Here is a 57,671-nt window from a genome sequence, read left to right on the forward strand (position 1 = left end):
GCGTGTTGGAACGCTTCCCCACCGGTGACGGTCAGACCATAACCTTCATGATGGGCAATCAAGACTTTAATGTGCGTCTGCCGTTGGCAGGAAGTTTCCAAATGGAAAACGTTTTGTGTGCTTTTGGTTTGGCCGTGGCGCTGGGTGCAAATGCTAAGGACGTGGCGGCTGGCGTGGAAACGCTGGAAGGCGTGCCTGGGCGTTTGCAGTTCGTCGGTTCCGTGAACGGAGCTTCGGTCTATGTGGACTATGCCCACACCCCGGATGCTTTGGAAAATGTTTTGAACGCTCTGCGCCCACATACTCAAAATGATCTGCATGTTGTTTTTGGTTGTGGTGGAGATCGCGACACAGGTAAACGTCCTGAGATGGGCAAGGTTGCAACGGACTTGGCGGACAGCGTTATCGTCACGGACGACAATCCACGCAGTGAAGACCCCGCGACCATTCGTAAAGAAATTTTGGCCGCAGCCTCTGGGGCCCAGGACATCGGTGACCGTCATACGGCCATCGTTCAAGCGGTGTGGAAACTCCAAAAAGGTGACGTCTTGGTTTTGGCCGGAAAGGGCCATGAAAAAGGCCAAATCGTCGGCGATCAAGTGTTGCCGTTCGACGATGTGAAAGAAGCTGAACAAGCCATAGAGGAGGTCCAGGCGTGAATATGATAAAACCAACGTACACACTTTGGTCTTCTGATGATGCGGCGCGCGTTTCGCAAGGCGATGCACATCGTGCATGGACGGCCTCAGGTGTTTCCATCAACACCCGCACGCTTCAGCCGGGCGATCTGTTTATTGCTATTCAAGGCCCCAATGTGGACGGTCACGACTATGTTGCCGATGCCTTTGAAAAGGGTGCCGCGGCCGCGTGCGTGCATCACCGCCCGCCGGTGCTTGATCCCGACGCACCCTTGTTGGTGGTCGAGGACACCATGAAAGCCATGGAAGATATGGGCCGTGGGGCGCGGGCGCGCTTAGATCATGCCAAAGTCATTGCCGTGACCGGATCGGTCGGCAAGACCGGCACCAAAGAAGCCTTGAAGGCCGTGTTGTCCAAACAAGGCAAGACGTCAGCCAGCGAAGGCAGTTTAAATAATCACTGGGGCCTGCCGCTGAGCTTGGCGCGCACGCCCGCAGATGCAGACTATTCGGTTTTGGAAATGGGCATGAACCATCCGGGCGAACTGACGCCCTTGTCCAAAATGGCCCGTCCGCACGTGTGTGTGATCACGACCATTGCACCTGCACATACAGAGTTCTTCACATCCACCGCAGAGATCGCCGATGCCAAAGCCGAAATTTTCCAAGGCATAGAAGAGGGCGGTTCGGCGGTTCTCAATCGTGACATTGCCGAGTTTGAGCAACTGAATGCAGCGGCTAAGAAAGCGGGCATTGAAGATGTGATGACATTCGGCGCGGCCGAGGGCGCTGACTTTCGTTTGAAAGATTTCACGCTGGACGCCAATGGATCCGACGTGACGGCGGTGACACCTTGGGGCGAATTGTCGTATCGCATCGGTCTTGCGGGTCAGCACTGGGTTCAAAATTCCCTGTGCATCCTCGCTGCAGTTCATGCTGGGGCTGGGGATGTCGAACAAGCCGCAAAAGATTTGGCGGACTTAACGCCGCCCAGCGGTCGCGGTCAGCGCTTTGACATTCAGTTGGACGATGGCATTTTTTCTCTGATCGACGAAAGCTACAACGCAAGCCCCGTCGCTATGGATGCCGCGTTGGCTGTCTTGGCAGCCCAACCGGCCACCGGTAAACGCATTGCCGTGTTGGGCGATATGTTGGAGCTGGGCGAAGACACGCCAGCAGAACATGCGGCTTTGGCAGACTTGATTTCAAAGCACAACATCGACCAGGTCTATATGTCCGGTGAAGCCATGGAGAATCTTTGGAAGGCACTTCCTGATGGCGTGCGTGTCAAACACACCATCACGTCTGATCTTCTGTCGGGCGTCGTGCGCGAAGCCGTGCGTCCGGGTGATGTTGTGATGGTTAAAGGATCCGCAGGCTCACGCATGGGCCGAGTGGTTGAAGCCTTGAAGGCGCTCGATAAAAATTTTCAAAAGGGAGATGCATAAATCATGCTGTACCACCTGTTATTTCCCTTAGCGGATCAATTCCCAATCTTTAACGTGTTTCGCTATCTGACGTTCCGCACGGGCGGCGCGGTGATGACGGCGCTGATCATCAGCTTTGTCATCGGGCCTTATTTGATCAAAGTCCTGCACATGCGTCAAAAGGGCGGTCAGCCTATCCGTGATGACGGGCCTGAAGGACACTTGCTGACCAAACAAGGCACGCCGACCATGGGCGGGTTGATGATTTTAATCGCCATGGTGGTATCCACCATATTGTGGGCGGATTTGTCCAACGGTTTCGTTTGGGTGGCCCTGGGTGTGACGGTGTCTTATGGCGTCATTGGGTTTTTGGACGATTACTTGAAAGTCTCGCGCCGCAATCACAAGGGCCTGCCCGGAAAAATGAAATTGCTGTTGCAAGTGGCTTTTGCCATGGCCGCAGCGGTTTGGACGATGCGTTTGTTGCCGGGTGATTTATCGACCACCTTGGCCGTCCCGTTTTTGAAAGACGCCTTGGTCCAGCTGGCTTGGTTCTTCCCGGTGTTTGCTACGTTTGTCATGGTTGGGGCATCGAACTCTGTGAACTTGACCGATGGTTTGGACGGTCTCGCCATCGTTCCGGTGATGATTGCCGCAGGCGTATTTATGTTGATTGCGTATCTGGTCGGCAACACGGTGTTTTCGGGATACCTGCAGCTCCACTATGTTCCGGGTACAGGTGAGTTGGCGACGTTCTTGGGCGCGCTCATCGGTGGCGGCTTGGGTTTTTTGTGGTTCAATGCGCCGCCCGCGCGCGTGTTCATGGGCGATACCGGGTCTCTGGCGCTCGGCGGGGCCTTGGGGACCGTGAGTGTCATCACCAAACACGAGCTGGTGCTCGCCATTGTTGGTGGCTTGTTTGTGTTGGAAACGGTTTCTGTGATTGTGCAGGTCTTGTCGTTCAAGCTGACGGGCAAGCGGGTGTTCGCCATGGCACCGCTGCATCACCATTTTGAGAAAAAAGGTTGGGCCGAGCCCACCATTGTTATTCGCTTTTGGATCATCGCCACCATCTTGGCGCTGATCGGTTTGTCCACGTTGAAGTTGAGGTAAGGCGCACAGATGATTTCGTGCGAAGGATACGCCACCAAACACGTTGCCGTCGTTGGACTGGGACAGTCCGGCTTGGCCGCCGCGCGCGCGCTGTGTCGCAGCGGTGCACGTGTTTTGGCTTGGGATGACGGTGAGGCTGCGCGCAAAACTGCCGAAGTCGAAGGCATCCCTGTGCGCGAACCGTCACGCATCAACTGGGCGGCACAAGACGCATTGGTGTTGAGCCCCGGCATCCCACACACCTACCCCAAACCCCACGTGGCTGCGCGCATGGCAAAAGATGCGGGTGTGCCGATCATTGGCGATGTGGAACTGTTGATCACGTCGGGTGCACAAGCCCCGCGCATTGCCATCACAGGAACCAACGGCAAATCCACCACGACGGCATTGGTCGGGCATATTCTGGAAAGTGTTGACCGCGACGTCGAAGTCGGCGGCAATCTTGGTCCCGCCATTTCAGATATGGCGATGATGGAACATGACGGCGCTTATGTGTTGGAACTGTCTTCGTATCAATTAGAGCTGTGCCCGTCGGCACGGTTTAAAGTTGCCGTTTTGTTGAATATTGCACCGGATCATTTGGACCGACACGGCGGCATGCATGGCTACATCATGGCTAAGCAACAGATTTTCCGTGGACAAGGTGCCGGCGACACGGCGATCATCGGCTTGGACGATGAACACAGCCGTCAAGTCTATACAGACATCAAAGCCGCCAATCACCGCACCGTTATTGGCATCAGCTGCCAAGGCCCTGTTGCAGGGGGCATCTATGTTCAAGACGGCATGTTGATCAACGATGTCAAAGGCGATGCCAAGCGCATCATGGATGTTCGCGGACTGCAAAATTTACCCGGCTCGCACAATGCCCAAAACATTGCGGCGGCTTATGCCATTGCGTGCTCCATGCATGTCCCGACAGACGACATCGTCAAAGCTGTCAAAAGTTTTCCAGGTTTGGCCCACCGCCAAGAACGCTTGGGCGAAATCGACGGCGTGACGTTTGTGAACGACAGCAAAGCCACCAACGCCGAAGCCGCAGCCAAAGCCTTGGCATGCTACGACAACATCCATTGGATTTTGGGTGGCCGCGCAAAAGACGGCGGCTTGGACGGCTTGGACGGTTTGTACGGCTCCCTCACCAAAGCCTATGTCATAGGCGAGTGCGCCGAAGACTTTGCGCGTCAATTGACGGGCAAAATCGATGTGCAAATGTGTGGAGATTTAGAGACCGCAACGAAGGCTGCATTCTTGGACGCTTCCGGTCAAGCGGCGACGGTTTTGCTGTCGCCCGCAGCAGCTTCGTTCGACCAATACCGTAATTTTGAAGTGCGCGGCGACGCGTTTCGCGAAATCGTCAGCGCGTTAACCAGAGATGCAACCCGGGGGGCAGCCTAAGCCATGAGCACCTTCACCCGCACCGATACATCCGTTGTCAGCCGATGGTGGTGGACCATCGATCGTATAACGCTGTTGACGGTCATGGTCATTGCAGCCCTGGGCGCCATGTTGGTGGCGTCCGCATCGCCTGCTGTGGCGGAACGTATTGGCCTGGAAAGCTATCACTTTATCAATCGCCACTTTGTCTTTTTACCCATGGCGTTATTGGTGATGGTCGCCACATCTTTGTTGACGCCACAAGGTGTCCGCCGCTTGGCTGTGTTAGTTTTTGTCGGTGCGTTGGCCGCAATGGTCGCCGTTTTGTTTTTGGGCGCAGAAATTAAAGGCGCAACACGTTGGCTGTATGTTGCAGGTTTTTCTTTGCAGCCGTCGGAATTCATCAAGCCGGCCTTTGCGGTCGTGGCCGCGTGGATGTTTGCCGCGCAAAAACTGGATGAAGACGTGCCAGGCTATGCGATTTCCATTGGCCTGTTCGTTGTGGTGATCGGTTTGTTGATGTTGCAGCCGGACTTTGGCATGTCCATCGTGGTCGCCAGTGTTTGGGCGGTGCAGTTCTTTATTTCCGGCCTGCCGTTGATCTTGGTCGGCGCGATTGCGCTGTTGTTGATCTTGGGCGGCTTTGGCGCGTACTTAACCCTGGATCATGTGCGCTATCGCATCGATAAGTTTTTGGACCCGTCCAGTTCCATGGGCTACCAAGTCGAAAAGTCTTTGAACGCGTTTGAAAACGGCGGCCTGTTTGGTCGTGGCCCGGGTGAGGGGCGCGTGAAGGAAGTTCTGCCCGACGCCCACACCGATTTTATATTGGCCGTTGCCGGTGAAGAGTTCGGCATCGTCTTGTGTCTGGTGATCGTCGCATTGATCGGCTTTGTCGTCTTGCGCGGCTTTACCCGCGTGCTCAACGACAGCGACTTTTTTGTGATGGTTGCGGTGACAGGTCTGCTGACCCAGTTTGCCTTGCAAGCGATCATCAACATTGCCTCGACGACACACCTGATTCCGCCAAAGGGCATGACGTTGCCGTTCATCAGTTATGGCGGCTCGTCAACTCTGGCTTTGGCGTTGGGGATGGGTATGGTCTTGGCGTTGACGCGTGTGCGGCCTGGCGCACACCATGGTTTGAGGGGGCGCAAATGAGCGATAAGCCTCACGTTCTTTTGGCCGCAGGTGGTACGGGCGGGCACGTCTTCCCCGCAGAAGCCTTGGCGAGCGAGTTGTTAAACCGCGGCTACCGTTTGGGCTTGGTGACAGACAAGCGCGGCAAAGCCTATGGCGGTGCCTTGGGTGAATTGGAAACGTACCGCATTGCCGCTGGCGGCATTGCGGGCAAGGGTGTTTTTTCGAAAATCAAAAGCGTTTTGGAGTTGGGTGTTGGAACGTTTCAAGCGTGGCGTTTGTTGAAGCAGTTAAAACCGGACGCTGTCATCGGTTTTGGTGGATACGCGTCTGTGCCGACGATGATGGCGGCGACATTTACCACTACGGCTACAGGCCTGCATGAGCAAAATGCACTGCTGGGCCGTGCCAATCGTTTGTTGGCCGGGCGGGTGGATGGCATTGCCTCCAGTTTCAAAGACACGCGGGGTGTTCCTGCGGCAAATGCAAACAGCATCAAACTCACAGGCATGCCGGTGCGCGCATCCATAGCAGACAAAGCAGACGCGCCGTTTCCGCCCACTGAGGGAGATGCCCCGCTGGGGGTGTTGGTGCTGGGGGGCTCGCAAGGGGCCACGGTGCTCAGCGAAGTGGTGCCCGAAGCGCTGGCGAAATTGCCCGATGACATCAAAGCGCGCTTGGACGTGACCCAGCAATGTCGTGAAGAAGATTTACAAGTGGTGCAAAACGCTTACGCGTCTTCGGGCATTCGCGCGCATCTCGCGACGTTTATCGATGATGTGCCGCAATGCATGGCTAAGGCCCATGTGGTGATATCGCGTGCAGGGGCTTCAACGGTCAGCGAAGCCTTGGCGATTGGGCGGCCGTCGATTTTGGTGCCGTATCCGTTTGCAGCGGACGACCATCAGACCTATAACGCACAAGCCGTAGACGCAGCGGGTGCGGGCTGGATTATGCCGCAAGACACGTTCACGGCGGATAACTTGGCGATGCGTCTCGACAGTTTGTTGGGACTGCCCGCCGTTTTGGAAAAAGCTGCCCGCTGCGCCAAGGACCTCGGGCGCGCGGACGCAGCCAAACAATTGGCAGACATGGTGGCAGAGCTGATCGACAGCTCCGCCCAAACGAAAAGGAGCTAAGTGGCATGAGAGCTTTGCCGCTGGATATCGGAACCATTCACTTTGTCGGCATTGGCGGCATTGGCATGAGCGGCATCGCCGAAGTGCTGCACAACTTAGGCTATTCGGTTCAAGGATCCGACCAAGCCGAAGGCCCCAACGTTGTGCGCCTGCGCGAACTGGGCATCAACATTCACGTCGGCCATAGCGAAGACAACTTGGGCGAAGCGGGTGTGGTGGTGATTTCCAGCGCGGTCAAATCCGATAACCCCGAAGTCGTCGGTGCGCGTAAGCGTTTGATGCCTGTGGTTCGTCGCGCGGAAATGCTGGGCGAACTGATGCGCCTCAAATGGTCCATTGCCGTTGGCGGCACGCATGGCAAAACCACAACGACGTCGTTGGTGGCACAGTTGTTGGATGCGGCGGGTCTGGACCCGACTGTGATCAACGGCGGTATTATCAACGCCTGGGGCTCTAATGCTCGTTTGGGCTCGGGCGATTGGATGGTTGCCGAAGCTGACGAGTCGGACGGGACATTCTTGAAGTTGCCCTCCACAATTGCCGTGGTCACCAACATTGATCCGGAACACTTGGACCACTATGGCGACTTCGACACCTTGCGTGCAGCCTTTGCCCAGTTTGTCGAAAATATTCCCTTTTATGGCTTTGCGGCGCTGTGCATTGATCACGCCGAAGTTCAAGCTTTGATCCCCCGCGTTTCTGACCGGCGCATCATCACGTACGGTTTCAACCCGCAAGCCATGGTGCGCGGCGAAAACGTGCGACCGGGGCCGGATGGCATGATGTTCGATGTGAGCTTTTCCGGAAGCGCAGACAACAAGGCCACGGTCGTCAAAGACGTGATGTTGCCCATGTACGGTCCGCACAACGTGCAAAACACTTTAGCGGCTGCGGCGATTGCCTATGAGATGGGCATCGATCCCAACGTCTTGAAAACCGCGTTCGGTAATTTCGAAGGTGTGAAACGCCGCTTCACCAAAACGGGTGAGGTGGACGGCATTACCGTGATTGACGATTACGGTCACCACCCGGTAGAAATCGCAGCCGTCTTGAAAGCCGCACGCGGGGCTGTGAGTGACGGCCAAGTGATCGCCGTTGTCCAGCCTCATCGCTATTCCCGCCTGCGCGATTTGTTCGAAGAGTTCTGCACCTGCTTTAACGACGCCGACGCCGTGTTGGTGGCGGATGTGTTCGAAGCGGGCGAAACACCCATTGAAGGCTATAACCGCGAAAGCTTGGTTGCGGGATTGCGCGAACACGGGCACCGCACCGTGATGTCTTTGGCCGATCCCGACCGTTTGCCGGATGTGGTCAACGACCTCGCCAAGTCCGGCGATATGGTCGTGTGTTTAGGTGCGGGGAACATCACGCAATGGGCAAACAAACTGCCTGACCGTTTGAAAAAAGTAAGAGGGAGCTAACATGATGGCTGCCGCTACGCAAACCACCAACTTGATCAACCGCCTGCCAAAGGTGCGCGGCCGATTGAGTGCGGGCGCATCGCTCGCCAAGGTGACGTGGTTTGGTGTGGGCGGTCCGGCGGAAGTTCTTTTCAAACCTGCCGACGCAGAAGACTTGGCGGACTTTTTGACAAACAAATCGCAAGACGTGCCCGTCACGATCTTAGGCGTCGGCTCCAACATGTTGGTGCGCGACGGCGGTATTCCCGGTGTGGTGATCCGCTTAGGCCGTGGCTTCGTTGATGTCGATGTTACCAACGCCGACGTGATCTGCGGTGCAGGGGCCTTGGACGGCAACGTTGCGAAGGCCGCCATGGAAGCCGGTGTGACCGGGCTTGAGTTTTTAAGCGGCGTTCCCGGAACCATCGGTGGAGCATTGCGCATGAACGCGGGTGCTTATGGTGCGGAAATGCAAAACATCGTCGTCGGCGCGATCGCGCTGGACGCAAAGGGCAATCGTCAGCGTTTAGATTCTGCTGATTTAGGTTTTTCATACCGTCAAAGCGCGGTCCCCAAAGATTGGGTATTCATCCAAGCGCACCTTCGCGGTCATGCGGGTCAAGTCGAAGACATTCGCGGACGCATGGACGACATCAAACAAGCGCGCGAAGACAGCCAGCCGCTGCGCACGTCCACTGGGGGCTCGACCTTTAAAAACCCTGATGGTCACAAAGCGTGGGAATTGATTGATCAAGCCGGGTGCCGGGGTCTTCGGATCGGCGGGGCGCAAGTGTCGGAGAAACACTGTAACTTCCTGATCAACCACGGCAACGCAACAGCGGCCGACATCGAAGACCTGGGCGAAGAAGTCCGCCGCAGGGTGAAAGAAAACTCCGGCATTGAGCTGGACTGGGAAATCAAACGCATCGGCGTGCGGCCAAAGGTTGGACCAGAGGGAGAATCCCAATGACCAAAAATGTAGCCGTCTTCATGGGGGGATGGTCGGCGGAACGTGATGTCTCGCTGGTGTCTGGTGCAGCGTGTTCCGAAGCGTTGAAGCGCGCGGGCTATTCTGTAACCCCAATTGACGTGCAACGCGATGTGGGCTCTTTGCTGGGCCGATTGTTCCCCAAACCCGATTTGGTGTTTAATGCACTGCATGGCCGCTTTGGTGAAGACGGCTGTGTTCAGGGTTTGTTGGATATTTTAAACATCCCCTACACCCATTCCGGTTTGACGGCTTCTGCTGTGGCGATGGACAAACCTTTGGCCAAACGTCTGTTCAAAGACGCAGGCATTCCCGTCGCCGAAGATATGGTCGCCACCCGTGACCAGGTTTTGGCGGGTGAGGTTTTGAAACCACCCTATGTGGTCAAGCCCGCAAACGAGGGCTCCAGCGTCGGCATTCACATCGTCCGTGAAGGCGAAAACGAATTGCCGTTTGCACATGACAGCTGGCCTTATGGTGAAACGGTGATGGTCGAACAGTTCATTGCCGGGCGAGAATTTACCGTTGCCGTCATGGGCGACAGACCGCTTGCCGTGACAGAGATTTCAACCGACCATGAATTTTATGACTACGATGCCAAATACGCCGAAGGGGGCTCGACCCATCAAATCCCGGCGGACATCGAAACCGACGTCTATGACGAAGCCTTGCGTTTGGCCAAATTGGCTCATGACACGCTGGGTTGTCGCGGCGTCAGCCGTGCCGACTTCCGTTACGACGGACAGGCGCTTTATATCCTAGAGGTGAACACCCAACCCGGCATGACGCCGACGTCCTTGGTGCCAGAACAGGCCGGGCATGTCGGCATCAGCTTCGAAGAGCTGGTCAGCTGGATGGTGGAAAACGCGGAGTGTGATGCATGAGAAATATGTTGAGCAAATTACGCAAGTCCGACGAACTGTTGGATGCAGCCGGGCAAGAGCCAGCGCTCACGCCCAAACGTAGACGCGTGGTGCCGTTCCATAAACGGCCGCAAACCGTCTTTATCACGGCGGTGCTGGGCTTAGGCATAGTCGCGGGCGGTCTGCATTGGTCGTGGAAAAACGGCTTTGTTCAAGACGCCTATGCGCAAGTCAAATGGTCGGTAATCAAAGTCACGGCGGACCTGGGCTTTACGGTTCAAGAGGTATTGGTCACCGGGCGCGGCGAAACGGCGCGCGATGATCTTTTGGCGACCCTTGGCATTCAACGCGGGGCGCCGATCTTGGCATATGATTTTGCACAAGCGCGCGAACGCGTCGAAGAGTTGCCGTGGGTTTTTCAAGCCCGCGTCGAACGTTTGTTGCCTGACACCTTGGTTATCCACTTAACCGAACGCCGCCCCATGGCGCTGTGGCAACACCGCGGTTCGTTTTCATTGATCGACGACAACGGCGTGGTGATTACGCACAATGCGTTGGATCGTTTTTCCAATTTGATCCAAGTGGTGGGTGAAGACGCCCCCGACCATGTGGGCGGATTGTTGGAGCTGCTGGAAACCCAGCCGGAACTCTTGGCCCAAGTGAAAGCCGCTGTGCGGGTGGGTGGCCGGCGTTGGGACTTGTCCTTACAAGGCGGGGTAGATGTGCGTCTGCCCGAAGACAATGCACCGAAAGCCTTGGCGCGCTTGGCGGCCTTTGAACAGGAAAGTGGTGTGTTGGCCCGTGACATTCGTGTTTTGGACTTGCGCATGCCCGACCGTGTGATCGTGCGGCGAAATGTCATCCCAGAACGCCGCCCCAAACGGAAAGGCGGACAACAAACTTAGAAATTTTGGCCAGCTTAAGTCATTTGAAACTTTAGTTTAAGAAAATTGGTTTAATCGAAGCGTTGCAACGTTAGAAAGACCAACAAGAATGCATCGCCACCAACCTCAACCGAAACCGCGTAACGGCCTTGTCGCCGCCTTGGATATCGGTTCAACCAAAGTATCGTGCTTGATCGCGCGCAAGGAAGGCACGCGCCCGCCGCGTGTCATTGGTGTTGGACACCATGCATCCGCGGGTGTCAAAAATGGCACCATCGTGGATATGGAACAGGCCGAAGCCACCGTGCGCGCCGCCGTTGGCGCAGCCGAAGAAATGGCGGGGGCTAATATTGAGTCCGTATTCGTGTCGTTGACCGGCACTGCGTTCAATTCACGCTTGGTGGCCTATGACATCAATATTTCCGGTCACGAAATCGGCGATCAGGATCTGCGCAAAATTTTGGACGCTACACGCCTGACCCAATCCTTGCCGCAAGACCAAGAAATCGTGCACTCGATCCCGGTGGGCTATTCCATCGATGGCAATCGGGGTGTGCGCGACCCGCGCGGTATGTTTGGCGATAGTCTGGGCGTGAACCTGCATGTAGTCACGGCCCAGACCAACGCGCTGCGCAACATCGATACCTGTTTGCACCGCTGTCACTTAGACGTGGACGGTCATGTGGTCTCCCCTTACGCCAGCGCCATGTCGGCTTTGGTCGAAGATGAAATGAAGCTGGGCGTGACCTTGGTCGATATGGGCGGCGGAACGACGAACATCTCCGTCTTTTTTGACGGCGAGCTGATGCACGCCGACTGCATTCCCGTGGGCGGCATGAACGTCACCAACGACATTGCGCGGGGCTTGTCCACGCCTGTTCAGCATGCGGAGCGGATGAAGACCCTTTACGGCAACTGTATGCCGTCCCCCAAAGACGATTTGGAAGTGTTGAAGGTTCAGTTGATCGGCGAAGAGCAGACGGGGGAAACCAACGAAGTCCCGCGCTCCATGCTGGTGGGTATCATCCGACCGCGGTTGGAAGAAACCTTTGAGTTGGTGCGCGATCGCTTGCACGGCGCCGGGTTCGAACGTCTGTCGGGTCCGCGTCTTGTCTTAACGGGCGGCGCCAGTTTGCTGCCCGGCGTGCGTGAATTGGCCGGCGAAATCCTGGGCAAGGACCAAGTGCGCATGGCCAAACCGCGTTACTTGGAAGGCATGGCGGAAGTCGCCTCCGGCCCGCAGTTTTCTGCGTGTGCAGGTCTTGTGAACTATGCCTATGAAACTGCTGAAGAAACTTTGGGTCGCACCTATCGCCCCAAAGAGCAGCCTGCCAGCCGTTTTGGTAAAATCGGCCAGTGGCTGCGGGATAATTTTTAAGCCCAAAATATTGTCCTAATAACGCCTTCCGACTCGCAAATCGAATCCCTTTCAACAGCATCGTGCGAATCGGCGGTAAATGTGGCTAAAGTTACGAAATATTAAGGCTTTTCGCCGACAAGTAATAAAACGAGCGGAGTGTGGAGCTGAGCTATGAGCATCAATCTAAGCGTACCCCAAAATGAGACCGTCGAGCTGAAGCCGAAAATCACCGTTGTGGGTGTTGGCGGCGCAGGCGGAAACGCTGTGAACAACATGATCAACGCCCAATTGGAAGGTGTTGAGTTTGTTGTTGCGAACACGGATGCGCAGGCTTTGACCTCGGCTGCGACTGAGCGCCGCATTCAACTGGGCACAGGATTGACCCAAGGTCTGGGGGCTGGCTCCAAGCCCGAGATTGGTCGCGCTGCCGCAGAAGAAACCATCGACGAAATCAACGACCAGCTCAAAGGTTCGCACATGGTGTTCATCGCCGCCGGTATGGGTGGCGGAACAGGGACAGGTGCCGCTCCGGTCATCGCGCGCGCGGCTCGTGATTTGGGTGTTCTCACGGTTGGTGTCGTCACCAAGCCGTTCCAATTCGAAGGCCGTCATCGCTTTGGCATTGCCGAGCGCGGCATCGAAGAGCTGGAACAGTATGTCGACACGTTGATTATCATTCCCAACCAAAACCTTTTCCGCGTCGCCAATGAAAAGACCACGTTCTCCGATGCCTTCAAAATGGCTGACGACGTGTTGTATTCCGGTGTGCGTGGCGTGACCGACCTGATGGTCATGCCCGGTCTGATCAACTTGGACTTTGCCGATGTGCGCTCGGTCATGAGCGAAATGGGCAAGGCCATGATGGGCACCGGCGAAGCCGAAGGCGAGCGCCGTGCTCTGGACGCTGCCGAAGCCGCTATTTCCAACCCGCTTCTGGACGACACCTCCATGGCGGGCGCCAATGGCGTGCTGATCAATATTACCGGCGGCAACGACATGACGTTGTTCGAAGTTGACGAAGCCGCCAACCGCATCCGCGCCGAAGTCGACGAAGACGCTTACATCATCTTCGGTTCGACCTTCGACGGCGAGCTGGATGGCCGCATTCGCGTTTCCGTGGTGGCTACGGGTATTGACGCCGAACAGTGCAAACGTCCCGAGCCGGAAGTGCTGACCATGCACGCCGAACCGGTGGCTCAAGCGCCTGTTCGCGAAGAGCCCGAAGTTGAAGACACCCCGATTACCCAGCCGGAACCAAGCGTTGCCGCTGTGCTCAGCGAAACGGTTGCAATGGCTGACGACGAAGATGAAGCCGACCCGGTGAACGACCCGGTCATGGTTGAAGACACGCCGCAGACTTTGGATTTTGATCTGTCCGCAACGGTGGAAAAAACCGAAGCCCCTGTTCAAGCGGAACGGACAGAAGCGGAAGATCTTCTGGACGAGAACATTGAAGACATGGGCGCGCCTGAGCCCAGCCGCATCCCGGCCAGCTTCTCCGCCCCCACGGCCACGCCGTCGGCCAGCGAAGAAGACGCCTTCATTCCGCCCGCACCGACTTTGGTCGAAGAAGATGAGCCTGAAATCGACCCGATGGCCGAAGCTGCCATGGTCAACGGAGGCACAGGGGCCGGTTCAGCGCCGACCGCCAAAGCCACCAAAGGTCCAAGCTTGTTCGAGCGTGTCACCGGTGGCGCGAAAAACCGGGTGTCCATGTTTGGCTCCAAAACCGCCGAAGCGGTTGCTCCGGCTCCGGCTCCAGCCCCGGCGGCTTCGCAACCCGCTGCCAGTCTGACGGGCGCCCCGGTTCAACCGACCACACAGATGAAAACATCCGCTATGGCCGAGCCCGCATTACAAGGTTTGGACCCGCAAGAGCGCCTGCAAACCAGCCAGTCCGAAGACGATTTGTTGGACATTCCGGCGTTCCTTCGCCGGCAGGCAAACTAAGCCTTTTAAATCAATGGCTTGCAAATGTTTCAGGCTGTAACAAAAGGTAACAGTGTTTGATTTGAGCGCTTCAGTCCAGGGTGGTAAACCCATTACTGAAGCGCTCTTTCTTTAAGAGACGCCGAAACAAAAGGCTCCAAAGGGGCTAGAACATAAATTTGGCTGCAAAATGCAGTTCTGGGGTTTAAGGAACACATACCGTGATCAAGCAAAAAACGTTGAAGAGCGCCATCAGCTGCACCGGCATCGGTCTGCACTCGGGTGAAAAAATCACCATGACGCTCAATCCAGCCGAAATTGACACAGGTATCGTTTTCCGCCGCACCGACATCCAAGGCGATGGTGCTCAAATCCCCGCAAAATTCGACACGGTTATCGACACGCGTATGTGCACCACCATCGGGTTGGAGCCTGCGAAATCCATCGCCACCATCGAACATTTGATGGCAGCCTTGGCCGGGAGCGGCGTCGACAACGCGCTGATCGAAGTCGGCGGCGCCGAAGTCCCCGTGATGGACGGCAGCTCGGCTCCGTTCTTGTTCTTGATCGATTGCGCAGGTGTCGAAGACCAAAACGCCGCACGCAAAGCCGTTCGTGTGCTCAAACCCGTTTCCATCGTTGATGGTGACAAATCGGCGCATCTGAGCCCGGCGGCTGGTTTCTCTTTGGACTTCCACATTGAATTCGACAACGCGGCCATCGGCACGCAGTCCATGTCTGTGGACATGACCGACGCGGTGTTCAAAAACGAAATCGCGCGCGCACGCACGTTTGGCTTCTTGCATGAAGCCGAAGCCCTTTGGGCCGCAGGTTTGGCCAAAGGCGCGTCCTTGGACAATGCTGTGGTCGTGAGCGGCGACAAAATTATGAACGAAGATGGCCTGCGTTTCGATGACGAATGCGTGCGTCACAAAATCTTGGACGCGATTGGCGATCTGTATTTGGCAGGTACGACGCTGCAAGCCCACTACACGGGCACCAAAGCCAGCCATGCGCTGAATAACCAATTGCTGCGCGAACTGTTCTCTGATCCGGCAAACTACGAAATCGTCGATCAGGAAGAATTTAGCGCTGGGCAGCCGATGCAAGGCGCGTCTTCTTGGGCCAAACAAACCGTCGCGGCGAGCCCGGCGACGGCCTAAAGCACAGCTTCAGACATTCACGAAATGTTCCGATTCGTGCCCGGTTTAAAAGCCGGGCGCAATTCGTTTGGGCTTTGGGCTGTCGAAAAGCCCAAAATTCTGCCATTTTTTAGCCTTAACCCAGGTGCTGGACAGACATCCCAGCCTGCGTGATATACTCCGTCCCACGTTTGAACTCGAAAGAACTGGCTCTATGGCGAAACCATTGAAAACATCCGCTCGGATTTTCCTGCTGGCAGGCCTTCTGGGCGTTGCGGCGTGCTCCAGCGACGAACCGATTGCGACGGATATCCAAGAAGAGCCGGTAGAAAAGCTCTACAACGCAGCCGTTGATGCTCTCCAGCTTGAAAACTATGACGACGCTGTGACCCGCTTTGACGATGTCGAGCGCCAACACCCCTATTCAAACTGGGCCACCAAAGCGCAGGTGATGTCGGCGTATAGCCATTACATGGCAAACAATTACGACGAAGCCGTTGTGGCGTTGGATCGCTTCATTCAGCTGCACCCGTCCAACAAAGACACACCCTATGCTTATTACTTGAAGGGCCTTTGTTATTACGAGCAGATCTCTGACGTTGGCCGTGATCAAATGATGACCGAGTTGGCGTTGAAAACGCTCAAAGAACTGACGATCCGCTACCCCGAGAGCGAATACACCCGCGATGCCAAGCTCAAGATCGAACTGACCTACGATCACTTGGCCGGGAAAGAAATGGAAATTGGGCGCTATTATCAAGCGAAAAAGCAGTATTTGGCGGCCATCAATCGTTTTGACCGTGTCGCCCAGGAGTTCCAGACCACAACCCACACGCCTGAGGCCTTGATGCGTTTGGTGGAAAGCTATTTGGCTTTGGGCCTGCGCGAGGAAGCCAAAAAGTATGGCGCCGTTTTGGGCCACAACTTCCCGTCCAGTTCTTGGTACGAAGACGCCTATATCTTGCTGGAAGCCCCAGAAATGGCGCGGCCTGACGACAAGTCTTGGTACAAACCGTGGGAATACGTTTGGTAACGGGGTAGGACCTCACCATGCTCAGCCGTCTGTCCATCCGCGATGTGGTTTTGATCGAACGCCTTGAATTGGATTTTCACCAAGGGCTTTGTGTGCTCACGGGTGAAACCGGTGCAGGTAAATCGATCCTTCTTGACAGCTTAGGCCTAGCCCTGGGCGCACGTGCAGAGGCGCGCTTGGTGCGCCATGGTGCGGCACAGGCGGTGGTCACCGCTGAATTCGACCTCAAAGACGGCCACCCTGCGTTTGCCTTATTGGAAGAACACGGACTAAGTTTGGAAGGCGAGCCGTTGATGCTGCGCCGGACCTTGGGCACCGACGGACGATCGCGCGCCTTTATCAACGACCAAAGTGTCAGCGTCGGCTTGTTGCGCCAAGTTGGGGAAGATTTGGTTGAAGTGCATGGACAGTTCGACAATCACCGTCTGCTCAACCCTGCGACCCATGTGGGGTTGTTGGACGCCCACGGTGGGCACGCGGCTTTGCGCGGCCAAGTGGCAGCGGCTTATGGCACGTGGCGTGACGCCGTCACCGCCCGCAAACGGGCTGAAGAAGAATTGGAAGCCGCCCGCCAGGACGAAGAATACCTGCGCCATGCCGTGGACGAGCTCAAACAACTGAGCCCCGAAGAGGGCGAAGAAGACCGCTTGGCCAATGAACGCCAAATTCTGATGCACGGCGAAAAGCTGATTGAATCCATGAACGCGGCTCAAAAGGCTTTGGACAACGGCCACGGTGTCGAACGCATGCTGCGCGATGCCATGCGCGCGCTGGAACCCGCCATGGAAAAAGCCGAAGGGGTTTTGGACGCGACCATGGCCGCCTTGGACAGTGCGGGCGAGCAAGTCTCCGTCGCGCTGGGTGAGCTGGACAGCGCCGCCAACCGGGTGGATTTGGACCCGCGCCATTTGGAACAGGTGGAAGAACGCCTGTTTGCCCTGCGCGCCATTGCCCGCAAACACAATGTTGAAGTGGTGAACCTGCCTGACCTGTTTCAAAAGCTGACGGCTCAATTGGAAAGCATCGACAACGGCGGGCAGAACTTGGAAAAGCTGCTGCAAGCCGAAACCCAAGCCCGCGCGGGCTATTCTCGCGTCGCCGGGCAATTGTCCGAAGCGCGCAAAGAAGCCGCGTCCGGATTGGACAGAGCCGTTGGTATCGAACTGGAGCCCCTGCGTCTGGGCGCGGCCAATTTCTGCACGACGATATTTTCCAGTGCCGAAGAAGAGGGCTGGGGTGAAAATGGCTGGGACAAGGTCGCGTTCGAAGTGGCCACCAACCCTGGCGCCCCATCAGGACCGCTCAACAAAATTGCGTCCGGGGGCGAGCTGTCGCGCTTCATGCTGGCCTTGAAAGTCGTTTTGGCCCAATCCGACCCCGTGCCCACTTTGGTGTTTGACGAAGTCGATAGTGGCATTGGCGGTGCCGTGGCCGACGCCGTGGGGCAGCGTTTGGCACGCCTGGGCGAAGACGTCCAAGTCTTGGTCGTCACCCACAGCCCGCAAGTCGCTGCTCGCGGTGTGGCCCATTGGCATGTGTCGAAGGCCGAGCAGGGCGGTGCGGTGCGCACATCTGTGGACGTTCTCAACCACGACCAACGCGAGGTCGAGATTGCACGTATGCTGTCGGGTGAAAACGTCACCGAAGAGGCCCGCGGTGCGGCGCAAAGCTTGCTCTATGGGGCTGCGCAATGACCACGGATATCCGGGACATCCCCGCCCACGATCTGACGTCCGTCGAGGCGGACCAAGAGCTCGAACGCTTAGCCATCGAGATCAAAGAGCACGACGACCGCTACTATCAAAAAGACGCGCCGTCCGTCACTGATGCAGAATACGATGCCTTGCGTCAACGCAACGAAGCCATCGAAAAACGCTTTCCGCTTTCCGTGCGCCCCGACAGCCCGACCAACCGCGTTGGTGCGGCTCCGGCTTCGGGCTTTGGCAAAATTAAGCACGCCAAGCCGATGCTGTCGCTGGGCAATGTGTTTGACGAAGAAGAACTGCAAGACTTTATCGACGGCATCCGCCGCTTTTTGAAAGAGCTTTCGGAAAATCCAGACATCCCTTTGGAGCTGGTGGCGGAACCAAAGATTGACGGCCTGTCGATCTCTTTGCGTTATGAGCATGGCAAGTTGGTCCAAGCCGCCACGCGCGGCGATGGGGTGGAGGGCGAAGACGTCACCGCCAACGCCCACCACGTCCAAGACATTCCGCAAACCCTGCCCGCAGGCGTGCCAGATGTCTTAGAAGTGCGCGGCGAAGTCTATATGTCGAAGAAGGACTTCTTAAGCCTCAACCAACGCCAAGAGGCTGCGGGCGGCAAAGTCTTCGCCAACCCGCGCAATGCGGCGGCGGGCTCACTGCGCCAATTGGACAGCTCCATCACGGCGAAACGCCCTTTGAGCTTCTTCGCCTATGCCTATGGCGAGGTGAGCGCTACGCAATGGGATACGCACGGCGCATTTGTCGATTTGCTCAAAACCTGGGGCTTTTCCGTCAATCCGTTCACCCGCGTGTGCAATGGTGTGGATGAGATCATGGCCCAGTACGACACCATCGGTGAGCACCGCGCCGAGTTGGACTACGACATTGATGGCGTGGTCTACAAGGTCAATCGCTTGGACTGGCAGGAGCGCCTAGGTTTCGTATCCCGCGCACCGCGTTGGGCCATCGCCCACAAGTTCCCGGCAGAGAAGGCCGTGACCATCTTGAAACAAATCACCATCCAGGTGGGGCGCACCGGCGTGCTGACCCCGGTGGCGGAGCTGGAGCCCATTACGGTGGGCGGCGTGGTGGTGAGCCGCGCCACGCTCCACAACGTGGACTATATCCGTGAATTGGACATTCGCGTGGGCGATCATGTGGAAATCCAGCGCGCTGGCGATGTGATCCCACAGGTGTTGCAAGTGATTGACGACGGCTCGCACGGGGACCGCGAAGCCTTTGTCTTTCCCACAACGTGTCCCGTGTGCGACAGCCACGCGGTGCGTGAAGAGGGCGAAGCGGCGACGCGCTGCACCGGCGGTTTGGTCTGCCCGGCGCAAGCCCACGAACGGCTCAAACATTTTGTGTCGCGCAATGCATTCGATATAGAGGGCATGGGCGGCAAGCACGTCGTAGCGTTCTTCGACACCGGCTTGATCAAAACTCCTGGTGATATCTTCCGCCTCAAACCCGAAGACTTGAGCGGCCGGGAAGGGTGGAAAGATAAATCCATCGATAACCTCATGGCCGCCATCGCCGCCAAAAAAACCATCGAAATGCCGCGCTTTGTTTTTGCCTTGGGCATCAATCAGGTGGGCCAAGCCACCGCACGCTTGCTCGCCAAGCAATACGGCTCTATGAGCGCGCTCCGTACAGCTATGGAAGGCGCGCGGATCATTGGCTCGGAACAGTTGGAAGAACTGCTCAACATCGACGGCATCGGCGCCAGCATGGCCAAAGACATCGTCGAGTTCTTTGCCGAGCCGCACAACAACCAAGTCCTGGACGACCTGCTCAGCAACGTCAACGTCGAAGACTTCGAAGCCCCGGACACAGACGGCTCACCCGTCGCGGGCAAAACCGTGGTGTTCACCGGAACGCTGGAAACCATGAGCCGGGGCGAGGCCAAAGCGAGAGCGGAAAGCTTGGGCGCGAAAGTGTCGGGCTCGGTCAGCAAAAAAACCGACTACGTGGTGGCCGGGCCGGGGGCGGGATCCAAAGAAAAGAAAGCCCGAGAGCTTGGGCTGACGGTATTGAGCGAGCAAGAGTGGCTCGATCTTACTATGGGCATTTGAAAGCAATAAATTGCTCTGAATCTTAGTTTAGCTGCTCTAAATGAAGTTTTTTTACATAGTCACCAAACTCATCCATGGTTTTCAAGGCCGTTATATAGGTGAATGTTGGCAGCATACTTAAGGTGAAGGACGATTTGATTCCGGGCACTCCCCAGAGCTCATGTTGTTTTGCATTTTGGAATCGTTGCGGAAGCCTCTCAAGACCATATTGTTGCAGTATTCCAACAATGTACCCTCTTGAGTAGTAATTCTGAATTGGGTATAAGACTTCTTCAGCAAAAGACATTGCTTTCCCTTTTGAGCAGAGATTATTTTGGTATTTCTTTGAGTGAGAACGCTAAAACGACGGTGTGTAAATTACTCTGCAGCAACTGCTTTCTGCCGTTGTAGGAAGCAGCAGTTCCACGATTTAAGGCCATTTTGAATAATATGTTCAATGATATAGGCGGTAACTTCGTCATTTGAAGAATGCTTTATAGCATCAATATAGTCAGTGCCCGGCACAAGGTGTTCAACTTCAAACTCGCCACCAAATACGTAGGACAAAGTGTCCTGCAAGAGGGCTCGGGAATCAGGAAATAATTCTTCAAGATCACTGCCAATCACGAAAACCTTACTGCCTTCAAGATTGTCAGCAATGTCATCAAGATTAACTGCTTTGATGACATGAGAGCCGTCATCTAGAACCTCGTGGTTGAGCTCAATTGTTCCTGCGAAGCACATGCCAGCTTCCCTACAAGTTAAACAAAATACACAATATATTTATTCTATTAAATTTTTATAAATACGCAAGAGCTTTGCTGAATATTTGTGGATAGAAAACCATTCTCTGACAATGGGTTCTGAGCCTTATCCACAGACCTATCGTTCAATGTGGGTAACTCTCAATTTGATTTTACTGCCAAAAACTCTCGATCATAGGTCTTGCTGTAACAGTGAGAGCCGCCTTTGACCTATTGACGCAGGAGGTGAAGGGGTGTGAAATGTTCATTCTCCGCAGGCTTGAAGGGGCTTGTAATACAGGCGTAGGATATGTAAGTATAGGTTTCCTTTAACAAGTACAGTTTTCAATATTATTTGATCGCAATGATTCTAATTATGTGCGTAATACACAAACTATAACCACTACGAATGTATTTGGTTGTGTGTATTGTCATTGTGCAATCTATGATAATCTTAACACATTAGTGAAACCTATAACAGGTATTCTCTCTACATCAATTGATCAGAGGGGCTGGCCGATGACTTATGCTGAACTGTGCAAGGAAACCTCGGAATCAAATTCTTCCGAAGAGCGTGCCATGTTCTTGTGTGAGCGTTTGTCCGCGTCCCCCGCGAGCGATGTTGGGCACGCGGCCTTTTTGGCCTACATGAGCCACGAGTTGCGCACGCCTTTAACAGCAATCATGGGCTTTGTGCAAGTGATGAAGATGCATGAAGAGTACCCAGATCTGGTCGATAGCCACGCCGAATATCTCGACAGGGTGGACCAATCCAGCCAGCGCTTGATGCATGTGACGCAGATAATGTTGAGTTACCTGGAAAAGGTTTGTGAGACAGAAGATCGGCACAGCACCTTCTGATGATCATAGCAGCACATTGGCCGCCTAACTGGCTTTTTGTTTTTTCAGGTTGTTCGTGTACATCTTATCGCTGGAGCCAAAAACGAGAGCAATGCCATGGTCGTCTATGGCGAGGTGCTTTTCTTCATCCCGGGGAAGTGGGATTTGCAAGACTTTGCACGCGCGGATGAAGGATATCAAAAGGCGGTTCTTATCCACTTCCACCACATACTGCCCATTGTCGTCAGAGCCTGGGAACTTTAAGGCAATACTGATGGGCGGGCCCTTGTGGACCTCAATCCCTTCCAGAGGTGTGTTGGGGATGTGGATGCCGTTTTCGACACAATAATCCCGGATCACCGGCAACAATTCTTCCCCTGTAAACACCAACTTTCTCAGTTCGATGGGCATAGAGCATGGCCTAGTTTAAAAAAAGGTATACCTTTTTCTCTCTATTACATTATAGCGGTAGGCGCAGTGCTGACCATGATGCATTTGTGTGATGTATTAAACAAAAAAGGCCCCCTCTAAGTGAGGGGGCCTTTTTGATGGGAATGAGCGAAACCGCTTAGTGCAGTTTGCCATCCAAGTTCTTGATGGCTTCGTCGACCAAGGCGTCGGCTTTGGCTTCGGAAATTTCCTTGGACAGGACGGTCTTGGTCGCTTCCATGGCGAGGTCAACGGCAACGGCTTTGACTTCGGCAATCGCTTGGGCTTCAGCCTGGGCGATGCGGTCTTTGGCCAGTTGCTCGGAACGCGTCAAGCTGGCTTCCAACTGTTCAGCGGCTTCCTTGGACAGGCGCTCGGCCTCGTCCTTGGCAGCCGTGACGATGTCTTCGGCTTCTTTCAGAGCTTCGTGCTGCTTCTTTTCATAAGAAGCGAGAAGTTCTTGAGCTTCTTCGCGAAGGGTCGTTGCTTCGTCGATGCTGTCTTGGATCTTCTGAGCGCGGTCGTCCAACCCTGCGGTGGCGGCTGCGGCCAGCTTCTTGCCAAACAGGACAAAGAAGGCCACGAAAGCCAATGAGACCAAGAAGGTCGTGTCGGCGTAAAACGGTACAGCGTGCGCGGCGTCGGATGCTGCGTGGGCTTGGCTGATCAACATGTCTGTATCTCCTTAAGCCCGGTCTTTAAGCGCAGCGTCGATGGCCGTGGCGACGGAACCGTCGCTGGGCGCTTCGCCGATGAGCTTTTTGACCGCAGTTGCAGCAACGTCGGTTGCGACATCTTTGATACCGGCCAAAGCTTCGTCACGGGATTTGGCGATGGCCTGTTCCGCTTCAGAAATTTTGGCATGCAGCTGAGCGGTTTGCTCGGACTGACGTTCGCTGGCTTCGGCAGAGGCGGCGTCTTTCACCTCGCGGATCGCTTCGTGAGCTTTCGCGCGGGCGTCGGACAAAGACTTTTCATAAGCCTTAGCCGCTTCGTCGGATTGAGCTTTCAGCTCTTCCGCTTTAGCCAGGTTGTCGTCGATCTTGTTTTGGCGTTCTTCAAGAACATCGCCAATTTTCGGCAGCGCCACTTTGCTCATCAACACGTAGAGGATGACAAAGGTGATGCCGAGCCAGATCAGCTGCGACGAAAAGGTCGTGGGGTCCAACTGCGGCAGACCGGCAGCGTGCGCATTGGAAGCAACCAGAGTTGCGCCAAAGGCGGCTGAAAGACGTGCAGTTGTTGAATTCAGAATCCGCATGTGCGGGCTCCTGCCTGTTGGTGGTAATCGAGGTCAGGGGAACGGCGGCAGGCCATGCCCGCCGCCAAGAACCAAAACCAGATTAGAATACGAACAGGATCAGCATTGCGATGACGAGAGCGTACAACGCAACAGCTTCAACCAGGGCGAAACCCAGGATGGCGCGGCCAAAGACTTTGCCTTCGGAAGCGGGGTTGCGTGCGATCGCGCTGATCAGGGACGAGAAGATGCTACCGATACCTGCACCAACGCCACCCAGACCAATAACAGCCAGACCAGCACCAATCATCTTTGCGGCTTCGAGTTCCATAGTTCAGTTCCTTTAGTCGTTCATCTTGAACAAGAGAGTTAAATTCAGAGTTTTAAGTGACCTGCTCTAAGTGTCCTTAGTGCAGGTGGATTGCGTCATGCAGGTAAAGGCACGTCAAAACGGTGAAGACGTAGGCCTGCAGGAATGCGACCAAAAATTCAAATCCGACCATCAGCACGTCAATGCCGAACGGCAAGATACCGGCAACGCCCATAGGGACGATAAAGCCGGCGAAAACTTTCATCATGGTGTGACCGGCCATCATGTTGGCGAACAGACGGACCGAGAGGCTAACCGGGCGCGAGAGATAAGAGATAATCTCGATCGGCACCATCAGCGGCAGCACGGCCATCGGAACGCCCGAAGGCACGAAGTAGGTCAGGAATTTCACACCGTGGCGCGCAATGGCGACCAGGGTAATCAGGATAAAGACCGACATGGCCATCGCAAAGGTCACGATGATGTGGCTGGTGACCGTAAAGGAGTACGGCAGCAAGCCCAACATGTTGGCGAACAGAATAAACATGAAGATGGAGAAAACGAACGGGAAGTAACGGCGCCCTTCGGAGCCCACGTTGTCGCGCAGCAGCCCGGCAACGAATTCGTAGCTGAGTTCCGCCATGGACTGCCAACGACCGGGGACCAATGCGCGTTGGCGCATGCCCAGGACCAAGAACGCGGTGACCGTGACAACCGTCAGGATCATAAATGCGCCGGAGTTGGTCAGCGACGCATCGACGCCGCCTGCAGACAGTTCGACCAAGGGTTTGATCTCAAATTGTGCGATGGGATTTGCCACGTCTTTATGTCCACCTGATCAGGTTTTGTGTCGTCTTGCTCTATGCAAACCCGGCTCTAACCTATTCGAACCCGGCCTGCTTCAAATCGTGTTTCGAGTGCAGTTGCAAAAAACTTATATTGCAGTGCACTCAAAATCGAACCTTTCCTAAACGTCTTGAGCCCGAAGGGCAAGCCCTGAGGCCCGAAATTTGGCGATTTTTTCACTTTTTTGGGCCGTTTCGGGACGATCTGCCCCTAAACTTCCCGAATCTTGCGCCAAATCAGTTGGATTTATCCGAATCTTCCTGAGAAGTCTGGTTAAACCCGTCTTCGAAGTCATTGGCCATTTTCATGGCCGTTTTGTAGACGTTTAAGACGCCCGCCGCCCCACCGAGGAAAATGCATGTGATCATAAACCACGGTTTGGTGTCGAACGCGTTGTCCAACAACCAGCCCAGACCGACCCCCACCAACAGCGCCGACAACATTTCGGTGCCCAAGCGGAACGCCTGCCCAAATCCGGAAGCCTCCGTCTTCAGTTTAGGATTTTCGGGATTTCGGTCTTCTTCGACCTTGCGTGCATGCTTGATGCGCCGCCCCAAATCATCTCCTAAATCTTCCAACGAATTTTCGGGTTTTTGGTCCGTCATGGTCGAGTTCTCAGTTCCCCGAAGCTGCCGTTTTGTATGGGCTGGAAGCGGGGGAATAATACCGTGAGGGGCGGGGGTGTCAAGCGCGCGAAATCACAATATAAAGCCTTGAAAACAAAGCTAAATTAGTGATTTCTACATAAGAAAAATCGCGTTTAAGCCGACTCGCGGTACGTTTCGGCTTCTTCTAAGTCCACGCTCACCAACTGTGACACGCCGCGCTCACTCATGGTCACACCGAACAAACGGTCCATGCGTGCCATGGTCATGCGGTGGTGGGTGATGATCATGAAGCGGGTCGAGCCGGACGCCGACATTTCTTCCAACATGGTGCAGAAGCGGTCCACGTTGGCGTCATCCAGGGGGGCGTCGACCTCGTCCAGCACACAAATGGGGGCTGGGTTGGTCATAAACACCGCAAACAGCAGCGCGGTGGCGGTCAGGGCTTGCTCACCACCGGACAGCAAAGACAGCACCTGCATGCGCTTGCCGGGCGGGCTTGCGAGAATCTCCAGACCCGATTCGAGCGGGTCGTCGGCTTCAATAAGCTTCAAATGCGCTTGGCCGCCGCCAAACAGGCGGACGAACAGCTCTTGGAAGTGGCGATCGACTTCGCGGAAGGACTGCAACAGACGTTCGCGCCCTTCGCGGTTCAGCTCATTGATGCCACGGCGCAGCTTTTCGATGGCTTCGATCAGGTCGCCACGCTCAGTTTCCAGCGTTTCGATCTGTTCGGACATTTCATTGGCTTCGTCTTCGGCGCGCAGGTTCACCGCACCCATGGTTTCGCGTTCGCGGGTCAAACGATCGACTTTGCGTTCAACCGCGTCAACGTCGGGCAATTGCGCGTCGTCTTCGACTTCGGCGATTTCGGCCAAGCCGTCGGGACCGCAGCTGAGCTTTTCACGCACACGCTCGGCAATGGATTCGCACGCTTGCTTGCCTTGTTCAACAGCCCCTTCGATGCGCACGCGGGTTTCGCGCGCTTTGCCCAGGTTGGCTTCGGCGTCACGCAGACCACGGTCGGCATCCGACAGTTTTGCTTCGGCTTCGGCCAGTTGGTCGGCAAAGGTTTTGCGTTTTTCTTCCGCGTTGTCGATCAGGTCCAACAGCTGTTCGCGCTTTTGTTTGATTTCTTCGGGACGCTGGGCCAGCTCTTCCAATTCTTCGCGGATTTGTCCGGTGCGATCTTCCAAATCCGAAATGCGTTGCGTAGCCCCTTCGGAGCGTTCCGTCCAAGAGGCCAGTTCACGTACAATATCGCCCAAGCGGCGCATGCGTTCTTCGGCATTGCGTTTGAGCCCGGCATAGATGCCTTGGCGCTCCACTTGAACGGTGCGTTTTTCGGCGAGCTCTTCGCGCACACGCAAAACCGTTTCGCGCGCGGCGTCGGTGTCGGGCAAGTCTTGAAGGGCGACTTGCGATTCGACGCAGTTCTCTTTGGCGTCTTCGATGTCGCGCTCCACCGTTTCAGCGGCGTTGACGACGGCTTCGAGCTTGGAATTTTGTTCGGCAATTTGCGTTTTGATCTGCGCCACGTGTGCGCGGGCTAGGTGCGCGGCTTCTTCGCGTTCGCGCAAAGCTTGGCGGGCCGCGCGTTCCTGGTCGCGGGCGTCTTCAGCGGCTTCGCGTGCATTCAAGGCACGGGTTTCGGCCTCTTCCACTTGGGCTGAGGCCGCGTCCAACTGTTCGCGCACGTCTTTCAAGCGGTTGAGCTGTTCCAGACGGGCGGCGGCGGCGGTCTTCGCACCTTCGGTCACCGTATAGCCGTCCCAGCGCCAAAGAGCCCCTTCACGAGAGACCAGGCGTTGGCCTTGCTTCAGCTCGACGGACAAGCGTTCGCCCGTGGCCACATCGTCCACCACACCAATTTGGCTGAGGCGGCGGGTGAGGGCTTTGGGGGCCTGCGTGACATCTGACAAGCGCACCGTTCCGGCGGGCAGAGGGGCCGGTTCTGCGAAGGCATCGAACTCGGTCCAATGGACCGGGGCGTTCAGATCAGCAGACGCGTCCAGCTCTTCACCGAACGCAGCACCCAGGGCAGCTTCGAAACCAGCCTCAACGGATACGGCTTCCAAAATGGCCGGATAGGTTTCGTCGTCGTCCGATTCCAAAACTTTACCCAGCGCCTGTTCTTCGGCTTCCAGGCGGGATAGGGCGACGCGGACGTCTTGTAGGTGATGGCGGGCTTGTTCGGACGTTTCTTGGGAGGTGGCTGCACGGGCTTCGGATTGTTCCAAGTGCTCGCGCGCACCTTCACCAGCTTGCTCTGCTGCTTCCAAAGCCATTTCGGCTTCATTCAGGCCGCTTGTTTCAGCGGCCACGCGTTCCAAGTCTTTGCGTTGGTCATTCAGATCGCGCAAGCGGTGGCTCAGCTGATCGATGCGCGTTTCCAAATCCATGACTGAGCGCGTCAGCGATGCCCGTTCGGCTTCATCCGCCGCCAGCTTGTCGGTCAGCTGGGTGTGATTATCTTCCAGCTCGTTCACGTGTGCGGTGGCTTCGGCCAGTTCGGTCTCGGCGCGCTCGACCGCGCCGCCTTCGCCTTCTTGCTGGGCTTCCAGTTCGGACTGCTCACCCTTCAGGCGTTCAGACGCTTGTTCGGCGTCTTCGGCCAAGTTGCGTTCACGCGCAATGTCGTGGCTGACCTGTTCCAAACGGTGAACCCGGTCCATGCGCGCGTCTTCGATGCGTTTGACTTCGTCGTCCAAACCGTCGCGCGCCAAGGTCAGGCGTTGCAGCTCAGCGGCCGCCTCAGCTTCTTGACGACGCAGGCCGGGCACAACTTCGGCCACGCCGGCTTGGTTGGTCGAGGCCCCGGCCACTTGCGCGGTGAGTTCGGCAACGATGGCTTCGGCTTCTTTGAGTTTTCCGCGATCCGCTTCCAAACCGTCAATGGCTTGGACCCAGCGGATGTGGAACAGCAGGGCTTCGGCATTTTTGATGTGGTCCGACAGGTTGCGATAGCGCGTGGCTTGGCGGGCCTGTTTTTTCAAGCTTTGCAACTGGCCTTCCAAGGTGATGAGAATGTCGTCCAGGCGCGACAAGTTGTTTTCCGCACCGCGCAGACGCAGTTCGGCTTCGTGGCGGCGTGAATGCAGCCCGGTGATGCCGGCGGCTTCTTCCAACAAGACACGGCGGTCTTGAGGTTTAGCCGAAATGACTTGGCCGACTTTGCCTTGGGACACCAGGGCGGTGGACCGCGAACCGGTGGCGGCGTCGGCGAACAGCAACTGAACGTCCTTGGCGCGTACGTCCTTGCCGTTGACGCGGTAGTTGGAGCCTTTGTCGCGCACGATTTGGCGCACGACTTCCAGGTCTTCGGCGTCGTTGAACATGGCTGGTGCCACGCGGGTTTTGTTGTCTAAGTGCAACACGACTTCAGCGTTGTTGCGCGCCGGACGGTTGGAAGAGCCGCCAAAGATCACGTCGTCCATAGCGGAGCCGCGCATCTGCTTGGCTGACGTTTCGCCCATGACCCATTTCAGGGCTTCGACCAAGTTGGATTTGCCACAGCCGTTGGGACCGACCACGCCGGTTAGGCCGGGCTCAATTTTGAGCTCGGTCGGATCGACGAAGGATTTAAATCCCGCCAGTCTGAGCTTTGAAAAGCGCAGCACGTTAGTCGTCCCCCAACAGTTCAGTGTGCAAAAGTGTCGTCACGTTATTTCACGCCTCGTTTTTCCAGGGCCTTGTCCAACATATCGCCCATATCGTCTGCGGACAGTGCGCCTTTGATCACTTGACCGTCCAAAACGAAACTCGGCGTGGAATCGATGCCGTACATTGCCGCAGCTTGATCACGGTTTTTCTGAATGGCGGTCATCAGCTCTTCGTTTTGCAAGCACGCCATTACGTCTTCATTTTCCAGACCGTAAAAGCGGGCCAGAGCCGCCAATGCACCGATTTTGTTTTCGGCTTGGATCCAATTGCCTTGGGTCTGATAGAGCATGTCGAAGAATTCAACATTGCGCGGAGACCCGGCACAACGGGCCAAGCCGACGGCGGCAACGGATAAGTTATCCAAGGGGAAATCGTGAAAAACGATGCGCACTTTGCCTGTTTCAACATACTTCTTTTTGAGTTCCGGCAGAGAGTTGGCGTGAAAGTTCGCACAGTGTCCGCAGGTGAGCGACGAATACTCGTTCAACACCACAGGTGCATTGGGATCGCCCATGCTCATTTCGGCAAGCGCCTTTTCCAAGGTCACCTGTTCAGCGGCCACAGCTGAGCCTGGCAGAGTGACAACAACGCCAAACATGAAGAAAACGGCGGCGCTCAGGCTTTTCCAGAACGGTGAACTAACGGTATATGTGGGCATGCATAACTCCCTTGCACACAAGATGTTGATGAATATAGGCGAGATTTCGCCCGTTTCACAAGCATCACAACGCCTCCGCAAGGCAACAAATTGTGGATAACTGGGCTTTTTGCATGTCTGGAAGGCGTTCGCGCCTCATTTGGCGGCTTTGCCTCTGGCAGCAATGTTTTGGCCCAACCGCTCCAAGGCCTTTTGCAGTTCCGGGTCGTCCACAGTGGCGACCTTGTCGGAAATGGCCTGGGTTTCGGCTTTGCTCAACGGGCGCGGAGGTTTAGCCCGCCGAACGTCACGGTTTTTGGGCAATGGTCCTTGGATCAACTTGATCCGAACCACCGCCCGATAGCCGAAAAAGGTGTTGATGCGCTCGATCACCTGGGGCTCGTTGTGTTGAAGCTCCATGGCGAACGCACCGCTGTCGGTTTTCAGATGCAACGTTCCACCCGTTGCACCGTCACGCGAAAACACGATCTTTTCCGGCGCCGTGTGACGAGCCACATCATCGCCTACGATTTGGGGCCATTTTGTGACGATGGTGGCGTGTGCAAATCCATGTTTGCCCAAAATCCCGCGCGTCATGCGGTCCAGCGTCTGCGCCACCGGTTTGACACGGCGTGAACGGATGTCTGAGGGATCGAAAAACGACTTCTTTTTGGGTTTGGAGGATTTCGCTGCCATATGCCTATGGTAAGGTGAGCTCTCCCGATAAACAATGGCACAAAATGTCCACAACGCCTCCTGCACAACTTACATCGAAGCTTCTCAACTGGTTTGCTCAAAAAAGCCGGGCTGACTTGCCGTGGCGCAAGGCTGCGTGCGGAGCGCGCGATCCTTATCAAGTGTGGCTGGCGGAGATCATGCTCCAACAAACCACGGTCGCTGCCGTGATTCCCTACTTTGAAACCTTCACCAAAAAATGGCCGACGGTGAAGGACTTGGCTAACGCAAAGCCCGACGACGTCATGCATGCTTGGGCAGGGCTGGGGTACTATGCGCGCGCACGCAACATGCTGAAGTGCGCCATTGAAATTGCGGACAATAGACAGGGCCAATTCCCCCGTGATGAAGACGATTTGTTGGCGCTTCCCGGCGTCGGCCCCTACACAGCCGCCGCCATTGCCGCCATTGCGTTCAACGGGCCAGCCGCGCCTGTGGACGGCAACGTCATCCGGGTCTTGAGCCGCCTTTATGCCCTTGAAGGCGAAATGCCGAAAAACAAAGGGCTGGTGGCTGAAAAAGCGAAAACCCTTTTGCCCAAGGGCGAAAGCGGCAACTTTGCCGAAGCCTTGATGGATCTGGGCGCGACCGTGTGCAAGCCTAAAAACCCCAAATGCGGGAACTGCCCTTGGGCGCGCGATTGTGTGGCGTGTGAACAGGGCACCGTTTTGACCTACCCGAAAAAGGCGCCGAAACCCCAAAAGCGCACCCGCAAAGGCTGGGTCTATTGGGTCGAAAATGAGAACGGCGAAGTGTTGTTGGAACGCCGCCCGGAAAAAGGTCTGTTGGGCGGGATGATGGGCTTTCCCGGCTCACCATGGCAGGTCGAGGCGCTGTCTGAGCACGCCGCAAAGACGGATGTGGGCACAGGCTGGCAATCTTTGGACGTTCTGGTCACCCACACATTCACGCATTTTCATTTAGAGCTGAAGGTCATGACGTCCAGAGCATGTGCAAAAGCGGACGGCATTTGGGTTAAACCCGAGGGCTTTAAGGACCACGCGTTGCCCAGCGTCATGAAAAAGGTCGCAAAGGCCGTTTTAGACAAAAAGATTCGCAAAATGCGAAAATAACGGTTTTCAAACGTCTCTTACACTTCCATATTATAAATAGCTAGGGGACAAACAATGGCCGAACTATCACGCGTTTTGCTGGTTGAAGATACCGTGCCGCTCGCACGCATGTACGAAGCGTATATGAGCGACGGTCCTTATGACGTGACCCACGTGGAAACGGGTCAAGAGGCGTTGGATATCTTGAAGGCCTCTCCCCCTGATGTGGTGCTGTTGGATTTGATGCTGCCCGACATGGATGGGCTGTCGATCTTGGAGCACATCTCCACCGCACACATCCCGTCTGCGGTGATTGTGATTACGGCGAACGCGTCCTTGAATACCGCCGTTGACGCCATGCGTTTAGGGGCTACCGATTTTTTGGTGAAGCCGTTCCAGGCTGATCGTCTGCGCGTCACCCTAAAAAACGTGGTGGAGCGCCAGCAGCTCACACAAATCGTTGAGACTTACCGCAAAGACATTGATCGTCAGGAATACGAAGGCTTTATCGGCAAGTCCTTGGCGATGCAGCGAGTCTATCGCATCATCGACAGTGCGGCGGGCTCGAAAGCCACGGTGTTCATCACGGGCGAAAGCGGTACAGGCAAGGAAGTCTGCGCCGCCGCTATTCACAAACAAAGCCCACGCGCCAAGAAGCCCTTTATTGCGCTTAACTGCGGTGCAATCCCTAAAGACTTGATGGAAAGCGAAATCTTCGGCCACGTCAAAGGGGCGTTCACCAGTGCCGTGGCGGACCGCGACGGTGCGGCGGCTCGCGCCAATGGCGGCACGCTATTTTTGGACGAAATCTGCGAAATGGATTTGGATTTGCAGACGAAGCTTTTGCGTTTCATCCAAACGGGCACGTTCCAAAAGGTCGGCGGCACCAAGTTGGAAGACGTGGATATCCGCTTTATCTGCGCCACCAACAAAGACCCTATGGTCGAAGTCGCCGAAGGGCGGTTTCGCGAAGACTTGTATTATCGCTTGCACGTCATCCCCATTCACATGCCGGACTTGAAAGAGCGCGACGACGATGTGTTGGACATCGCAGGCAAGCTTTTGACCGACTACACGTCGGAAGAGGGCAAAGACTTTCAAGGTTTCGACGACCATGTACGTGGGGTGTTTCGCTCTTACCCGTGGCCCGGCAACGTGCGTCAACTGCAAAACGTGGTGCGCAACATTGTGGTTCTGAACGACGGTGAAATGGTGACGCGCGATATGCTCCCCGCACCTTTGGATCGTTTGGCAGAAGACGTTCTGCCGTTGCCGCCTTCGCAGTCCGAACTGACGACGGCCTCTTCGCCGTCTCCCGCGCCTGTTGCCAACACGCTGAAACCCGCGAGCAAAGGTGAGATACGTCCCTTGGATGATATGGAGCGCGAAATTATTGAGCACGCGATTGAACTGTGCGATGGCAATGTGCCGACGGCGGCTGCGCACTTGGGCATCAGCGCTTCGACCATCTACCGCAAACGCCAAGTTTGGGACGCCAAGTGATCAGAGCGTCTTGAACGCTGCCAGCGTTTCTTCAATATCTTTGGAAATCAATTTCAGCGCCGTCTCTGCTGCGGCTTGGATTTGCGCTTCGTCACCTGCGTCACAGGCGTCTTGCAAAACTTCGGCGGCTTTGCCACCGTCCACAGCACCGTAGGTGAGGCACAAGCCTTTTAAGGAATGGGCGTGACGACGCAAATCGTTCAGTTCACCAGCATTTGTGACATGCGTGCGCACAGCTTCGAGATGTTTGAGGCTGCCGTCTTTGAAAACCTCTAAAAGCTTTTGCGCCGTGTCCGGCCCAACGTCATGGACAAGTTGCCTGAGCGTGTTGATATCCGGCACGGCGCGCGCTTTCGGACTAGTCGTCGTAAGTGATCAAGGCTTCAAACGGCACGCCGTCAAGCTTGTCACGACCGTTTAAGAAGCTGAGTTCGATGATCGCGGCCGAGCCGACCACATCACCACCGACCTTTTTGCACAAGTCGATGCAGGCGTTGAGCGTGCCGCCGGTGGCGAGCAAGTCGTCCAAGATCACCACGCGTTGACCCGGATGGATTGCATCGTCTTGAATTTCGATGGTGTCGGAGCCGTATTCCAGCTCATAGCTGTGCGATACCGTGCCACCCGGAAGTTTGCCGGGCTTGCGCGCCATGACAAAGCCACAGCCCAACTTCAGTGCCAGCGGTGCCGCGACCAAGAATCCACGCGATTCGATGCCGACCAAGACGTCGGGCTGGTAAGCACCGATCATGCGCGCCATGCGGCCCATGGCCACTTGCCATGCATCTGGATGCGCCAACAGGGTGGAAATGTCATAAAACAAAATGCCCGGTTTGGGGAAATCGGGAATGCCGCGAATGTATTCTTTGATGTCCATGGAAATGTGGTCCCTGACTGAATTGAGTTTGGGGATGTTACGATGTGCGTGGGGTGAGTGCAAAGCAAAAGGGCCGAAGCAAGCGCTTCGGCCCTAGAGATGAGATCAGACGATCAGTTGGCTTTCATAAAATCAATGATCGCTTGGCGTTCGTCTGCTTTTTTGACTTTCACCACCATGGTGGTCGCTTTGCCGATAAATTTTTTCGGATTTTCAATCCAAGCGCTCATGTTCGCATCATCCCAGACGATGTCAGAGCCTTTGAGGGCTTTGTATTTGCCAAAATCCTGTTTCCCGGCCTGTTGGCCGAAGATGCCGGCTAGGGACGGGCCCAGACCCTGCTTGCCAGCCTCCATGGAGTGGCATTTTTTACAGTGCTTAGCATAAAGCTTTGCGCCGTCTGCAGCTTGAGCGGCAAACGGAACGGCAGCCACACAAGCGAGGGCCGCAATGATGCGAAGTGATTTCATGTGAGGTTCTCCAGTTATAACACCCGCAGCTATGCTAGCGCGCCTCATCGCGAACGCCAACACAAAAGACATACAAATCGTATGAGTTTGAATTCACTCTAATGTGATGAGAAGTCGAGGCTTTTCGGCAAAGAAAAAGCCCCGCCGGTGCGGCAGGGCTTTGACTTTGCGAATATCGCAGAAAACCGGATCAGTTGGCTTTCAAGTATTCGATGATGGCTTTGCGTTCTTTTTCTTTTTTGATTTTGACCGTCATAGCCGTCGGTTTGCCGATGAATTTTTTCGGGTTGGCAATCCATGCATCCAAGTTAGCTTCGTCCCAAACGATGTCGGAACCTTTCAAAGCTTTGTACTTTTTGAAGTCGGTTGCGCCAGCTTTTGCGCCGACGATGTTGTTCAGTGCCGGACCGACTTTGTGCTTGCCAGCTTTGACGGTGTGGCAGGTGCCGCACTTTTTCTTGAACAGTTTTTTGCCGTCCTTAGCTATGGCAGAACCGCTGGTAACCGCAACAGCTGCAGCGATGGCCAGGGCGAAGATTTTCGAGGTGTTCATATGTAGCGTCTCCAATTGCATGTAAGTGATGCGTCCCCTTAGAAAGGTGGCGCATTTTTAGCGCATGCGCCCTTCCCATGCAACCTTCCGCAATGAGCACCATGCTGTGAACCTAAATATTATAAATGTGAAATGTTGTGAACGCAATTGATTCAATTGGGTTTCGCAAGTTCGTTCCAAATGGTGTAATCGCGCCTAAAGTCTTGCAAAGATGCCCAAACTTCTGCGAATTCTCGATCATTTTGGACGTGTTTGCGGGCAGCTGTTTTCCACGCTTCGCCAAATTTCGCCAAGATATCCTCCGGCCAGCGGCGCATCTGAATACCTTCCAAGGTCAGCTGTTTGAGAGCTTCAAACTGTTGTGCTTCGGCGGCTGTGAGGGCGGATGTCACGTTTTGAGCACAGAGTCCCGCAATGGCGTCTTGTTGTGTTGGGGGCAATTTCTCCCAAGTCTCTGTGTTGACGGCCAGAACAAAAGACGTGAGCGGCTGGTGCCACCCTGGGAAATAAAAATTGCGCGCAAACTGTTGAAAGCCCAAGGGGCGGTCAATGGAGGGAATGGAGTATTCAAGGCCTTGAATTTGGTCGCTTTCCAATTGGGACAAGATGTCTTCAGGTGTACCGGGAACGGGTTTTGCGCCCAGCTCGGCGTAGACTTGGGCACCGAGCCCCTCTGCACGGATGGTCAGTTCGCTGAGGTCTTCGAGCTGTCGGACTGGGGAGCGGAACCAACCCCCGCCTTCAGCCGGCAACTGACCGCACAAGGTGACATTAAGCCCCCGTTTGAGCATCACTTTGTCCAAGAGCTCTTTGCCGCCGCCATGATGGAACCAAGCCAAATATTCCGTGCTGTTGGGGCCAAATGGGATGGCTGTAAACAGCTGCAAGGCATTGGAAGATGCGTCGAGCTCTTGCGGCGTGGCGAAAATGGCGTCGACGGCTCCAGACGTCAGGGCATTCAGCACCTCACCTTCGCCATGAACGCTATGGGAATCGATTAAGGACAAACCCAATTTCCCATTTGTGACAGTGGGAAGGGCGTGTTGAAGATGAAGCACCAAGTCCCCCAAAACGGGTGTTTGAGGGGGGTAGGGGCTCATGACCTGAAGGCGGTTCTCTTCCAAAACCGGAGGGGTGGGCGCGGGGGATGCGGCTGGTGCGGGTCCGGAAATTGTATCGGGTCCGTCGATGTTGAGCTGTTCTGCGCCGTCTACGTTTGGGGCCTCGCTTTGATTGCGGGCCTTTTCCAAACTGGGCGCAACATAGGTTGTCGCAGCCATAATGCCGAAAACGATGCCGATGATGATGCCGATGATGGTGTTGCGCATTTTGCCTGCCACCCTTGCCCCTTTGTGCGGGAGGATAGCAGTGCCTCTTTCCCCTGGAAAGCGAAGACTGCCCTCCACAAGCTGCAAGGACGGCTCAGTTTGCTTTATGGTAAATAATACTGTACTTTTGGGTAGAATTTGGCGGTTGAAAGCCGCAAAAGGCGTTGAGGGGGAGACTTCGCCGTCCCGATCTTTGCATGCTTATGCGATCAACCCTTTCCGCCGCCCGTTAGTGCGCTACGTGGTGTGGCGTCACGTTTGAGCAAAGGACCTAAAGAATGGCAGAGCCCGATCGCGCCCTTGTCGCCCGTGAGCAGCAGCTCCAAGAAGCTCTGAAATCACTTTCCGATCAGCACGGAGACCAAAGCGAAACTGTGGCTTTGATCCGCGATCGCTTGGAAGCGGTGCAAAAAGAAATCGAGGAGCAAAAAAACGTAGATACCGACAGCGAAGCCTACACAGGTAACATTGTTGAGAGTTTGGGCGCCCCGAGCATTCACGACAGTGCGTTGATGTACGTCTTGTTGGGGGGCACACTGATCTTTGCCTTTGGCGGGATGTCGACCATGTTTGTCTTGATGTTGGCCGCCAAATGGTAGCCGATTTGCTCTAGAGAAATAAGCCGGGGGCTGTCCCCGGCTTTTTTTATGGGCGCTCTAGGGCAGCACTTACGGCTTCGGTTAGAAGAACGAGGTCAATGGGTTTGAGCAGCGCGGAGACATGCCCGTCGTGTCTCATATCCGGGGTGATCTCATGGTCGGCATGCACCGACATGATGAGGACAGGGGTCATGATGGTGGCGGGATTGGCCCTGATTTTTGCATAGGTCTCTTGCCCGGACATTGTGGGCATGGCTAAGTCGAGGATGATTAATTGTGGTGTTTCTTCCGCAATCAGCTCCAGCCCCCTTCGGCCACTATCGGCACAGCGCAAATCGTGTCCGCTGGCGCCCAAAAAAGCGCGAACGATTTCATGAATGTCCAAGTCATCATCGATTAACAATAAATTTGCCATGTCTTAATCAGTCCGTGCAAAACTATTGGTGGTCGGAAATAAATCTGCACGTGTATACCATGTTCGGGGCACAAGAAGAACCATAAGTGATGGCTGGTAATTCTCCCCAATGGGGTGCAAAATGATGAGGGAGCTATAGACAATGATGATTATGCCAGGGGTGATGTGTGGCACGTAACGGTTGGTCCAAGAGTACCTTTGAAGTTCTGGCAAAGGGCTCAAAGCGATGGAAGATCGAAATGGCTTCTCCGCGCCGCAGCGAAGCCATGGAATTTGCCGAAAAATTATTGACCTTGTCCAAACACGAAGGTGTCCGCGTTACTGAATTGCGCGACACCTGGACACAAGAACGAATTATCTTTGAACACATTACGGGCACGCAACTTCAACCTCTGAAAATCGTTCAAGAGAGCGAGGCCGAGTTTTGCAAAAGCTTGGCCGACTACTATCGCTTGCCAGCTCGTCTCACCATGGGGCGCATCATGCGCGCGTACTTGGACCAGCATTCGCTCACCATGGCTGAGCTGTTGTTCAACGCGGGGCATTTGTTGGCGTTGGACCGGATGGATCGCTTTTTTCCGTCGGTGCTTCAGCACGGCGCCCAACTTCAGGCAAAATTGACCGGCCAAACGAAAACGGAACGCCAAGACAAGCTGTTTGTGGTGTTCAACAAGGTTTTAGACCGTGCCCGAAACAGCGACAATGTGTTGGTGTTGTCCGAAGTTTTGGCTGAGGACGGTATCGACCAGCTGTTAGAGGTCGTCGCACGCGATTATGACGTCCAACAAACGGAACGGGTCGTGTGCGGGACGATGGCAAATCACTTGGAAGGCTGCGGCTGGCGAGAGAAGCTTGCGCGCGCCATTTCCATAGCTGAAGGCGCGCAAAGTGAAGAAGGACGCGCCCAAAGTGACGCCTTCATCGCCGAGATTTTGGATGGCAAACAAGTCATCGAAGAGGTGTTTGGTGGGTTTACTGATCCAATTCACGCTTGGACAACGTACGTCACGATTTCTTGCGGACGTTTCGACAAAGTGCCGACCTATATGTCCCCTGACTTGGGCCGTTTGAGTGCTTTGTTCGCGCACCGCGACCTGCCCGAAACCCGCACCGTTTTGATGCAGCGCATTGCCCGGGGGCTGTCCAGCACGCAAGCCCTTTCTAAAAACACCCGGGAAGAAAACCGCGTGTCCTTTTTGGGGTTGGTGCGCGATTTGATTGAACCGACAGGCATTGTCGGCGGTCCGGTTATGGTTGAGGCCGTTGTGCTGCGGGCCAAAACCTTGCTCGGGGAGCATGGCGAGGATCTGCCCATCGACACAGCCATCCGCCAAGCCATGTATCTGATGCCTAGCCAGGCCGCCCGTCTTGGCGTTTTGTTGGATCTGAGCGCGACCGAAACGGGACAGCGTTATGAACAAACGGTGTTGCAACAACTTGCTCACTTGCTCGACAATCTGGGCTCGTTGGTGGACTTGTTTCCCATTGACGTGTTGGATCACGAACGCGACGCAGGGTTGTCCGCTTTGCGGGAACGGTTGGGAATGAGCCAGCTCCACGAAGATTTACGGGCTACGGTGGAAAGTTCCTTACACCGCATGACAAAACCCAACGGTATGGAATCTAAAACCGAAGAGCCAGCCAAGGAGGATACCGTGCAAGCGAAAGACGGCGAACTTGTTTTGCAAGCCGGGGATGTCTTGTTTGCCGAAGGCGAAGAGGGCGATGCGGCGTACTATGTGATGGAAGGGCGTTGCGAAGTGATGCGCACCATCGATGGACACCCTCAAAGCCTAGCGGTGGTCGGAAAAGGCGAGATTGTGGGCGAGATGGCCTTGATCGACAAACAACCGCGCATGGCCACGGTTCGCGCGTTGGAAGACAGTAAATTCTTATCGATCTCAGCTGGCAGTCTTCAAGGGCGCATGGACAAGCTCGCCAAAGATGATCAAGTGCTTCATTACCTGATTAAAACTTTGGTTCGCCGCTTGCGCGGATTGGCGCGGAGTACGGAATAAGTCTAGACCGTCCAGTGCGGCACCATGATTGCGGAAGGCATGAAAGCGTCTGTGGGCTTAATCTCGTCCAACTTGGCTTTGACGTCTTCAAATGTCGGAATGGCATTGGTGTTTTCCAAGGGCGGGAGATCATCCTCACCATAAACAATGATGATGTGGTTGCGCGGGGTGCCGAAATGAGACCCTCTTGGGCTGATTTTGTCAAAGACTTCGATCTGTAAATACTCGGCCATTGGGTGAATGACGTCGCTCGGCAGGCCTTTGGCGCTGTCATAGTTCAAGACCTTCGAGTTACAGGTCGAACGCTCTGCATATACTTTCTTCAGGCCAAACCGTTCGGTCTGATCATGTATAGGTGTCCCTTTTTTAAGCACGTAACCGCTAGAGAGAACTTTGTCTGTGACGTTGGCGTGTTCATAAAGAAACGCGATGGTTTCATCCAATTCTGCGCGTGTCTCTGATGGGAAGCCGACGATGATGAACAGGTGGTTGCGAATGTTTGCTTTATGCGCCCGGTTCAAGGTGTTGGATGAACTTTCGACCGTATTGCCTTTGTCCATCAGCTCCAACAATCTTTCCGATCCGGATTCCAACCCCCAATAGACGCATCGACATCCAGATTCGTACATCAAGTCTAAAATCTCTTGGGTGAAGTCGGGCGTGGGTTTGGCCAGGGCGTAATAACGGACATCTAAGCCGCGCTTTAAAATTTCATTGCCGATTTTTTGGAAGCGTTTTGCCGAAATCATTTCATCGACAAAGGTGAAGTGCTTCACGCCGTTGTGTTTGACGTGATACTCAATTTCATCCACACAGCGCACAATAGACTGGGTTTTGTAGGTTCCGGCATAACTGGCGAAATGATCGCAGAACGTACAACGGCGCCAATAACACCCCCGCGAACTGATCAGCGGAACCACCGCAGCAGGTGTGAAGTGCCCGTTCATGTCGTAATCGCTAAAGTCGGCGAAGGGCTGGTCTTCGTAGTTCATTTTTTCCAGGCTTTGCCCAACTTCGACAGAGCCCGTTTCTGGATTAAAGCGTGCGAGACCGGTGACCAGGGCATAGGCTTCATCGTCGCGTTCGATGGTTTGCAGAAGCTCTAAATAGCCCATTTCACCTTCGTGCAAGATCACGTGATCGACGTATTCGCGGGTGAGGAAATCTTCCAAATTCACTTCATTGAAGAAGCCGCCGCCAAAAACTGTCAGCACATCGGGACGGATCAGCTTAATGGTTTTCGCCAACAGGGCTGCGAACCAAAATTGTTCGGTAAACATCACCGACATCGCCACGACCTTTGGCGCTTTGCTGAGGATATGGCGGGCAAACTGATCAACGTACCAAGGTGTCGGTCCATCACTTTCAAAGATACGCTGACATTGATCGTTGTAATAATTGCCCAACAGGTTTTCGAAGCGCGAAAAGGTTTCCGCTAGCGGATTGTGGACGGAATTGTCAAAAAACTCTTCCCCACCTTCGGTGAACAGTTTTGCAGCTTTGAGGAATGCTTCGGTCTCATCATAAGTGAAGGCCGCCGTGCCATTACGTTGCCCACTCACCACGGCGGCGTACCAATCCGTATTCAAATCCAATCCAAGCACGCGAAAATTGCTCTTTGCTTCGACACTGGACTTGATCAAGGCCGGGCCTAAGGGCAGAGACGGGAAGGTGGCGATGGCGTTGACAATTGTGCTGAGTTTCTCATCTAGAGCGACGTGTTCGAGCTTTTCGCGAGCGGGCAAGTCGTCATACAGCGGGTGAAGAAAGTCGAACCATTGGGCCTGATAGTCAGGGACAGTTTCAACTGCCCGTTTATACAGCGTCTGCGCGTCTTTCCGGTGGCCTTGAGATACCAAGGCGTTGATCTTGCCATGCCAAGCCGCCAAAGCGTTTGGGGCGTGCTTTAAGGCCTGATCGTAGTGGTCGATGGCTTCGTTATATTGGCCTAAATCCGTAAAGATATGCCCCATGCGGACCAAGACGTCGGGTGCCGGGCCTCGTTTTAAGAGTTGGCTATAGAGTTTCAGGGCGTCTTGGTTCTGCCCCGTGCGGCGAAGGGTGTGCGCGTAAAACAGTTGGGCTTGTGGGGCGTTTTGCAAAACCCTGACAGCCTCTTGAGCCGTACTCAATGCCTGCTCTCTATAGCCTTTCGCAAACCAAGTGGACGTCAGCGTTTGAAAGGCGGAAAAAAAAGTCGGGGTCAATTTGAGCGCGTGTTCAGCTGTACTTTGTGCACCGTCTAGATCCCCCAGCTTTTCCATGGCTTGGGCCATGATGTCGAGAGCTTGGGGATTGTTCTTGACCAAAGCGATAGAGCGGCTGGCCGCGCTTTGGGCATTGGCAAAGTCATGTTGAGCCAAAAAGGCCTGAGCCAAAATGAAGTAAATATAGGCTTGGTCGTCTTTGGTGGGTTTTTTTCGCACTTTTCCGCCTTGGGTGCGGGCGGGGCCAATGACCTTCCAGCAACTGCTGGATGCTTTTTTGCCTTCCCCATCGCGAAAAAATGACAAGGCAGCCTCTAAATCCGTCAAGCTGATGCGGCTTTGGGACGCTTGCTTGGGCGCGGCTGGAGCTTGAACCGTGGGTTGGTGGGCTTTTGGATTCAGGGGCATCTCTTGGTCCATTCGACTGGCGCGGGTGAAGGCAGCGAGGATGTTGCAGGCAAACGGCACCCTCAACATTCTTAAAGGACACAATAGCAAGTCTTTCCGCCGGGATTAACCCTTTTCAGTGTAGGGTTGCCTAAGCTCACCTTGTCGAACGGCGAACAGAGAGGGCGAACATAAATACCCAGGTGCAGGAAGATCGCGATATCATCGAATTGTTCGATTATAGCCCGAGCATTTTCGAAACTTCATCATCGTCGACGACGCCATCGGCCAGATCTTCTGGGGTAATTTGGTCGGATTCCCGACGTGACATGCCAATCTTGAACGGGTCGTGTTGGCGGCGGCGGTCTGGGCCGACGAAGGTTTCGGCGATGATGAAGGCGCGTGGGTTCATGATGACCGAACAAATTCGCGAATAAAGTGTTTCCGCAGACACGGGCTTGGCCAGGTATTCTGTAATGCCAGCGTCGCGTGCTTCGGTGACTTGCCCCACTTGGGTATGCGCCGTCAAAAAGATGATGGAGGTCATGCGCGCTGGGTTGTTTTCGTCCAGGCGGATACGATTGGCAATCTCGATGCCGGAAATTTCGCCGACGTCCCATTCACAGATAAAGATGTCGGGAGCGCTGTCAGAGAGCTTTTTCAGGGCTTCTTCGCCGTCGTTGGTTTTGCGCAGGCTCTTGACCCCCAGTGTACGCAGCATGGAAGCTACCATTGAGCACATGTTGACGTCGTTGTCACACACCAAGAAAGACAGGTCTTCGATATTGAAGCTTGGGAGATCAGCCATCTGATTACTCCGCCTTCTTATCACCGGCGATTTTAGACGCGACGCGTTCTAAGCCGACCAACAAAGCGCCCCAATCCTCTTCGTTGGCATCGCCTTTGATGTCTTTGGCGATAACATACTTCATGGTCGATAAATGGGTTTCGACGGCTGTATTGACAGTGGTGTTATAAAAATCAAGTTCGTAAAGCATATTGCACAAGTGGTCACATACGTTCGTGATGAGTTGATACCCAAATGTTCCACCCCGGCCTTTGAGACGATAAGAGATCTTATAGAGAGCTTTGATGTGCTCTTCTGCTTCGTTGGCGGGGATGTTACGCCCGAGCAGTGCCCCCATGGCATGAAAGTCTTCTTGCGCCCAAGCCGGAAATTTACCCGCTTGCGCATCGACAACTTTTTGCGCTTCAGCCAATAATTGTGGCGTCACCAAATTTTCGCCACTGCGTTTGACCTTTTTCAAGAGATCGTGAGATGGCTTCAACGTGACCTTGCGGATACATTGGGCCATGCCGTTTTTGGCCGCGCCAATGGCCGCACCTTCGTTGGGAAAATCCGTTTCATAAAGTTCGATTTCCAGCCCACCGATTTTGCGCCCAACGGTGTCAGAGGCTTTCGCGACAATGACCTTCCAAAACACGTTGGCCAAGTCGAGTGTCTCAAAACCTTTAAAGTGATCGCCATCCTTCGCGGAGGCCGTTTTTATGACGTACATTACTTTATTTGCCTATGGACACGCTTAGATACCAAGCCACTCATCATTGCCAGTGCACTTATGGAATAGCCCCGTATGCCCACCATTTCAATCATTTCATCACATTTTTTAACGTATTTTTTTGTGAAAAAGAGCGAACGCCCATGGTGCGGTTTAAACCAGGCTGTAGTCCAGTTTTCCGTCAGGGTTATACTTGAGAATATAAGACATATCTTCACATTCAAATGTGAGCTTTGAGGCGGCGCTAATGTCCGTTTCGGCCGTGTCTTTGGACAGGGTGCCGTGCTGAGACCTGACATAGTCGAACATCTTTTTCATGGAGGCTTCCATGCCATGGGTGAGGACTTTAAAAAGTCCACCGTCCAAGTCTTCTTTGGAGACCAGTTTCAGGTGCGTCGGCGCATAGACTTGGCGGAATGTGCAATAGGTGACTTTGGGCCCGACCGGAATGACTTGATCCTCTGTGGAATGGAACGCATAGAGCACCGTTTCGGATTTGGTGAAGTGCGAAACCTGCAAGAGATCGCGGATTTGTGCGAAAGCAGGCTTGAAAAAGTTGGGCGCGTCAGGGTCCTTAAACGTCCAGGGGGTATAGCCGACGACAGGCACGGTGACGCCGTTAAGATCGACCATATGAGAAACGCCGTGTTCAGCGTTGGCGATGTCACGTGGCACAATTCCCGTAAATCCTGAGTTTTCAATGGCGCATGAAAACGTATTGGGTAGGAGCTTCAAAATCATGGTCACAATGTAACCGCCATAAGATGTGCCAAAGAGGATCAGCTTTTTGGTGTTGATCTTCTCGGTTTGGAGGATTTCCCCAAGAACCGCGACATGGTCGAGAGCGGGAAGCAAGCCCCAGTTCAAATAATCGCCCCCCCACGATGCATCTAAGGCAAGATCAACATTTTGTTCGACTTGCGTGATGCCGCGTTTTTTTAAGGCGTCAAATATGGCATTTTCGTCATTGATCAACGGTATGCCATACCGTTCGCAAATCCTGCGCTTCCATTCGGGAGAAACGCCGATTTCGATTTCACCACATTTGGTTTTTATGCCTTGATATTCGAGCGCAACCACGACGACATTGGCTTCGTCGGCCAGATATTGCATCAGTTTGTTTTGGCTGTATTCATCCGTGGGCAGCATGCCCCAGCCGCCGATCCAAAACAGCAAGCCTGTTTCATCGTTCATACCGTTTTCGGGCCGAGCCAAATAATACGTCACAGGAAGCCTGTCGATCTTGGCTTCCAAGTCTAGGGGGGGATTTTTAAGCGTACGTGTTTCCACAGGCCCTCTCCAAAAAGGGGTATCGTAAGGGGCTGATCGTTAAGATAGGGTTTTGGCGCTTTACGAAATTTAAATCGGCGAGGGCACCGATGAAAAAGGGCCCAGCTGCGAATGCAGCTAGGCCCTTGATCTTATTGGTCGGAGTGAGAGGATTCGAACCTCCGGCCCCTGCCTCCCGAAGACAGTGCTCTACCAGGCTGAGCTACACTCCGACAGTGGTCTTGCTCATTTGGAGGCGCTTATATAGCGCCTGCGTCTCCCACTGGCAAGGAGATTAATAGGCGCGTTCGATGACAAAGTCGATGACGTCCAAAAGTGCGGTTTTGATCTCGCTTTCGGGGAAGATGCCAAGACTGTCGCGCGCGATAGCACCGTAGTGGCGTGCGCGTTCCGCCGTGTCGGTCAGGGCGTTGTGTTGACCCAATAGCCCCATGGCGTGGTCCAAATCGTTTTCGTTCTGGTCCAGCTCTTCCATGGTGCGTTTCCAAAAGGCGCGCTCTTCGTCGGTGCCGCGGGCAAACGCCAAGATGATCGGCAAGGTGATTTTGCCTTCGCGGAAATCGTCACCGACGGCCTTGCCCAACTGTTCTTGCTTGGCGGAGAAATCCAAAACGTCGTCTACCAACTGGAACGCGATGCCCAAATTCATGCCGTAAGCGCGCATGGCGTCTTGTTCGTGTTTCGGGCGGTCTGCGACGACTGGGCCCAGTTCGGCAGCGGCGGCGAAAAGTTCGGCGGTTTTGGCCTCGATCACCTCCATATACGCACTTTCGTTGGTTTCGGTGTCGTTGGCTGTGACCAATTGCAACACTTCGCCTTCGGCCAAGGTGGAGGAGCCTTCGGACAAAATGCGCAGGACTTCCAAATCGCCGTCGCCGACCATCAGTTCAAACGCACGGGTGAACAAGAAGTCGCCCACCAAGACCGACGCCTTGTTGCCCCAAATGGCGTTGGCCGATTCTTCACCCCGGCGCAAATCGCTTTCGTCGACCACGTCGTCGTGCAACAGCGTTGCGGTATGAATGAATTCGATGCAAGCCGACAGCAAAATGTGGCGATCACCGGTGTAGCCGCACATGCGGGCTGACGCGATGGTGAGCAGCGGGCGCAAACGTTTGCCGCCCGCGGCGATGATGTGTCCGGCCAGTTGTGGAATCAGGGAGACGGGGGAATGCATCCGTTCCACAATCTCTTGGTTTGCGGCCTTGAGATCGTCTTCAAGAAGCTCGGACAAGCGGTCCAAGGGGGATGCCTTCTTGCGTTCTTCGTCTAGGTTTACGACAACGCCCAACGCGTTTCTCCTCAATATTTTATGCCTTTAGGGGGCAAATCGGCTGTTCTGTGCAATATAATACAGTATTGTGAGGGCATATATGACCTTTTGATCCTGTGTGGGTCAAGTGTTCTCGGTTCTTTTTGGAGGCCTCAAATCATGTACGAATTGGTGCGCACCAACGACGCGGTGCTGATTTCGTGGCTGCGGGCCGAGTTGAAGGCCGCCAACATCGACGTTTTGGTCCTCGACGAGCACATGAGCATTATGGACGGCTCCATCCAAGCCATCCCGCGCCGCATTATGGTGGATGAGAGCGACAAAACCGCCGCCAAAGCCATCTTGGCCGAGGCCGACCGCATTGCCGCCCAAGAAAGCTGAGCCCATGAGCGAGATCACGCAAGACAGCATCCTTAAAGGTCATGTACTGATTTCACAGTACAAAGCGGGATACCGCATGGCGGTGGACACGGTTTTGCTGGCCGCGAGCGTGCGCGGAGATCGCGGGGCGAGGGCGCTGGACCTGGGCTGTGGGGTCGGCGGCGCGATGCTGTGTCTGGCCCAGCGCTGCCCGGATTTACAAATCGATGGGCTAGAGTTGCAGCCGCATTTGGCCCAATTGGCCCAAACAAACATCACTGACAACGGCTATGAGGGCCGCATGCGGGTGTTCGAAGGTGATATTTTGAATCCACCTGTCGAGATTAGGCCCGATACCTATGATCACGTCTTTGCCAATCCGCCTTTTTTGCAAGATGACCGTGGGCATCATCCGCCCGACGGATCAAAACGCTTGGCGCACGTGGAAAGCCACACAAGCTTGGCCGATTGGGTGAAGGTGGCTTTGAAGGTGGTCAAAACCAAGGGCTCCATAACCTTTGTGCAACGCGCCGACCGTCTGGCAGATCTGCTGTTGGCAATGGACGGCAAAGCCGGGGAGATGACCGTCTTTCCCATTTGGCCCAAAGTCGGGCAGGATGCCAACCGAGTGATCGTGCGGGCACGCAAGGGCATTAAGACGCCTTTGGTCATGGCGCCAGGGCTGGTTTTGCACACGGACGAGGACCGCTACACGGACTTGGCTCAGGCGGTAATGGAAGGCGGCGGGTTGTCTTTGAGATAAACGCAGACCGCCCCTCACCCTCCCAGCGCTTGTGCGCCGGGCCCTCCCTCTCCCTGAGGGAGAGGGGCATCAGGCGGAAATGCAACAATTCTCCCTCTCCACCCAACGGGGGGAGAGGGGCGGGGTGAGGGGGGCGTTTCAGTTCAGCGTGATTTACGCGAAACCCCGCTTGACCCCCGACCACCAGCCCCCTAAAAGGGTTCTATGTTTGGCTTTTCGCTCATGAAAATCGTGTTCACCATCGCGGTCGTTTTTGCGGTGTGGCAGGCGTTTAAGTATTTGGGGCGTCTTCAAGACGACCGCGAAAAGCGCGCCAAGGTGCAAAAACGCGGGCCAAAACCGTCTCAAGAGCCCCCCAAACAAAGCGGCGTCGAAGACATGGTCGAATGCAAAGTCTGCGGTGCCTATGTGACCCGTGGCATCAAAAGCTGCGGACGTTCGGACTGCCCGTTCTAAGGACCTCAATAAACCTTAGAAAATCAGGGAAAATGTCGTTTTTCTCGCCTTGACCCGGCGCTCTGCTAGGGGCTATCTTGCATCGCACAAATTTAGTGTTTCCGATCCCCTGATTTTTCAAGGTTTTTGCCCATGTCCGGTGTGCCTGCACCCAACCCCGAAACGTGTTTTCAAAACTTGATCCTCAAGCTGCAAAGCTTTTGGGCGTCGCACGGTTGTGTCTTGCTGCAACCCCACGACCAAGAAGTCGGCGCAGGCACGTTCCATCCGGCAACGACCTTGCGCGCACTGGGGCCAAAGCCCTGGAAAGCCGCTTACGTTCAGCCGTCGCGCCGTCCCACCGACGGGCGCTATGGCGAAAATCCGAACCGTTTGCAGCACTACTATCAGTTCCAAACCATCATCAAGCCGTCGCCGCCCAACTCTCAGGAGCTGTATTTAGACAGCCTGAAAGCTTTGGGCATCGACAGCGCCAAGCACGACATTCGTTTTGTTGAAGACGACTGGGAAAGCCCGACGTTGGGCGCGTGGGGCTTGGGCTGGGAAGTTTGGTGTGACGGCATGGAAGTCTCACAATTCACCTACTTCCAGCAAGTGGGCGGCATTGAATGTGACCCGGTGGCGGTTGAGCTGACCTACGGGCTTGAGCGTCTGGCCATGTACATCCAAGGCGTCGAAAACGTTTACGATCTGGATTGGAACGGCGAGGGTGTGCGTTATGGCGATGTGTTCTTGCGCAACGAACAAGAACAGTCCGCGTTTAACTTCGAACACGCCGACACCGATAAACTGTTCCGTCAATTCGAAGACGCCGAAGGCAATTGCAAAGCGCTGTTGGAAGCTGACAAACCCTTGGCGCTTCCGGCTTACGAACAATGCATTCGGGCCTCGCACCTGTTCAACCTGTTGGACGCACGCGGCGTGATTTCGGTGACTGAACGCCAAGCTTATATCGGACGTGTGCGGGCGTTGTCGAAGGGCTGCTGTGAAGCCTGGATCGCGGGCGAAGAGGGAGAAGACTGATGGCTGAACTTCTCTTAGAGCTTTTCTCCGAAGAAATTCCCGCCCGCATGCAAGCGCGTGCGGCCGATGATTTGAAACGTCTGGTCACCGACGGCTTGCAAAAGGCTGGCTTGGCTTTCGACAAAGCCGAAGCTTTGGTGACCCCGCGCCGTTTGTGCTTGGTGGTTGACGGCCTGCCTGAAAAGCAGCCGGACGTGAATGACGAACGCAAAGGCCCGCAAGTGGGTGCACCGGAACAAGCCCTTAAAGGCTTCCTCGGTTCCTTGGGCGGCATGAGCATCGACGATTGCGAACAGCGTGAAGTCAAAGGCAAGACCTTCTACTTCGCCGTGATTGAGAAAAAAGGCGAGCCGACATCAGAAATCCTCAAGGAAATCATCAACGATGCTTTGTTGAAATTCCCTTGGCCCAAATCTATGCGATGGGGACATACCGTCTTTTCTTGGGTAAGGCCACTCCACAACATACTTGCTTTGTTTAATGGCAAGGTTTTGCAGTTTGAGTGGGGCTTAGGCGGGAAAGGTGACCCAACTAAAACTAGGTTCCTTAAGTGGAATAATAAAACCTTTGGCCATCGCTTTTTGAACCCCGAAGCCATCGACGTTACGGACTTTGCGGACTACCGCGCCAAACTGGCGGAAGCCCATGTGCTGCTGTGCCCGTCGGAGCGCCGTGCCGAAATCGCGTCTCAAGCGGAAAAGATATGCGCAGACGCTGGCCTGAGGTTGAAAGACGATCAAGGGCTGCTCACCGAAGTCACCGGCTTGGTCGAATGGCCGGTGGTGTTGATGGGCGATATTGAAGATGAGTTCATGGAGCTGCCGCCGGAAGTTTTGTCCGACACCATGCGCTCGCACCAAAAATATTTCTCGGTGTTGAACGCTGACGGTTCTATGGCGGCCAAGTTCATCGTGGTTGCCAACCAAGTGTCCGAAGACGGTGGTGCCGCCATCATCGCCGGCAACGAACGTGTGCTGCGCGCACGTCTGTCGGACGCCAAGTTCTTCTGGGACCAAGACCGCAAAGTCACCCTGGGTAGTCGTTCGGACAAACTGGCAGACATCGTGTTCCACGCCAAGCTTGGCAGTGTTGCTGACAAGGTTGGGCGCATGAAAGCCATCGCAGGCGACTTAGCAGACAAAATCGGTGCGGACAAAGCCCAGGCTGAGCGCGCTGCACAGCTTTGCAAATGTGATCTGATCACGGGCATGGTCTTCGAAATTCCCGAAGTGCAAGGCATCATGGGGCGTTACTACGCGCTGCACGATGGCGAGGCGGAGGCCGTCGCCAATGCCATTGCGGATCACTATTCGCCCGCAGGCCCCAGCGACGATTGCCCGGACGCACCGGTGTCCATCGCGCTTGCCATGGCGGACAAGTTGGATGCGCTTGCAGGTTTCTGGTCCATTGATGAAAAGCCCACGGGCTCGAAGGATCCATTTGCCCTGCGCCGTGCGGGGTTGGGTGTCATTCGCTTGATCATTGAAAATAAACTGCGCTTGGGGCTGATGGATGTGTTTGCATTTGCGTTGGCCCAATACAAAGCCGACGACGTCAGCGAAGACTTGCTGGGGTTCTTCGCCGACCGCCTCAAAGTCCATTTAAAGGGCGAGGGCGTGCGTCACGACTTGATTGACGCTGTATTTGCACTCGGTGGCGAAGACGATCTGGTGCGCTTGTTGGCGCGGGTGGATGCCTTGTCTGCATTCGTCTCTACGGACGACGGTGCAAACCTGTTGGCGGCGCACAAACGTGCGTCCAACATTTTGCGCATTGAAGAGAAAAAAGACGGCCAGTCTTATGGCGGAACGCCGCAAGAAGACGCCTTTGTCGAAGATGCCGAACGCGCGTTGTTCGCCGCATTGAAAGACGCAGGTGGTGAAGGAGCCAAGTTGGCTGGGGAGGAGAAGTTCGAAGACGCTATGGCGGCGCTGGCAAAGCTGCGCGGGCCGCTGGATGTGTTCTTCGACTGTGTCATGGTCAATGACGATGACAAAAGTGTTCGCGAAAACCGCCTGAAGCTCTTATCTCAGATACAGAGCGTGATGGGCGAAATCGCAGATTTCTCCAAGATCGAAGGCTGACGGAGCTATATTTATGACGACGAAATGGACGTACTCGTTTGGTGGCGGCAACGCCGAAGGTCGCGCCGATATGCGCAACCTTTTGGGTGGCAAAGGCGCCAACCTGCATGAAATGAGCACCATCGGCCTGCAAGTCCCTCCGGGCTTCACCATCACCACGGACGTTTGTGCGCACTTTATCGAACACACAGGCGACTATCCGGACGGCCTGAACGATCAGGTCAACGCGGCCATCGCCAAGCTGGAAACGCACATGGGCGCGCCCTTTGGTGGCGGTAAGGATGAAGGCAAAGTGTTGCTTTTGTCTGTTCGCTCCGGTGCGCGGGCTTCCATGCCGGGCATGATGGACACGGTCTTGAATTTGGGCCTTAACGACGAAGCGGTCGAAATTTTGGCCACGGAAACGGGCGATGAGCGCTTTGCGTATGACAGCTACCGCCGCTTTATCCAAATGTTCGGTGACGTGGTGTTGGGGGTTGATCACTTCGTCTTCGAAGACCTGTTGGAAGACTACAAGATCGACAACGCTTTGAAGCTGGACACGGATTTGAGCGCTGAGGATTGGAAAGCGCTAATCCCCGATTACATCGAAAAAATCGAAGAACACACCGGTGAGCCGTTCCCTCAAGAGCCGCGTCAACAACTGTGGGCCGCCATCGGAGCTGTGTTCAAAAGCTGGACCAACAACCGTGCGAAAACGTATCGGGCGCTGCACGACATCCCTGAAGAGTGGGGCACGGCGGTGAACGTGCAAGCCATGGTGTTTGGTAACATGGGTGACGACAGTGCGACAGGTGTGTGCTTTACGCGTAACCCCTCCACAGGTGAGAACTTGTTTTATGGCGAGTACCTGATCAACGCTCAAGGCGAAGACGTTGTGGCCGGGATCCGTACACCGCAACCGCTCTCGATTGCCGAAAAGAACGCCAGTCAAGCGGGCATGGCGAGCTTGGAAGAGGTGATGCCCAAGCTCTACAAAGAGCTCGACGATGTGCGTCACATGTTGGAACAACATTACAAAGACATGCAGGACCTGGAATTCACCATCCAGAAAGGCAAACTTTGGATTTTGCAAACCCGCAACGGTAAACGCACCACCAAGGCGGCCATGAGAATCGCTGTGCAGATGGTCGAAGAAGGCTTGATCGACAAAGCCGAAGCCATTCGCCGCATTGACCCCGGACAGCTGGATCAGTTGCTGCACCCGACGTTGGACCCCAACGCACCGCGTGAGATTTTGGGCAAAGGCTTGCCCGCATCGCCTGGGGCGGCTTGCGGCAAATTGGTGTTTTCCGCGAAAGATGCCGAAGACTGGACGGACCGGGGTGAAGACGTCATCTTGGCGCGGGTGGAAACCTCACCCGAAGACATCGGTGGCATGTATGTGGCCAAAGGCATTTTGACGTCGCGCGGCGGCATGACGTCCCACGCCGCCGTTGTGGCGCGCGGCATGGGCACGCCATGTGTGTCGGGTGCAGGCGACATCCAAGTCGATGTGGGCGCCAAGACCTTGTCCGCGTTGGGTGAAACGCTGAACGAAGGCGATTTGGTGACCATTGACGGCTCCAGCGGTGAAGTGATCAAAGGCCGCGTCGACACGGTCGAGCCGGAACTGAGCGGTGACTTTGCCATGCTCATGGACTGGGTTGATGAAACCCGTGTCTTGCGTGTGCGGGCGAATGCGGAAACACCGACGGATGCCAAGGTCGCACGCAGCTTCGGTGCGGAAGGCATTGGTTTGGCGCGCACCGAACACATGTTTTTTGAGCCCGAGCGCATCATCCACGTGCGCGAAATGATCTTGGCGCAAAATGTTGACGACCGCAAAGCGGCGCTGGACAAATTGTTGCCGTTCCAGCGTGACGATTTTGGTGCCGTATTCGACATTATGGACGGCTTGCCGGTCACCATCCGTCTGTTGGACCCGCCGCTGCACGAGTTCTTGCCCACGTCCGAAAAAGACATGGCAAAAATTGCCAAGGATCTGGGCGTGTCGGTCGAAGACATCAAAAAACGCACCGAAGATTTGGAAGAAGTGAACCCCATGCTGGGTCACCGCGGTTGCCGTTTGGCGATCACGTACCCGGAAATCTACGAAATGCAAGTGCGCGCCATTTTTGAAGCCGCCGCTGATATGGTCGCAGCAGGAAAAACCGTGCTGCCCGAAGTGATGATCCCGTTGGTGTCGTCTCAGGTTGAATTTAAACCGCTGCACAAACTGGTGAAAGAAACTGCTGAGCGCGTGTTGGAAGAACGGTCCGTTTCCATCGCGTACAAAATCGGCACTATGATTGAGTTGCCACGCGCCGCCCTGCGTGCGGGTGAAATCGCCGAAGACGCGGAATTCTTCAGCTTTGGCACCAATGACTTGACCCAAACGACCTATGGTCTGTCGCGCGACGATGCGGGCCGTTTTATCCAGATTTATCGCGAACGCGGTGTTTGGGACTTCGACCCGTTTGTCACCATCGACGTTAAAGGTGTCGGTGAATTGGTGAAGTTGGGGACTGAGCGTGGTCGCGAAACCCGGGACGGTTTGAAGGTTGGGATTTGCGGTGAGCATGGCGGCGATCCGGCGTCGGTTCACTTCTGCCATGACGTGGGGCTGGACTATGTGTCGTGTTCGCCCTACCGTGTTCCCATTGCGCGCCTCGCTGCCGCGCAGGCTGCCTTGGGTGTAAATGCGGAAAATAACGCGTAACGCCCTCGGCTTTCAGGTTGAGAGTGGACTGTCTTGAACGACGCCTTGCCTTTACACGTTCTGTTTTTATCGGCGCGCAATGCGTGTCGGTCCATCATGGCCGAAGCTTTGTTGAACAAAGTCGGCCAGGGGCGCTTTCGCGCCATGAGCGCAGGGAAAAAAGCGGCCAGCCAAATCCACCCCTTTGCCGCTGAAACGCTCAAACAAGTAGGTTATGACACGTCGGAACAGTATCCCAAGGCTTGGGGCGTGTTCGTGACCCCGACCGCACCGCGTATTGATGCCGTTGTGACCATGGACGACAGCCTGGAAGATATCGAATTGCCCATTTGGTATTCCAATCCCGTGCGCGTGCACTGGGGCTTTGCCGATCCCGAACAGGTGCAAGGCGACGAAATGGAACGCATTGGTGCCTATCGGCGGTGTTTTGGCAATATGGAACAGCAAATGCTGAAGCTCGCCGGGCAAGCGACCGACGGCGTGCGCGGTCAAGCGCTCAGCCAAATACTGGAAAGCATAACGCCTTAATTCACACGCGTTTTACGAAAATTGTAAATTCAGACAACGGATAGTCGTTGATCAGTTCGACTTCTGGGGACAGGGTGAGCGCGAATTCCACCATCATCCGGCGATTTGCGTAATAGAGATCGCCCAAGCGTTCGGGTGTTTCGTTGTCCAACATGTTAAACGCCAAGGTCTTGCGGGTGTGTCCCCACAAATGTTTCAGGCTGGTCTGGACATAATCTTCCCACATGCGCCGATCGGCTCCGAAGAACATGTTGTAGGTGCCGGACACAAATGAATAGTCGGCAACCTCTGTCGCGATGGGGGACGTGATAAAATCGGCGCGGGGATCTTGAATACGGTTTTGGGCTTGTTCGATCATATGCGGCGATATGTCGTAGCCGAAATAATGCCCGCCGTTCAGCATCGACTGATCTTTGACCAAATCAAACAGGGTGCCGTAGCCGCAGCCCAAATCGTTGACGGAGACGGGACCGTTGAGGTCTGCGTCCTCGACCGCTTGAAGCAGCACCTCTAAGCGCAACTCTTGACCGTCAACGTCTTTCCAAAACACGCCGTTGGGCACCGGGCCGCACTCTTTTATGCGGTGGGAGTAAGCCCGGGAAACCAGATTGAGCAGCCCCCCAATATCATCCGGCGGTTTGAGGCTCATGCTTCTTCTTTTTCCTGAAAGACAACCCAGTCGGGAACGGTAGGGGTAATGGTGGCATCCCCAGTCGTGAAGCTGACACCGTCCGACAACTGATCGAGGCGCACGACAGCTAGGCCTTGGTTGCCGAGTGTGCTTTTCATCTCTCCGGCGGCTTTGCCGTCCAGTTCAAACGCAGTGCCGGGTTCGGGCACGGGGCCGTCAATGGTGACGGGCAGAAGACGCTTTTTGACAAGACCGCGATAACGCGTGCGTGCGGTGAGCTCTTGGCCCATGAAGCAGCCCTTGCCAAAGTCGACACCGTCCAGTTCTTCAAATCCGTTTTCCAGCAACAAGGCCCGGTCGACCGTCATATCGCGCGATCCATCGGCAAGGCCGAGACCGATGCGCACCGCTTCGAAGCTGTCCATGTCGCCCGCACTGAGCCCCAAGGCTTCCAATGCGGCTGTGGCGCCTTTGCTCAGAACGGCGCGACACCCCATGTTGAGCAAGCGCGGGTCGGCATAGATCACGCCACCGTCAAGGCCCTTGGCTTGCCCGCGTTCCGCAAATCCTTGAGAATCGAGCACGCCGTAAACGTCGAACGTCTCGGTCTCGTCCGTCAGTTCCACGTCGGAGCGCAGCTTGTACATGCTGAGCCGCTTAAAAAAGTCAGACCGTCGTTCGGCTTCCACGTCCAAGAACACCGCGCCGTCCATCTCAAACGCGAAGAAGTCGAACAGGAACTTGCCCTGGGGGCTGAGGAATGCGGAATAGACCGCCTGTTCGCCTGTAACACGTTGCATATCCTGGGAAACCAGGCCTTGAAGGAAGTCGCGCGCGTCTGGGCCAGAGACCTTAATCAGGCCGCGTGCAGGGAGGTGAATATAGGTTTTGTCGCTCATGGTTGGGTTGTCGCTTCGTTTTTTATCTTCGGGGTGCTTTCAAGGTGGTCCAAAGGGGGCAAAAACGCAAGGGGGGCCTATGCTTTTTGTGTCGTTGCTCCTATAAAGACGAGTGAAGTAAGCTGTTGGCGTCCTTGGGGAAAACACTTGAAGCGAATTCTGTTCATCACGTCCAATCGCCTTGGCGATGCGGTGCTATCCACGGGCGTTTTGGCGCGCCTTCTGGAACATTTCCCAGGTGCCCGCACGACCGTGGTGTGCGGTCCTGTGCCCGCGGGCCTGTTTGCGGCCCTGCCGGGACTGGAGCGTGTGATCGAGCTGCCCAAGCGCAAGCACAGCCTGCACTGGTGGGACATGTGGCGGGCCTGTATCCCGACGTTTTGGGACGTGGTGGTGGATTTGCGCAATGCACCATTGAGCTATGCTTTGTTCGCCAAGCGCCAAATCCACCTGGGCAAAGCCAATAAGATGTACGGCCACCGGGTGGTCGCCATGGGCTCTATCCTGGGCGAGGCGGACAATCCGCCCGTTCCGGTGTTGTGGAGCAATGCCGAACACGACGCTGCGGCGGCAAAACTGATCCCCGACAGCGGACCTGTTCTGGCTTTGGGGCCGACGGCCAATTGGATTGGTAAAACATGGTTTGCGGAACGCTTTGCAGAGCTCGCAAAACGCTTGACGGCAGACGACGGCATAATGCCGGGGGCTCGAATAGCGGTGATGGCGCACACCTCGGAATTGGAGATGGCACGGCCCGTTTTGGACATGCTGCCGCCCGAGCGCACGCTTAATTTGGTGGGCAATACCTCTTTGGCGACGGTGGGCGCATGTTTGCGCCGAACGGATTTTTATGTGGGCAACGATTCTGGCCTCATGCACATGGCGGCAGCGGCGGGAATCCCCACCCTGGGGGTGTTTGGCCCGTCGCGCGAAGAACACTACGCGCCTTGGGCGGGGGAACACGGTAAGCTGGGCATGGCCGTGCGCGGCGAAAAGTCCTATGAAGATGTGTTCCCGCCGGATTACGATTACCGCAACACGCCATCCCTGATGGGGGATTTGAGCGTGGATCAGGCCGAAGCGGCAGCCCGTGAACTCTGGAGCCAAGTGACGTGAACGATACCGCCCCCAAAACCGTGACCGCCCTGGTGGTGGCGCACAACGAAGAAGACAATCTCGACGCTTGCTTGTCCACGTTGAGCTTTGCGGATGAACTTGTCGTGGTGTTGGACAATTGCAACGACGGGTCCAAAGAGATCGCCGCGCGCTTTACCGATAAACTGGTCGAAGGCGTGTGGCCCATCGAAGGCCCGCGCCGCCATGCGGGCATCGACATTTGCACCACAGACTGGATTTTGGAAGTGGATGCGGACGAACGTGTATCGCCCGAATTGGCTGCGGAAATTAAAGCCAAGATTCAAGACGCCCCCTTCGGCCACTTTTTGATCCCCTACGACAACTACGTCGGCGATCACCTGGTGCGCTATGGCTGGGGCGCGTCCTGGGGTGTCAGCGCCACCGTGCGCCTGTTTTCCAAGGGGGCTAAGTTTTGGGGCGATCAACGCATCCACCCGGGCGTGCAGCTTAAGGGCGAGCGCATGTGGCTGGAAAACCGCATGATCCACTATGTGGACAAGAACATTTCCGACATGATTATGCGTTTGGATCGTTACACTACGGCGCGCGGTAACGATCTGCGGGCTTCTGGCAACGTCGGGTCCCTCGCCAACAACATTCGCCGCCTGTTTTCGCGCTTTTTCAAATGCTATATTGGTCGCAAGGGCTACAAAGAAGGGCTTTATGGCTTTCTCATCGCTTTAATGGCTGGGCTTTTTCCGTTGCTGTCCTATATCAAAGCAAAGCTGGAAGATGCGCCAACGGGACATCCAGGTGGGGAGAACAACTAAGTGCGGGTTTTACAAGCCATGGCCGGGGCCGAATTCGGCGGCGCGGAAGCGTTTTTCGAACGTTTGGTCATTGCCCTGCATAACGCAGGGCTGGAGCAGCGCGTCTTGATCCGCGAAAATCCGCGCCGCGCCGAAGTCTTGCGCCAAGCCGGCATCGAACCGGTTGAGCTGCCTTTTGGCGGGGCGTTGGACTTCAAAACAGGCCTGCACATTAAACGCGAAATGCGCACCTTCCACCCGCACGTGGTGCTGAGCTGGATGAACCGCGCGACAAAAAAGATGCCCAACAAACGACCCAGCGATCTCGACTATGTTTTGGCGGCGCGTTTGGGTGGGTATTACAATCTCAAGTACTACCAAAAATGCGATCACTTGGTGGGCAATACCGAAGACATCTGCACGTACTTGAAAGAACAAAACTGGCCGGAAGAGAAAACCCATTATCTGCCGAATTTTGTGGCGTCCGACCTCCGTCCGCCGCTTTCGCGCACAGAATTGAACATTCCCGAACGCGCGCAGATGATTTTGTCCCTGGGCCGTTTACACACCAACAAAGCCTTCGACACATTGCTGCGCGCCATGGTTC

Annotated in this window: 55 protein-coding genes and 1 tRNA gene (2 of these 56 running past the window's edge); 31 read left to right on the plus strand and 25 right to left on the minus strand. The window is 55.3% G+C overall.

Annotation, left to right across the window (positions count from 1 at the left end; all coding sequences use genetic code 11):
• The 16 genes from V5T82_RS10135 to ligA form a co-directional block, all read left to right on the plus strand.
• A protein-coding gene (locus tag V5T82_RS10135; RefSeq protein ID WP_442917540.1) for a UDP-N-acetylmuramoyl-L-alanyl-D-glutamate--2,6-diaminopimelate ligase crosses the window boundary here: on the plus strand, window positions 1-659 show its 3' portion. It extends 757 nt beyond the left edge of the window; 659 of the gene's 1,416 nt are visible here — the last part of the coding sequence; the start codon falls outside the window, past its left edge; the stop codon is at window positions 657-659.
• A gap of 2 nt (window positions 660-661) precedes the next feature.
• The gene (locus V5T82_RS10140; RefSeq protein WP_332895659.1) at window positions 662-2,086 is read left to right on the plus strand and encodes a UDP-N-acetylmuramoylalanyl-D-glutamyl-2,6-diaminopimelate--D-alanyl-D-alanine ligase; all 1,425 of its coding nucleotides are present in this window, start codon (window positions 662-664) and stop codon (window positions 2,084-2,086) included.
• Window positions 2,087-2,092: 6 nt separating this feature from the next.
• Window positions 2,093-3,178, plus strand: a complete 1,086-nt coding sequence (gene mraY, locus V5T82_RS10145; RefSeq protein ID WP_442917577.1) for a phospho-N-acetylmuramoyl-pentapeptide-transferase — start codon at window positions 2,093-2,095, stop codon at window positions 3,176-3,178.
• 9 nt (window positions 3,179-3,187) lie between these two features.
• The gene (gene murD / locus V5T82_RS10150; RefSeq protein ID WP_332895520.1) at window positions 3,188-4,576 is read left to right on the plus strand and encodes a UDP-N-acetylmuramoyl-L-alanine--D-glutamate ligase; all 1,389 of its coding nucleotides are present in this window, start codon (window positions 3,188-3,190) and stop codon (window positions 4,574-4,576) included.
• Window positions 4,577-4,579: 3 nt separating this feature from the next.
• Entirely contained in the window at window positions 4,580-5,716 is a 1,137-nt protein-coding gene (locus V5T82_RS10155; RefSeq protein ID WP_332895521.1) for an FtsW/RodA/SpoVE family cell cycle protein, read from the plus strand.
• A complete protein-coding gene (gene murG, locus V5T82_RS10160) occupies window positions 5,713-6,834 on the plus strand; it encodes an undecaprenyldiphospho-muramoylpentapeptide beta-N-acetylglucosaminyltransferase (protein ID WP_332895522.1) in 1,122 nt (373 codons plus the stop codon). The genes V5T82_RS10155 and murG overlap by 4 nt, the downstream gene beginning before the upstream one ends.
• A gap of 5 nt (window positions 6,835-6,839) precedes the next feature.
• Complete coding sequence (gene murC / locus V5T82_RS10165) at window positions 6,840-8,255, plus strand: UDP-N-acetylmuramate--L-alanine ligase (RefSeq protein WP_332895523.1); 1,416 nt, start codon at window positions 6,840-6,842, stop codon at window positions 8,253-8,255.
• 4 nt (window positions 8,256-8,259) lie between these two features.
• Window positions 8,260-9,204 (plus strand): UDP-N-acetylmuramate dehydrogenase, encoded by a 945-nt coding sequence (gene murB, locus V5T82_RS10170; RefSeq protein ID WP_332895660.1) that lies wholly within the window; start codon window positions 8,260-8,262, stop codon window positions 9,202-9,204.
• Window positions 9,201-10,106 (plus strand): D-alanine--D-alanine ligase, encoded by a 906-nt coding sequence (locus V5T82_RS10175; protein ID WP_332895524.1) that lies wholly within the window; start codon window positions 9,201-9,203, stop codon window positions 10,104-10,106. Before murB ends, V5T82_RS10175 begins: the two co-directional genes overlap by 4 nt.
• Window positions 10,103-10,990, plus strand: coding sequence for a cell division protein FtsQ/DivIB (locus V5T82_RS10180; RefSeq protein WP_332895525.1), 888 nt, complete (start codon window positions 10,103-10,105; stop codon window positions 10,988-10,990). The genes V5T82_RS10175 and V5T82_RS10180 overlap by 4 nt, the downstream gene beginning before the upstream one ends.
• Before the next feature lie 88 nt (window positions 10,991-11,078).
• Window positions 11,079-12,347: a cell division protein FtsA gene (ftsA, locus tag V5T82_RS10185; RefSeq protein ID WP_332895526.1), complete on the plus strand. Its 1,269-nt coding sequence runs from the start codon at window positions 11,079-11,081 to the stop codon at window positions 12,345-12,347.
• A gap of 153 nt (window positions 12,348-12,500) precedes the next feature.
• Window positions 12,501-14,279, plus strand: a complete 1,779-nt coding sequence (ftsZ, locus tag V5T82_RS10190; protein WP_332895527.1) for a cell division protein FtsZ — start codon at window positions 12,501-12,503, stop codon at window positions 14,277-14,279.
• A gap of 200 nt (window positions 14,280-14,479) precedes the next feature.
• Window positions 14,480-15,421: a UDP-3-O-acyl-N-acetylglucosamine deacetylase gene (gene lpxC / locus V5T82_RS10195; protein WP_332895528.1), complete on the plus strand. Its 942-nt coding sequence runs from the start codon at window positions 14,480-14,482 to the stop codon at window positions 15,419-15,421.
• 193 nt (window positions 15,422-15,614) lie between these two features.
• The gene (locus V5T82_RS10200) at window positions 15,615-16,433 is read left to right on the plus strand and encodes an outer membrane protein assembly factor BamD (protein ID WP_332895529.1); all 819 of its coding nucleotides are present in this window, start codon (window positions 15,615-15,617) and stop codon (window positions 16,431-16,433) included.
• Between the two features lie 17 nt (window positions 16,434-16,450).
• Window positions 16,451-18,127 carry a DNA repair protein RecN gene (gene recN, locus V5T82_RS10205; RefSeq protein ID WP_332895530.1) on the plus strand — a complete coding sequence of 559 codons (1,677 nt, stop codon included), beginning with the start codon at window positions 16,451-16,453 and terminating at the stop codon, window positions 18,125-18,127.
• Window positions 18,124-20,214: an NAD-dependent DNA ligase LigA gene (gene ligA, locus V5T82_RS10210; protein ID WP_332895531.1), complete on the plus strand. Its 2,091-nt coding sequence runs from the start codon at window positions 18,124-18,126 to the stop codon at window positions 20,212-20,214. Before recN ends, ligA begins: the two co-directional genes overlap by 4 nt.
• A gap of 22 nt (window positions 20,215-20,236) precedes the next feature.
• On the opposite strand, the gene V5T82_RS10215 is transcribed toward ligA, so the two are convergent.
• Together V5T82_RS10215 and V5T82_RS10220 are read right to left on the minus strand one after the other, a co-directional pair.
• Window positions 20,237-20,500, minus strand: coding sequence for a hypothetical protein (locus V5T82_RS10215; protein WP_332895532.1), 264 nt, complete (start codon window positions 20,498-20,500; stop codon window positions 20,237-20,239).
• A 71-nt stretch (window positions 20,501-20,571) separates the two neighbouring features.
• Entirely contained in the window at window positions 20,572-20,937 is a 366-nt protein-coding gene (locus tag V5T82_RS10220) for a hypothetical protein (protein ID WP_332895533.1), read from the minus strand.
• Window positions 20,938-21,455: 518 nt separating this feature from the next.
• On the opposite strand from V5T82_RS10220, the gene V5T82_RS10225 reads away from it, so the two are divergent.
• Window positions 21,456-21,797, plus strand: a complete 342-nt coding sequence (locus tag V5T82_RS10225; RefSeq protein ID WP_332895534.1) for a histidine kinase dimerization/phospho-acceptor domain-containing protein — start codon at window positions 21,456-21,458, stop codon at window positions 21,795-21,797.
• A 24-nt stretch (window positions 21,798-21,821) separates the two neighbouring features.
• On the opposite strand, the gene V5T82_RS10230 is transcribed toward V5T82_RS10225, so the two are convergent.
• The 9 genes from V5T82_RS10230 to V5T82_RS10270 form a co-directional block, all read right to left on the minus strand.
• Window positions 21,822-22,187: a hypothetical protein gene (locus V5T82_RS10230; RefSeq protein ID WP_332895535.1), complete on the minus strand. Its 366-nt coding sequence runs from the start codon at window positions 22,185-22,187 to the stop codon at window positions 21,822-21,824.
• A gap of 157 nt (window positions 22,188-22,344) precedes the next feature.
• Entirely contained in the window at window positions 22,345-22,878 is a 534-nt protein-coding gene (locus tag V5T82_RS10235; protein ID WP_332895536.1) for a F0F1 ATP synthase subunit B family protein, read from the minus strand.
• A gap of 12 nt (window positions 22,879-22,890) precedes the next feature.
• Window positions 22,891-23,466, minus strand: coding sequence for a F0F1 ATP synthase subunit B family protein (locus tag V5T82_RS10240; RefSeq protein WP_332895537.1), 576 nt, complete (start codon window positions 23,464-23,466; stop codon window positions 22,891-22,893).
• Window positions 23,467-23,548: 82 nt separating this feature from the next.
• Window positions 23,549-23,776, minus strand: a complete 228-nt coding sequence (locus V5T82_RS10245; protein WP_331894613.1) for an ATP synthase subunit C-like protein — start codon at window positions 23,774-23,776, stop codon at window positions 23,549-23,551.
• 76 nt (window positions 23,777-23,852) lie between these two features.
• Window positions 23,853-24,575 (minus strand): F0F1 ATP synthase subunit A, encoded by a 723-nt coding sequence (locus V5T82_RS10250; RefSeq protein WP_332895538.1) that lies wholly within the window; start codon window positions 24,573-24,575, stop codon window positions 23,853-23,855.
• A 262-nt stretch (window positions 24,576-24,837) separates the two neighbouring features.
• Complete coding sequence (locus V5T82_RS10255; protein ID WP_332895539.1) at window positions 24,838-25,206, minus strand: AtpZ/AtpI family protein; 369 nt, start codon at window positions 25,204-25,206, stop codon at window positions 24,838-24,840.
• A gap of 155 nt (window positions 25,207-25,361) precedes the next feature.
• Window positions 25,362-28,823 (minus strand): chromosome segregation protein SMC, encoded by a 3,462-nt coding sequence (gene smc, locus V5T82_RS10260; RefSeq protein ID WP_442917579.1) that lies wholly within the window; start codon window positions 28,821-28,823, stop codon window positions 25,362-25,364.
• Between the two features lie 47 nt (window positions 28,824-28,870).
• Complete coding sequence (locus V5T82_RS10265) at window positions 28,871-29,527, minus strand: DsbA family protein (protein ID WP_332895541.1); 657 nt, start codon at window positions 29,525-29,527, stop codon at window positions 28,871-28,873.
• A 135-nt stretch (window positions 29,528-29,662) separates the two neighbouring features.
• Entirely contained in the window at window positions 29,663-30,202 is a 540-nt protein-coding gene (locus tag V5T82_RS10270; RefSeq protein ID WP_332895542.1) for a DUF721 domain-containing protein, read from the minus strand.
• Window positions 30,203-30,246: 44 nt separating this feature from the next.
• On the opposite strand from V5T82_RS10270, the gene mutY reads away from it, so the two are divergent.
• Both mutY and V5T82_RS10280 read left to right on the plus strand, forming a co-directional pair.
• Window positions 30,247-31,314: an A/G-specific adenine glycosylase gene (mutY, locus tag V5T82_RS10275; protein ID WP_332895543.1), complete on the plus strand. Its 1,068-nt coding sequence runs from the start codon at window positions 30,247-30,249 to the stop codon at window positions 31,312-31,314.
• A 54-nt stretch (window positions 31,315-31,368) separates the two neighbouring features.
• On the plus strand, window positions 31,369-32,796 hold the full coding sequence (locus V5T82_RS10280; protein WP_332895544.1) for a sigma-54-dependent transcriptional regulator: 1,428 nt from the start codon (window positions 31,369-31,371) through the stop codon (window positions 32,794-32,796).
• On the opposite strand, the gene V5T82_RS10285 is transcribed toward V5T82_RS10280, so the two are convergent.
• The 5 genes from V5T82_RS10285 to V5T82_RS10305 all read right to left on the minus strand — a co-directional run bounded on the left by V5T82_RS10285 (window position 32,797) and on the right by V5T82_RS10305 (window position 36,024).
• A complete protein-coding gene (locus tag V5T82_RS10285) occupies window positions 32,797-33,138 on the minus strand; it encodes an Hpt domain-containing protein (protein ID WP_332895545.1) in 342 nt (113 codons plus the stop codon).
• Window positions 33,139-33,154: 16 nt separating this feature from the next.
• Window positions 33,155-33,673, minus strand: coding sequence for an adenine phosphoribosyltransferase (locus tag V5T82_RS10290; protein WP_332895546.1), 519 nt, complete (start codon window positions 33,671-33,673; stop codon window positions 33,155-33,157).
• 113 nt (window positions 33,674-33,786) lie between these two features.
• Complete coding sequence (locus V5T82_RS10295) at window positions 33,787-34,143, minus strand: c-type cytochrome (protein ID WP_332895547.1); 357 nt, start codon at window positions 34,141-34,143, stop codon at window positions 33,787-33,789.
• 190 nt (window positions 34,144-34,333) lie between these two features.
• Entirely contained in the window at window positions 34,334-34,696 is a 363-nt protein-coding gene (locus V5T82_RS10300) for a c-type cytochrome (RefSeq protein WP_332895548.1), read from the minus strand.
• 152 nt (window positions 34,697-34,848) lie between these two features.
• Window positions 34,849-36,024 carry a TRAP transporter substrate-binding protein gene (locus V5T82_RS10305; RefSeq protein WP_332895549.1) on the minus strand — a complete coding sequence of 392 codons (1,176 nt, stop codon included), beginning with the start codon at window positions 36,022-36,024 and terminating at the stop codon, window positions 34,849-34,851.
• A gap of 278 nt (window positions 36,025-36,302) precedes the next feature.
• On the opposite strand from V5T82_RS10305, the gene V5T82_RS10310 reads away from it, so the two are divergent.
• Window positions 36,303-36,623 carry a hypothetical protein gene (locus tag V5T82_RS10310; protein WP_332895550.1) on the plus strand — a complete coding sequence of 107 codons (321 nt, stop codon included), beginning with the start codon at window positions 36,303-36,305 and terminating at the stop codon, window positions 36,621-36,623.
• Between the two features lie 46 nt (window positions 36,624-36,669).
• Here the strand turns inward: V5T82_RS10310 and V5T82_RS10315 are convergent, their stop codons facing one another.
• Window positions 36,670-37,038 carry a response regulator gene (locus tag V5T82_RS10315; RefSeq protein ID WP_332895551.1) on the minus strand — a complete coding sequence of 123 codons (369 nt, stop codon included), beginning with the start codon at window positions 37,036-37,038 and terminating at the stop codon, window positions 36,670-36,672.
• Window positions 37,039-37,277: 239 nt separating this feature from the next.
• Here V5T82_RS10315 and V5T82_RS10320 point away from each other — a divergent pair, with 239 nt between their 5' ends.
• On the plus strand, window positions 37,278-39,056 hold the full coding sequence (locus V5T82_RS10320; protein ID WP_332895552.1) for a cyclic nucleotide-binding domain-containing protein: 1,779 nt from the start codon (window positions 37,278-37,280) through the stop codon (window positions 39,054-39,056).
• A 2-nt stretch (window positions 39,057-39,058) separates the two neighbouring features.
• Here the strand turns inward: V5T82_RS10320 and V5T82_RS10325 are convergent, their stop codons facing one another.
• The 6 genes from V5T82_RS10325 to V5T82_RS10350 all read right to left on the minus strand — a co-directional run bounded on the left by V5T82_RS10325 (window position 39,059) and on the right by V5T82_RS10350 (window position 45,751).
• Window positions 39,059-41,671, minus strand: a complete 2,613-nt coding sequence (locus V5T82_RS10325) for a tetratricopeptide repeat protein (protein ID WP_332895553.1) — start codon at window positions 41,669-41,671, stop codon at window positions 39,059-39,061.
• A 217-nt stretch (window positions 41,672-41,888) separates the two neighbouring features.
• Entirely contained in the window at window positions 41,889-42,458 is a 570-nt protein-coding gene (locus V5T82_RS10330) for a response regulator (protein WP_332895554.1), read from the minus strand.
• Between the two features lie 4 nt (window positions 42,459-42,462).
• Entirely contained in the window at window positions 42,463-43,170 is a 708-nt protein-coding gene (locus V5T82_RS10335; protein ID WP_332895555.1) for a hypothetical protein, read from the minus strand.
• 153 nt (window positions 43,171-43,323) lie between these two features.
• On the minus strand, window positions 43,324-44,460 hold the full coding sequence (locus tag V5T82_RS10340; RefSeq protein WP_332895556.1) for a DUF2920 family protein: 1,137 nt from the start codon (window positions 44,458-44,460) through the stop codon (window positions 43,324-43,326).
• Between the two features lie 135 nt (window positions 44,461-44,595).
• Window positions 44,596-44,672: transfer RNA gene (locus V5T82_RS10345), tRNA-Pro, on the minus strand.
• A gap of 62 nt (window positions 44,673-44,734) precedes the next feature.
• Complete coding sequence (locus V5T82_RS10350; RefSeq protein ID WP_332895557.1) at window positions 44,735-45,751, minus strand: polyprenyl synthetase family protein; 1,017 nt, start codon at window positions 45,749-45,751, stop codon at window positions 44,735-44,737.
• Between the two features lie 141 nt (window positions 45,752-45,892).
• Here V5T82_RS10350 and V5T82_RS10355 point away from each other — a divergent pair, with 141 nt between their 5' ends.
• The 7 genes from V5T82_RS10355 to V5T82_RS10385 all read left to right on the plus strand — a co-directional run bounded on the left by V5T82_RS10355 (window position 45,893) and on the right by V5T82_RS10385 (window position 53,648).
• On the plus strand, window positions 45,893-46,114 hold the full coding sequence (locus V5T82_RS10355) for a putative signal transducing protein (RefSeq protein WP_332895558.1): 222 nt from the start codon (window positions 45,893-45,895) through the stop codon (window positions 46,112-46,114).
• Window positions 46,115-46,118: 4 nt separating this feature from the next.
• Window positions 46,119-46,856 (plus strand): tRNA1(Val) (adenine(37)-N6)-methyltransferase, encoded by a 738-nt coding sequence (locus V5T82_RS10360; RefSeq protein WP_332895559.1) that lies wholly within the window; start codon window positions 46,119-46,121, stop codon window positions 46,854-46,856.
• 222 nt (window positions 46,857-47,078) lie between these two features.
• Complete coding sequence (locus V5T82_RS10365) at window positions 47,079-47,312, plus strand: hypothetical protein (RefSeq protein ID WP_332895560.1); 234 nt, start codon at window positions 47,079-47,081, stop codon at window positions 47,310-47,312.
• Between the two features lie 132 nt (window positions 47,313-47,444).
• Window positions 47,445-48,335 carry a glycine--tRNA ligase subunit alpha gene (locus V5T82_RS10370; protein WP_332895561.1) on the plus strand — a complete coding sequence of 297 codons (891 nt, stop codon included), beginning with the start codon at window positions 47,445-47,447 and terminating at the stop codon, window positions 48,333-48,335.
• A complete protein-coding gene (glyS, locus tag V5T82_RS10375; RefSeq protein WP_332895562.1) occupies window positions 48,335-50,419 on the plus strand; it encodes a glycine--tRNA ligase subunit beta in 2,085 nt (694 codons plus the stop codon). Before V5T82_RS10370 ends, glyS begins: the two co-directional genes overlap by 1 nt.
• A 13-nt stretch (window positions 50,420-50,432) precedes the next feature.
• On the plus strand, window positions 50,433-53,120 hold the full coding sequence (ppdK, locus tag V5T82_RS10380) for a pyruvate, phosphate dikinase (RefSeq protein ID WP_332895563.1): 2,688 nt from the start codon (window positions 50,433-50,435) through the stop codon (window positions 53,118-53,120).
• A gap of 33 nt (window positions 53,121-53,153) precedes the next feature.
• Window positions 53,154-53,648 carry an arsenate reductase ArsC gene (locus tag V5T82_RS10385; RefSeq protein WP_332895564.1) on the plus strand — a complete coding sequence of 165 codons (495 nt, stop codon included), beginning with the start codon at window positions 53,154-53,156 and terminating at the stop codon, window positions 53,646-53,648.
• A gap of 1 nt (window position 53,649) precedes the next feature.
• Here V5T82_RS10385 and V5T82_RS10390 read toward each other — a convergent pair whose 3' ends face one another.
• A complete protein-coding gene (locus V5T82_RS10390; RefSeq protein WP_332895565.1) occupies window positions 53,650-54,297 on the minus strand; it encodes a methyltransferase domain-containing protein in 648 nt (215 codons plus the stop codon).
• Window positions 54,294-55,178: a CAF17-like 4Fe-4S cluster assembly/insertion protein YgfZ gene (gene ygfZ / locus V5T82_RS10395; RefSeq protein WP_332895566.1), complete on the minus strand. Its 885-nt coding sequence runs from the start codon at window positions 55,176-55,178 to the stop codon at window positions 54,294-54,296. The genes V5T82_RS10390 and ygfZ overlap by 4 nt, the downstream gene beginning before the upstream one ends.
• A gap of 147 nt (window positions 55,179-55,325) precedes the next feature.
• On the opposite strand from ygfZ, the gene V5T82_RS10400 reads away from it, so the two are divergent.
• The 3 genes in view from V5T82_RS10400 to V5T82_RS10410 are tightly spaced (each overlapping or abutting the next) and all read left to right on the plus strand, a layout consistent with a single transcriptional unit that may run on beyond the window.
• Window positions 55,326-56,294: a glycosyltransferase family 9 protein gene (locus V5T82_RS10400; RefSeq protein ID WP_332895567.1), complete on the plus strand. Its 969-nt coding sequence runs from the start codon at window positions 55,326-55,328 to the stop codon at window positions 56,292-56,294.
• On the plus strand, window positions 56,291-57,085 hold the full coding sequence (locus V5T82_RS10405; protein ID WP_332895568.1) for a glycosyltransferase family 2 protein: 795 nt from the start codon (window positions 56,291-56,293) through the stop codon (window positions 57,083-57,085). Before V5T82_RS10400 ends, V5T82_RS10405 begins: the two co-directional genes overlap by 4 nt.
• Window positions 57,086-57,671: the 5' portion of a glycosyltransferase gene (locus V5T82_RS10410; RefSeq protein ID WP_332895569.1), read on the plus strand. Its footprint extends 452 nt past the window's final position; only the first 586 of its 1,038 coding nucleotides appear in the window; it begins with the start codon at window positions 57,086-57,088; the stop codon falls past the right edge of the window. It abuts the gene before it with no gap.

This window comes from Magnetovibrio sp. PR-2, from assembly GCF_036689815.1.
Lineage (GTDB): Bacteria > Pseudomonadota > Alphaproteobacteria > Rhodospirillales > Magnetovibrionaceae > Magnetovibrio.

Coding starts and splice junctions, on each gene's coding strand:
- V5T82_RS10140 (WP_332895659.1), top strand. CDS start 662: ATGATAAAACCAACGTACACACTTTGGTCTTCTGATGATGCGGCGCGC.
- murD (WP_332895520.1), top strand. CDS start 3,188: ATGATTTCGTGCGAAGGATACGCCACCAAACACGTTGCCGTCGTTGGA.
- V5T82_RS10155 (WP_332895521.1), top strand. CDS start 4,580: ATGAGCACCTTCACCCGCACCGATACATCCGTTGTCAGCCGATGGTGG.
- murG (WP_332895522.1), top strand. CDS start 5,713: ATGAGCGATAAGCCTCACGTTCTTTTGGCCGCAGGTGGTACGGGCGGG.
- murC (WP_332895523.1), top strand. CDS start 6,840: ATGAGAGCTTTGCCGCTGGATATCGGAACCATTCACTTTGTCGGCATT.
- murB (WP_332895660.1), top strand. CDS start 8,260: ATGGCTGCCGCTACGCAAACCACCAACTTGATCAACCGCCTGCCAAAG.
- V5T82_RS10175 (WP_332895524.1), top strand. CDS start 9,201: ATGACCAAAAATGTAGCCGTCTTCATGGGGGGATGGTCGGCGGAACGT.
- V5T82_RS10180 (WP_332895525.1), top strand. CDS start 10,103: ATGAGAAATATGTTGAGCAAATTACGCAAGTCCGACGAACTGTTGGAT.
- ftsA (WP_332895526.1), top strand. CDS start 11,079: ATGCATCGCCACCAACCTCAACCGAAACCGCGTAACGGCCTTGTCGCC.
- ftsZ (WP_332895527.1), top strand. CDS start 12,501: ATGAGCATCAATCTAAGCGTACCCCAAAATGAGACCGTCGAGCTGAAG.
- V5T82_RS10200 (WP_332895529.1), top strand. CDS start 15,615: ATGGCGAAACCATTGAAAACATCCGCTCGGATTTTCCTGCTGGCAGGC.
- recN (WP_332895530.1), top strand. CDS start 16,451: ATGCTCAGCCGTCTGTCCATCCGCGATGTGGTTTTGATCGAACGCCTT.
- ligA (WP_332895531.1), top strand. CDS start 18,124: ATGACCACGGATATCCGGGACATCCCCGCCCACGATCTGACGTCCGTC.
- V5T82_RS10215 (WP_332895532.1), bottom strand. CDS start 20,500: ATGTCTTTTGCTGAAGAAGTCTTATACCCAATTCAGAATTACTACTCA.
- V5T82_RS10220 (WP_332895533.1), bottom strand. CDS start 20,937: ATGTGCTTCGCAGGAACAATTGAGCTCAACCACGAGGTTCTAGATGAC.
- V5T82_RS10225 (WP_332895534.1), top strand. CDS start 21,456: ATGACTTATGCTGAACTGTGCAAGGAAACCTCGGAATCAAATTCTTCC.
- V5T82_RS10230 (WP_332895535.1), bottom strand. CDS start 22,187: ATGCCCATCGAACTGAGAAAGTTGGTGTTTACAGGGGAAGAATTGTTG.
- V5T82_RS10235 (WP_332895536.1), bottom strand. CDS start 22,878: ATGTTGATCAGCCAAGCCCACGCAGCATCCGACGCCGCGCACGCTGTA.
- V5T82_RS10240 (WP_332895537.1), bottom strand. CDS start 23,466: ATGCGGATTCTGAATTCAACAACTGCACGTCTTTCAGCCGCCTTTGGC.
- V5T82_RS10245 (WP_331894613.1), bottom strand. CDS start 23,776: ATGGAACTCGAAGCCGCAAAGATGATTGGTGCTGGTCTGGCTGTTATT.
- V5T82_RS10255 (WP_332895539.1), bottom strand. CDS start 25,206: ATGACGGACCAAAAACCCGAAAATTCGTTGGAAGATTTAGGAGATGAT.
- V5T82_RS10265 (WP_332895541.1), bottom strand. CDS start 29,527: ATGCCCACATATACCGTTAGTTCACCGTTCTGGAAAAGCCTGAGCGCC.
- V5T82_RS10270 (WP_332895542.1), bottom strand. CDS start 30,202: ATGGCAGCGAAATCCTCCAAACCCAAAAAGAAGTCGTTTTTCGATCCC.
- mutY (WP_332895543.1), top strand. CDS start 30,247: ATGTCCACAACGCCTCCTGCACAACTTACATCGAAGCTTCTCAACTGG.
- V5T82_RS10280 (WP_332895544.1), top strand. CDS start 31,369: ATGGCCGAACTATCACGCGTTTTGCTGGTTGAAGATACCGTGCCGCTC.
- V5T82_RS10290 (WP_332895546.1), bottom strand. CDS start 33,673: ATGGACATCAAAGAATACATTCGCGGCATTCCCGATTTCCCCAAACCG.
- V5T82_RS10295 (WP_332895547.1), bottom strand. CDS start 34,143: ATGAAATCACTTCGCATCATTGCGGCCCTCGCTTGTGTGGCTGCCGTT.
- V5T82_RS10300 (WP_332895548.1), bottom strand. CDS start 34,696: ATGAACACCTCGAAAATCTTCGCCCTGGCCATCGCTGCAGCTGTTGCG.
- V5T82_RS10305 (WP_332895549.1), bottom strand. CDS start 36,024: ATGCGCAACACCATCATCGGCATCATCATCGGCATCGTTTTCGGCATT.
- V5T82_RS10310 (WP_332895550.1), top strand. CDS start 36,303: ATGGCAGAGCCCGATCGCGCCCTTGTCGCCCGTGAGCAGCAGCTCCAA.
- V5T82_RS10315 (WP_332895551.1), bottom strand. CDS start 37,038: ATGGCAAATTTATTGTTAATCGATGATGACTTGGACATTCATGAAATC.
- V5T82_RS10320 (WP_332895552.1), top strand. CDS start 37,278: ATGGCTTCTCCGCGCCGCAGCGAAGCCATGGAATTTGCCGAAAAATTA.
- V5T82_RS10325 (WP_332895553.1), bottom strand. CDS start 41,671: ATGCCCCTGAATCCAAAAGCCCACCAACCCACGGTTCAAGCTCCAGCC.
- V5T82_RS10330 (WP_332895554.1), bottom strand. CDS start 42,458: ATGGCTGATCTCCCAAGCTTCAATATCGAAGACCTGTCTTTCTTGGTG.
- V5T82_RS10335 (WP_332895555.1), bottom strand. CDS start 43,170: ATGTACGTCATAAAAACGGCCTCCGCGAAGGATGGCGATCACTTTAAA.
- V5T82_RS10355 (WP_332895558.1), top strand. CDS start 45,893: ATGTACGAATTGGTGCGCACCAACGACGCGGTGCTGATTTCGTGGCTG.
- V5T82_RS10360 (WP_332895559.1), top strand. CDS start 46,119: ATGAGCGAGATCACGCAAGACAGCATCCTTAAAGGTCATGTACTGATT.
- V5T82_RS10365 (WP_332895560.1), top strand. CDS start 47,079: ATGAAAATCGTGTTCACCATCGCGGTCGTTTTTGCGGTGTGGCAGGCG.
- V5T82_RS10370 (WP_332895561.1), top strand. CDS start 47,445: ATGTCCGGTGTGCCTGCACCCAACCCCGAAACGTGTTTTCAAAACTTG.
- glyS (WP_332895562.1), top strand. CDS start 48,335: ATGGCTGAACTTCTCTTAGAGCTTTTCTCCGAAGAAATTCCCGCCCGC.
- ppdK (WP_332895563.1), top strand. CDS start 50,433: ATGACGACGAAATGGACGTACTCGTTTGGTGGCGGCAACGCCGAAGGT.
- V5T82_RS10390 (WP_332895565.1), bottom strand. CDS start 54,297: ATGAGCCTCAAACCGCCGGATGATATTGGGGGGCTGCTCAATCTGGTT.
- ygfZ (WP_332895566.1), bottom strand. CDS start 55,178: ATGAGCGACAAAACCTATATTCACCTCCCTGCACGCGGCCTGATTAAG.